This is a genomic window from Streptomyces sp. NPDC005017 (assembly GCF_042873115.1).
Classification (GTDB): Bacteria; Actinomycetota; Actinomycetes; order Streptomycetales; family Streptomycetaceae; genus Streptomyces.
Map to the genome: position 1 here is coordinate 56,202 of NZ_JBIALD010000002.1, position 42,620 is coordinate 98,821.

At 72.4% G+C, this 42,620-nt stretch carries 43 protein-coding genes; 16 read left to right on the forward strand and 27 right to left on the reverse strand.

Translation table 11 applies throughout. The annotated features are described in order from the left end of the window. Positions 1 to 57 precede the first annotated feature (57 nt). From ACFYR0_RS03055 to ACFYR0_RS03150, 20 genes are all read right to left on the reverse strand, one after another. Positions 58 to 321, reverse strand: a complete 264-nt coding sequence (locus ACFYR0_RS03055) for a gas vesicle protein K (protein ID WP_389321958.1) — start codon at positions 319 to 321, stop codon at positions 58 to 60. 17 nt (positions 322 to 338) lie between these two features. Then, entirely contained in the window at positions 339 to 527 is a 189-nt protein-coding gene (locus ACFYR0_RS03060) for a gas vesicle protein (RefSeq protein WP_389321260.1), read from the reverse strand. Next, a complete protein-coding gene (locus ACFYR0_RS03065; RefSeq protein ID WP_389321262.1) occupies positions 524 to 1,297 on the reverse strand; it encodes a GvpL/GvpF family gas vesicle protein in 774 nt (257 codons plus the stop codon). Before ACFYR0_RS03065 ends, ACFYR0_RS03060 begins: the two co-directional genes overlap by 4 nt. Then, on the reverse strand, positions 1,294 to 1,698 hold the full coding sequence (locus ACFYR0_RS03070; RefSeq protein ID WP_389321264.1) for a gas vesicle protein: 405 nt from the start codon (positions 1,696 to 1,698) through the stop codon (positions 1,294 to 1,296). Before ACFYR0_RS03070 ends, ACFYR0_RS03065 begins: the two co-directional genes overlap by 4 nt. Next, positions 1,695 to 2,837, reverse strand: a complete 1,143-nt coding sequence (locus tag ACFYR0_RS03075) for an SRPBCC family protein (RefSeq protein ID WP_389321266.1) — start codon at positions 2,835 to 2,837, stop codon at positions 1,695 to 1,697. The genes ACFYR0_RS03070 and ACFYR0_RS03075 overlap by 4 nt, the downstream gene beginning before the upstream one ends. Further along, a complete protein-coding gene (locus tag ACFYR0_RS03080; RefSeq protein ID WP_389321268.1) occupies positions 2,834 to 3,466 on the reverse strand; it encodes a DNA primase in 633 nt (210 codons plus the stop codon). The genes ACFYR0_RS03075 and ACFYR0_RS03080 overlap by 4 nt, the downstream gene beginning before the upstream one ends. Further along, positions 3,463 to 3,726, reverse strand: a complete 264-nt coding sequence (locus tag ACFYR0_RS03085) for a gas vesicle protein GvpG (RefSeq protein ID WP_389321270.1) — start codon at positions 3,724 to 3,726, stop codon at positions 3,463 to 3,465. The genes ACFYR0_RS03080 and ACFYR0_RS03085 overlap by 4 nt, the downstream gene beginning before the upstream one ends. Positions 3,727 to 3,736: 10 nt before the next feature. After that, positions 3,737 to 4,501 (reverse strand): GvpL/GvpF family gas vesicle protein, encoded by a 765-nt coding sequence (locus ACFYR0_RS03090; RefSeq protein WP_389321272.1) that lies wholly within the window; start codon positions 4,499 to 4,501, stop codon positions 3,737 to 3,739. Beyond that, on the reverse strand, positions 4,498 to 4,926 hold the full coding sequence (locus ACFYR0_RS03095; RefSeq protein WP_389321274.1) for a gas vesicle structural protein GvpA: 429 nt from the start codon (positions 4,924 to 4,926) through the stop codon (positions 4,498 to 4,500). The genes ACFYR0_RS03090 and ACFYR0_RS03095 overlap by 4 nt, the downstream gene beginning before the upstream one ends. A 53-nt stretch (positions 4,927 to 4,979) precedes the next feature. Then, complete coding sequence (locus ACFYR0_RS03100; protein WP_389321276.1) at positions 4,980 to 5,261, reverse strand: gas vesicle protein; 282 nt, start codon at positions 5,259 to 5,261, stop codon at positions 4,980 to 4,982. Positions 5,262 to 5,412: 151 nt separating this feature from the next. Next, entirely contained in the window at positions 5,413 to 7,260 is a 1,848-nt protein-coding gene (locus ACFYR0_RS03105; RefSeq protein WP_389321278.1) for a transketolase, read from the reverse strand. A 383-nt stretch (positions 7,261 to 7,643) separates the two neighbouring features. Beyond that, the gene (locus ACFYR0_RS03110) at positions 7,644 to 8,183 is read right to left on the reverse strand and encodes a phage holin family protein (protein ID WP_389321280.1); all 540 of its coding nucleotides are present in this window, start codon (positions 8,181 to 8,183) and stop codon (positions 7,644 to 7,646) included. A 52-nt stretch (positions 8,184 to 8,235) separates the two neighbouring features. Further along, positions 8,236 to 8,787, reverse strand: coding sequence for a GNAT family N-acetyltransferase (locus tag ACFYR0_RS03115; protein ID WP_389321282.1), 552 nt, complete (start codon positions 8,785 to 8,787; stop codon positions 8,236 to 8,238). Positions 8,788 to 9,339: 552 nt separating this feature from the next. Then, positions 9,340 to 10,266, reverse strand: a complete 927-nt coding sequence (locus ACFYR0_RS03120; RefSeq protein ID WP_389321284.1) for an LD-carboxypeptidase — start codon at positions 10,264 to 10,266, stop codon at positions 9,340 to 9,342. Next, on the reverse strand, positions 10,263 to 12,227 hold the full coding sequence (locus ACFYR0_RS03125; RefSeq protein WP_389321286.1) for a prolyl oligopeptidase family serine peptidase: 1,965 nt from the start codon (positions 12,225 to 12,227) through the stop codon (positions 10,263 to 10,265). Before ACFYR0_RS03125 ends, ACFYR0_RS03120 begins: the two co-directional genes overlap by 4 nt. Positions 12,228 to 12,231: 4 nt before the next feature. Next, complete coding sequence (locus ACFYR0_RS03130) at positions 12,232 to 13,536, reverse strand: M20/M25/M40 family metallo-hydrolase (RefSeq protein WP_389321288.1); 1,305 nt, start codon at positions 13,534 to 13,536, stop codon at positions 12,232 to 12,234. Then, a complete protein-coding gene (locus ACFYR0_RS03135) occupies positions 13,529 to 14,362 on the reverse strand; it encodes a M55 family metallopeptidase (protein ID WP_389321290.1) in 834 nt (277 codons plus the stop codon). Before ACFYR0_RS03135 ends, ACFYR0_RS03130 begins: the two co-directional genes overlap by 8 nt. Positions 14,363 to 14,477: 115 nt before the next feature. Further along, positions 14,478 to 15,200 carry a class I SAM-dependent methyltransferase gene (locus ACFYR0_RS03140; protein ID WP_389321292.1) on the reverse strand — a complete coding sequence of 241 codons (723 nt, stop codon included), beginning with the start codon at positions 15,198 to 15,200 and terminating at the stop codon, positions 14,478 to 14,480. Positions 15,201 to 15,412: 212 nt separating this feature from the next. Next, on the reverse strand, positions 15,413 to 17,896 hold the full coding sequence (locus ACFYR0_RS03145) for a SpoIIE family protein phosphatase (RefSeq protein WP_389321294.1): 2,484 nt from the start codon (positions 17,894 to 17,896) through the stop codon (positions 15,413 to 15,415). A 255-nt stretch (positions 17,897 to 18,151) separates the two neighbouring features. Further along, positions 18,152 to 18,598, reverse strand: a complete 447-nt coding sequence (locus tag ACFYR0_RS03150) for an SRPBCC family protein (protein WP_389321296.1) — start codon at positions 18,596 to 18,598, stop codon at positions 18,152 to 18,154. A gap of 202 nt (positions 18,599 to 18,800) precedes the next feature. Between ACFYR0_RS03150 and ACFYR0_RS03155 the strand changes: the two genes are divergently transcribed. The 4 genes from ACFYR0_RS03155 (at position 18,801) to ACFYR0_RS03170 (ending at position 22,512) form a co-directional block, all read left to right on the forward strand. Continuing rightward, positions 18,801 to 19,838 (forward strand): Rv2578c family radical SAM protein, encoded by a 1,038-nt coding sequence (locus ACFYR0_RS03155; RefSeq protein WP_389321298.1) that lies wholly within the window; start codon positions 18,801 to 18,803, stop codon positions 19,836 to 19,838. 137 nt (positions 19,839 to 19,975) lie between these two features. Next, a complete protein-coding gene (locus ACFYR0_RS03160) occupies positions 19,976 to 21,541 on the forward strand; it encodes an alpha/beta hydrolase (RefSeq protein ID WP_389321300.1) in 1,566 nt (521 codons plus the stop codon). A 48-nt stretch (positions 21,542 to 21,589) separates the two neighbouring features. Continuing rightward, entirely contained in the window at positions 21,590 to 21,991 is a 402-nt protein-coding gene (locus ACFYR0_RS03165) for a RidA family protein (protein ID WP_389321302.1), read from the forward strand. Between the two features lie 17 nt (positions 21,992 to 22,008). After that, complete coding sequence (locus ACFYR0_RS03170) at positions 22,009 to 22,512, forward strand: GNAT family N-acetyltransferase (RefSeq protein ID WP_389321304.1); 504 nt, start codon at positions 22,009 to 22,011, stop codon at positions 22,510 to 22,512. Here the strand turns inward: ACFYR0_RS03170 and ACFYR0_RS03175 are convergent. Beyond that, positions 22,505 to 23,077 carry an adenylosuccinate lyase gene (locus ACFYR0_RS03175; protein ID WP_389321306.1) on the reverse strand — a complete coding sequence of 191 codons (573 nt, stop codon included), beginning with the start codon at positions 23,075 to 23,077 and terminating at the stop codon, positions 22,505 to 22,507. The genes ACFYR0_RS03170 and ACFYR0_RS03175 overlap by 8 nt on opposite strands. Before the next feature lie 373 nt (positions 23,078 to 23,450). Here ACFYR0_RS03175 and ACFYR0_RS03180 point away from each other — a divergent pair, with 373 nt between their 5' ends. From ACFYR0_RS03180 to pssA, 9 genes are all read left to right on the forward strand, one after another. Further along, positions 23,451 to 25,256 (forward strand): 3-hydroxyacyl-CoA dehydrogenase family protein, encoded by a 1,806-nt coding sequence (locus ACFYR0_RS03180; RefSeq protein ID WP_389321308.1) that lies wholly within the window; start codon positions 23,451 to 23,453, stop codon positions 25,254 to 25,256. 160 nt (positions 25,257 to 25,416) lie between these two features. Continuing rightward, positions 25,417 to 26,235: a TetR family transcriptional regulator gene (locus ACFYR0_RS03185; protein ID WP_389321310.1), complete on the forward strand. Its 819-nt coding sequence runs from the start codon at positions 25,417 to 25,419 to the stop codon at positions 26,233 to 26,235. Between the two features lie 437 nt (positions 26,236 to 26,672). Continuing rightward, a complete protein-coding gene (ccrA, locus tag ACFYR0_RS03190; RefSeq protein WP_389321312.1) occupies positions 26,673 to 28,016 on the forward strand; it encodes a crotonyl-CoA carboxylase/reductase in 1,344 nt (447 codons plus the stop codon). Positions 28,017 to 28,033: 17 nt separating this feature from the next. Next, complete coding sequence (locus ACFYR0_RS03195) at positions 28,034 to 30,082, forward strand: protein meaA (RefSeq protein ID WP_389321314.1); 2,049 nt, start codon at positions 28,034 to 28,036, stop codon at positions 30,080 to 30,082. After that, positions 30,079 to 31,038: an HpcH/HpaI aldolase/citrate lyase family protein gene (locus ACFYR0_RS03200; protein ID WP_386379252.1), complete on the forward strand. Its 960-nt coding sequence runs from the start codon at positions 30,079 to 30,081 to the stop codon at positions 31,036 to 31,038. The genes ACFYR0_RS03195 and ACFYR0_RS03200 overlap by 4 nt, the downstream gene beginning before the upstream one ends. 4 nt (positions 31,039 to 31,042) lie before the next feature. After that, complete coding sequence (locus tag ACFYR0_RS03205) at positions 31,043 to 31,555, forward strand: MaoC family dehydratase (protein WP_351803702.1); 513 nt, start codon at positions 31,043 to 31,045, stop codon at positions 31,553 to 31,555. A 2-nt stretch (positions 31,556 to 31,557) separates the two neighbouring features. Continuing rightward, complete coding sequence (locus ACFYR0_RS03210; RefSeq protein WP_389321317.1) at positions 31,558 to 32,772, forward strand: acyl-CoA dehydrogenase family protein; 1,215 nt, start codon at positions 31,558 to 31,560, stop codon at positions 32,770 to 32,772. A gap of 169 nt (positions 32,773 to 32,941) precedes the next feature. Further along, positions 32,942 to 33,598, forward strand: coding sequence for a phosphatidylserine decarboxylase (locus ACFYR0_RS03215; protein WP_389321319.1), 657 nt, complete (start codon positions 32,942 to 32,944; stop codon positions 33,596 to 33,598). A 22-nt stretch (positions 33,599 to 33,620) separates the two neighbouring features. Further along, positions 33,621 to 34,436, forward strand: coding sequence for a CDP-diacylglycerol--serine O-phosphatidyltransferase (gene pssA, locus ACFYR0_RS03220; protein WP_386379349.1), 816 nt, complete (start codon positions 33,621 to 33,623; stop codon positions 34,434 to 34,436). Between the two features lie 354 nt (positions 34,437 to 34,790). Here the strand turns inward: pssA and ACFYR0_RS03225 are convergent, their stop codons facing one another. Further along, entirely contained in the window at positions 34,791 to 35,927 is a 1,137-nt protein-coding gene (locus tag ACFYR0_RS03225) for a glycerate kinase (protein ID WP_389321961.1), read from the reverse strand. Positions 35,928 to 36,089: 162 nt separating this feature from the next. On the opposite strand from ACFYR0_RS03225, the gene ACFYR0_RS03230 reads away from it, so the two are divergent. Together ACFYR0_RS03230 and ACFYR0_RS03235 are read left to right on the forward strand one after the other, a co-directional pair. Further along, entirely contained in the window at positions 36,090 to 37,166 is a 1,077-nt protein-coding gene (locus ACFYR0_RS03230) for an ADP-ribosylglycohydrolase family protein (RefSeq protein WP_389321321.1), read from the forward strand. Positions 37,167 to 37,242: 76 nt separating this feature from the next. Continuing rightward, the gene (locus tag ACFYR0_RS03235; RefSeq protein WP_389321323.1) at positions 37,243 to 37,734 is read left to right on the forward strand and encodes an NUDIX domain-containing protein; all 492 of its coding nucleotides are present in this window, start codon (positions 37,243 to 37,245) and stop codon (positions 37,732 to 37,734) included. Between the two features lie 20 nt (positions 37,735 to 37,754). On the opposite strand, the gene ACFYR0_RS03240 is transcribed toward ACFYR0_RS03235, so the two are convergent. Continuing rightward, positions 37,755 to 37,955 carry a DUF2191 domain-containing protein gene (locus ACFYR0_RS03240; RefSeq protein ID WP_389321325.1) on the reverse strand — a complete coding sequence of 67 codons (201 nt, stop codon included), beginning with the start codon at positions 37,953 to 37,955 and terminating at the stop codon, positions 37,755 to 37,757. Positions 37,956 to 38,039: 84 nt separating this feature from the next. Between ACFYR0_RS03240 and ACFYR0_RS03245 the strand changes: the two genes are divergently transcribed. Then, positions 38,040 to 38,783 (forward strand): NAD-dependent deacetylase, encoded by a 744-nt coding sequence (locus ACFYR0_RS03245; RefSeq protein WP_389321327.1) that lies wholly within the window; start codon positions 38,040 to 38,042, stop codon positions 38,781 to 38,783. A 22-nt stretch (positions 38,784 to 38,805) separates the two neighbouring features. On the opposite strand, the gene ACFYR0_RS03250 is transcribed toward ACFYR0_RS03245, so the two are convergent. From ACFYR0_RS03250 to ACFYR0_RS03265, 4 genes are all read right to left on the reverse strand, one after another. Then, positions 38,806 to 40,044: a cytochrome P450 gene (locus ACFYR0_RS03250; RefSeq protein ID WP_389321329.1), complete on the reverse strand. Its 1,239-nt coding sequence runs from the start codon at positions 40,042 to 40,044 to the stop codon at positions 38,806 to 38,808. Between the two features lie 24 nt (positions 40,045 to 40,068). Beyond that, complete coding sequence (locus ACFYR0_RS03255; protein WP_389321331.1) at positions 40,069 to 41,460, reverse strand: NAD(P)/FAD-dependent oxidoreductase; 1,392 nt, start codon at positions 41,458 to 41,460, stop codon at positions 40,069 to 40,071. After that, a complete protein-coding gene (locus tag ACFYR0_RS03260; RefSeq protein WP_386379261.1) occupies positions 41,450 to 41,677 on the reverse strand; it encodes a ferredoxin in 228 nt (75 codons plus the stop codon). The genes ACFYR0_RS03255 and ACFYR0_RS03260 overlap by 11 nt, the downstream gene beginning before the upstream one ends. 97 nt (positions 41,678 to 41,774) lie before the next feature. Continuing rightward, complete coding sequence (locus ACFYR0_RS03265) at positions 41,775 to 42,410, reverse strand: hypothetical protein (RefSeq protein ID WP_389321333.1); 636 nt, start codon at positions 42,408 to 42,410, stop codon at positions 41,775 to 41,777. Between the last annotated feature and the right edge of the window lie 210 nt (positions 42,411 to 42,620).

Sequence of the window (42,620 nt, forward strand, 5' to 3'; positions counted from 1 at the left end):
GAGGGCGGCCTCCGGCGGGCGCGGCCCGGACCGGCCGGCCCGAGCGACCGTCCGGGGTCATTCCCGCGGAAGCAGCGGGCCCAGTGGCCCGAGGTCCAGATTGAGGTCCTCGGGCCGCAGCCCGTAGTGCTCGCGCAGCTCGGTCATGCGCTCCTCCAGGAGCATCAGGGTGAGCCCGATGCGCTCCTCCTGCTCCTCGCTCAGATCGCCCGCGTCGACGCGGCGCAGGGCCTGCCGCTCCATGAGCTGCCGCAGAAGTTCCACGACGGTCAGGACCAGCTTGACGAGGTCGCGCTCGACGGTGTCCGGATCGAGGTCCATCCGTCGTCGGCTGTCGGTCACGTCGGCTCCTCCCAGGGCGAGGACACGTTGCGGCCGACGGAGCTGATCAGGGCGTTGAGGTCGATGCGGACGAGGTCCACGTCCGCGATGCGCAGCGTGATGTCGCCCGTGAGCACGACTCCCCCGGCCAGCAGCCGGTCCAGCAGGTCGACGAGGGCCACCTCACGGCGTTCGACGACGGTCACGGCGCCTCCTCCCCGGTTCCCGTGAGGCCGGAGAACGAGTAGGCGGCCCAGGGGCCGGTGAGTTCCACCCGCACCCCGGACACCTCGTCCTTGGTGCGGTCGACGAGCTCCACGAACTCCTCGGACAGCGCGCGGGGCACGAGATAGGCCGCGTTGAGCACGTTCCGCCCGGTGGCTCCGGAGAGGCGGGCGTTCTGCGGCGGGTGCAGCCGGGCGTCCTCGGCGAACCGGGCGAGCCTCCCGTGCAGCCGGTCGGCGAACTCCTCGGCCCGCCGTCCGGCCTCCTGGCCCGCGGCCGACTGCTGCCGCCGCTGCCGCAGGTAGTCCCGGCCGCTCGCGGGCCGGGCGGCCGGCCGCGCGGGCCCGGCGGCCCGCTCCTCGGCATAGGCCTTCACCCCCCACTCCACCCGGCCCTCCAGCCGGTCGAGGGTGCGCCGGAACAGGTCCTCGTGCGCCTCCATCATCACGCGTACGCCGCTGTCGTCCTGGAAGACCGTGGCCAGCCGCAGCGGCAGCGGGGTGGTGACGACGGTGAGCGCGTCGATCACGCTCTGGTGGGCGCGGGCGGTCTCGGCGAGCCAGTCCAGATCCTCCAGATGGGCACGCAACGGCTCCTCGGCGAAGTCCGCCTCCGGCACCGAGCTCACGACGGCGATCAGGCCGTGGTGCGTCAGCATCTTGGGAGGCATCCCGGCGACACCGGTCAACTGGGACTGGAGCGCGGCGCGGAAGGGGTGGCAGACGGCGTAGACATAGCGCAGTGCGGTCATCGGGCCTCCTCTTCGGCCTCCTCGAGTTCCTCGGCCTCCTCGGGTTCCTCGACCGCCTCGGCCTCGATCTCCTCGGGCTCAGCCGGTCCGGCCTCGTAGCGGGACTCCAGTTCGGCCAGCCGTTCTCGCAGTTGCCTGTTCTCCCGGCTCAGCTCGGAACGCCGGGCCCGGGAGGACAGCGCCGGGTCGCTCTCCCACCAGTCGATGCCCATCTCCTTCGCCTTGTCGACGGAGGCGACGACGAGGCGAAGTTTGATGGTGAGGAGTTCGATGTCCAGCAGGTTGATACGGATGTCGCCCGCGATGACGATGCCCTTGTCGAGCACCCGCTCCAGAATGTCGGCCAGATTGGCGCTACTGGTGGGAGGGTACGGCTCGGGCATCCGGCTGGGCAGGCTCATCGACGGCTCCGCGCGTCCGCTCGCTCGTCCTCGTCCTCGGGTTCGTCCTCGGGCTCGGATTCGTCATCGTCCTCGTACTCGTCCTCCGGCTCGTACTCTCCCTCCGGCGCCTCCTCGTCGTCCACGGATTCGTCGTCCTCGTCGTACTCGGCCTCCTCGTCGGGGCCTTCCTCCTCGTCCTCGTACTCCTCGTCGTCCTCCGGGACGTCGGAATCCTCCTCGTCCCTGGCGTCGGAATCCTCCTGCTCCTCCTCGGCCACGGCGTCCTCATGACTCTTGACGACCTCGCCGTCGCGGATCTCACCGCGCCAGCCGTCCTCCGCCTCACCCTTCAGTGTGATGTGCCGGGCGAAGTTCTTCAGGTCGAGCCGGGCGCGGCGGCCCTGGGCCCGCCAGATGTTGCCGGTCTTCTCGAACAGCCCCGAGGGGTAGTACTCGATGACGAGCAGGACGCGGGTGAGGTTGTCGGCGAGCCGGTGGAAGGAGACGACGCCCTTCGTGGTGCCCTTCGCGCCCTCCGTGGACCAGGCGATCCGGTCGTCGGGGATCTGCTCCGTGGTGTGGCCCTTCCAACTGCGGTTGGACCAGAACACCTTGAGCTTCCAGTCGGAGTTGACGTCGTCGGCGCGGTTCGCGCTCTTGACGCCCTTCGTGAACGTGCTGAAGCTCTGGTACTGGGTCCACTGGTCATAGGCGGTGCGCACGTCGACACCGACGTCGACGGACTCCATGATGACCGTGGGCTTCTGGCCTCCGCCGCCCTTCTTCTTGCCCTTGCCCTTGCCTCCGAGGTTCTTGAGGGCGTCCACGGCCTTGTCCTTCATGTGCGTGGCCCCGGTCTCCAGCGCCGCGCGCAGCGGGCTCTTGCCCTCCGCCAGCTTGCGGCCGCCGTCGAGTGCGAGCTTGGCGAGGCCGGGGCTCTTGCCCTCGGCGATGTCGTTGAGCTTGACCGTGGTCTCGCCCAGTTTGCGGCCGGCGCCGACAAGCATCCGTTGGGCCTGCGCGGCGAGGTATTCCTGCACCTCGGCCTTGAGCCGCTCGGCGGCCTCGCTCTGGGCGAGGTCGTTGAGGGGGCTGCTCGTCGCCTTGCCCGCCGCCTTTCCCGCGCCGTCCCGAGCGTTCGAGAGCGCTTCACTCATCGGTCACCGCCGCCCTTCGGCAGTCGTCCCTTGGCACGACGGGCCCCGCCGGCCGCCGCCGCCGTCTTCCTGGCGGCCGTCTTCTTCGCGGCGGTCTTCTTCGCCGGGGCCTTGCTCGCCGCCTTCTTGCCTGGTGCCTTCTTGGCGGGCCTCTTCCCGGCCGGGCTCTTCGCCGCTCCCTCGCGCGTGGATCCGGACTCGTCCTCGTCCCTCTCCTCGTCGTCCGGCTCCGGCTCGTCCTCGGCGTTCTCCTCGTTCTCGTCCTCGGCGGTGGCCTCCTCCGGTTCCTCCTCGTCCCCGGTGTCCGGCCCCACGCCCGCCAGCTGGTCACGGACCTCGTCGGTCCGGCTGTGCAGCCGGTCGGCGAGGGCGCTCATCTGGCGTTCCACCATGGCCCCCGAGGCCGCCTTGCCGACTCCGCGCAGGTCCTGGCGCAGCTGGTCGCCGATCTCCTTGAACTGCGGGTTGTTCTGCAGCTGCCCGGAGACCAGTTCGGCGATGCCCTTCGGGGTCAGGTTCATCTTCTTGCCGGCCACCAGCGAAGCCACGCCCAGCGCCAGTTTGATCTTCTTGGTACGTCCGAGGACGTACCCGGCCCCTATCGCGAGGCCCAGTGCCGCTCGGTTCATCGTGTCGTCCCCTCGCCTGTCGCGGTGCTCTTGCCCATGCCGACCTCCAGTCGGTCGAGGAGTTCGTCCTCCCGGCGGTCGAACTCGTCCTCGTCGATCTCTCCCGCCTCCAGCTGTTCCTCCAGGCGGGCGAGCTCGGCCCGGATCGCGGCGGGGTCGTAGTAGATGCGTTCCGCCTCGCTCAGCACCTGTCTGATCACCCAGGCGCTGCCGCGCACCGGTGCGAACGGCAGCAGCAGCACCTCCGAGATGAGTCCCACCGTTCGGCCCTCACTCCTGCTCGGTTCCGATGCCGCCCGTGGTCCCCGCGGGTTCGGCGGGTCCGGGCTCGACGAAGCTGTAGGGCGGCAGCGGGCCGTTGACCCGCAGTTCGAGGTGCGGGCGGTCCTCACGGACCCGCTCCACGGCGGCGAGGAACTCCTCGGCCTCCTCGCGGTCGACCAGGAAGGACACGTTGGCGAGCCATCCGGTGGACTCGGGGCCGACGCTCACGGCGGTGGCGACCGACTCCAGGGCCTGCCGCACGTCCGCCGCGTCCTCGGCCTCGCGGGCCCTGACCGCCGCGGCCACCATCTCGCCGAGTTGCAGCCGCTGCTCGTAACTGCCGCCCTCCGCCTTGCGGTTGGCTTCCGCCAGCGCCCGTAGCTCGGGGGTCTCCGACATGACCCGGCGCAGTACGGCTTCCTCGTCGTGGGTGGCCTTGAGGTTGTACTCGACCCTGCCGTCCAGCGCCCGCAGACGCTCGTGGTAGTGCTCGGCGCGTTCCGCGAGCACCCCGGTGACGGTGTCGTCGTCCGGGGCGACGCTGCCGAACCTGAGGGGGAGCACACTGCCGCCCGCGGCCGCCTCGGCGAGCACGTTCTGGTGGGCGAGCAGTTCCCTGCGCTTGGGCCGCAGGTCCTCGGGCGCGTCGCTGACCACGGCGGCCAGTTCGCCCTCCTTCAGCACGCGCAGGGGCCGGTCTCCCACACCGGTCAGGCCCTCGGGCGGGGAGGTGCGGGAGGCGGCTGTGATGCCGTAGACGTACGTGCTCACTCCGATTCCTCCTTGCGACGCGTCCCCGTGGACTTGCGGGCACGCGGCCTGGACTCCTTCTGGCCCTCCTCGCGTGCCTGGTTGAAGGCGTCGGATATCGTCTCCGCGGCGCCGGACAGCGCCCCCTTGGACTTGCCGCGGGTGCCTGATTCGGTCATCTCACCGACGAGGTCGGGCAGGCCGGGGGCCTTGCGCGGACCTGCCTCGAGGTCGAGACGGTTGCACGCCTCGGCGAACCGGAGATAGGTGTCCACGCTGGCCACGACGACCCTTACGTCGATCTTGAGGATCTCGATACCGACCAGGGAGACCCGCACGAACGCATCGATGACGAGCCCCCTGTCGAGGACGAGTTCCAGTACGTCGTAGAGGCCGCTGCTGCCGCCTCCCCCGCCGCCGGGCTGCTGTGCCGGGACTACGGTCATGCCGACTGTGCCTCCTTGTCCGTGGAGCGAAGCGAGTGGTTGTCCGAAGGGGCCTAGCGGCCACCGGGGCGGGGGTCGGCCCGCCCGCGTTCGTACCGGCGGACTCGCCGGTAGCCGGTGAGCCGGCCCTCAGGGTCGAGGTCGACCTGGTAGCTGCCCATCAGGCTCATCGTGTCGGGCACCCGGGCCAGCTCCAGGACCTCGACCTCCAGCGACCAGCCGTCCTCCGTACGCTCGAAGGACGAGACGCTCTCGGTGTCCATGCCGGTGAGCTCCGCGAGCTGGTCGCGGGCGTCACGCAGCACCTCCATGGGGCTGGGCCGGTTGTCCGCCACGGTGACGTCCCTTTCGTGATGTGCGCCGGGCCGCGTCGTCCACGACCCCGGGGGGTGTGCTCCCGCGCTCGGCGCGGCCACCCCGCCTCCCGGGTGGCCATCCCTTCACGGGCCAAACATGCGTGACGCGAGCGCCGCGTGTCGTCCCAGGTCAGCCCACCACCGCCTGCTCGACCAGCAGCCGTACGCCGGCCGCGACGGACTCCGCGTCGATGCCCGCGGCGCGCAGCTGCTCGTCGGGGGCGGCGGAGCCCGGCATCGTACGGACGGCCAGGCGCACCAGGCGCGGCATCGGGCGTCCGTCGAGGAAGGCGTCCACGACGGCGTCGCCGAGGCCGCCCTCCGGGTGGTGGTCCTCGACCGTGATCAGACAGCCGGTGTCCTCGGCGGCCCGGCGCAGGGTGAGCCGGTCGACGGGTTTCACGGAGTACAGGTCCAGGACCCGTACGGCGATGCCCTCGCGGTCGAGCAGGTCGGCCGCGGCGAGGGCCTCGGGCACGGTGACACCGGCCGCGACCAGCGTGACCCGGTCGCGTGCCGAGGAGCGCAGCGTCTTGGAGCCGCCGACCGGGAAGTCCTCGTCCGGGCCGTAGATCACCGGGGTGGCGCCGCGTGAGGTGCGCAGATAGCGGATGCCGTCCAGCCCGGCCATCGTGGCGACCAGTCGGGCGGTCTGGTTGGCGTCGCACGGGTACAGCACGGTCGAACCGTGTACGGCCCGGAACATCGCCAGGTCCTCCAGGCCCATCTGCGAGGGCCCGTCCTGGCCGATGGCGACACCGGCGTGCGAGCCGACGAGGTTGACGCCCGCGCCGCTGACGGCGGCCATGCGGACGAAGTCGTGGGCGCGGGTGAGGAAGGCCGCGAAGGTGGAGGCGTACGGGATCCAGCCGCGGGAGGCCAGTCCGACCGCGGCGGCGACCATCTGCTGTTCGGCGATGTAGCACTCGAAGAACCGGTCGGGGTGTTCCTTCGCGAAGAACGCGGCCCGGGTGGAGTCGCCGACCTCGCCGTCCAGCGCGACGATGTCGCCGCGTCCGCGGCCGAGGGCGGCGAGCGCCTTGCCGTAGGCGTCCCGGGTGGGCACCTCCTCACCCTTCGTCCAGCGGGGCGGCTCGTGCTGTCCGGTGCGTACGGCGTGCAGGACACGGGTGGCGGGCGGCGCGGCGACCTGGACCCGCAGGTCGGAGGGGCCGCCGAGTTCGGCGATCGCCTGCTCGGGGTCGGGCAGCGGCTTGCCGTGCAGGCCCTCGCGGTCCTCGACGTCCGCGACGCCCTTGCCCTTCAGCGTGCGGGCGAGGACGGCGGTGGGCTGTCCGGCCGTGGATTCGGCCTCCCGGTAGGCGCGGTCGATCTCGTCCGGGTCGTGCCCGTCGATCTCCACGGTGTGCCAGCCGAAGGCCCGGAAGCGCCGGGCGTAGGCCGCCAGGTCGTGGCCGTGGCGGGTGGGCCCGCGCTGGCCGAGGCGGTTGACGTCGACGATCGCGGTGAGGTTGTCCAGGTGCTCGAACGCGGCCTGCTCGGCGGCCTCCCACACGGAGCCCTCGGCGAGTTCGCTGTCGCCGCAGAGCACCCAGACCCGGTAGCCGGTGCGGTCCAGCCGCTTTCCGGCCAGCGCGATGCCCACCGCGACCGGCAGACCCTGGCCGAGCGAGCCGGTGGCCGTCTCCACCCAGGGCAGCCGGCGCGGGGTCGGGTGGCCCTCCAGCCTGCTGCCCTGTCGGCGGAAGGTGAGCAGTTCCTCGTCGTCGACCGCGCCGGCCGCCTTCGCCGCGGCGTACATCAGCGGCGAGGCGTGGCCCTTGGAGAGGACGAAGCGGTCGTTGGCGGGGTGGGCCGGGCGGTCGAAGTCGTAACGCAGATGACCGGCCAGCAGCACGGCCATCAGATCGGCGGCGGACATCGACGACGTCGGGTGCCCGCTGCCCGCGGCGGCGGCCGCACGCACGCTGTCGACGCGCAGCTGACGGGCCAGGTCGGTGAATTCGGGGGAGTTCATCGCGCTCCTTCCTCCGGATCGTGGGGCTCGGGGGTTCGGTGAGCCGGCTGTCGTGAGCTGTCGGCGAGGTCCTCACGCGGCACGGGTCCGGGCGCTCGGTCCGCGCCGGGGCACCGCCGCGGACGATCACCTTGCGCGGCGGCTGACGCGATTCCCCCGGACGCGACGGTCCGACGCGTACCGGGACCTTCCGCGTAACCCTCACCTGGTCGCCCAAACGCGCGAAACGCCCGGCACGGGCGGCGGCACGGGCGGTCAGCGGCCCCGCCGCGCGCGTGCGTCGGCTTCCGGGCACAGCGGAGGGCCGGGCCCGAGGGTTCTCGGGCCCGGCCCTGGCCGCGGCCCCGGGGCGGAGGCCGCGGCGTGTCCGCCTCCGTCGGGCCTCAGGCCCGGTGGTGCGGGGACTCGGGGTCGATGTCGTCGGGGCGCGGGGGCACGTCGGGAGCGCCGGGCGTGCCGGGCGCGGGAGTGCCGGCGCCGGGGGCTCCGGTGGCCGCGCCCGCGCCGCCCGGCGCGACGGGCGGCACCGGCGGGTAGCCGGTCGGGCCGGCGAACCCGCCGGGCGGCCCGAGGGGTGCGCCGCCGCCGTGCGCCTGCTCCCCGCGGGCCGCGTCCTCGGCCGTCCGCCGCGGGGCCGGCCGGGCCGCGCCGCGCAGCAGATAGGCGGCCACGCCCAGGATCACGGCGGTGATCAGCGCGGCGGCCCAGTCGGGCAGACCTGCGGCCAGGGCCAGGCCCAGTGCCAGCGCCAGCGCCGCGCCCGCGTAGAGGGCGACGGCCCCCGACGCGGCGTACAGCATGGCCCGGCGGCGCTGTCCGCGCGTCTGGCGGCGCAGCTCGTCGCGCACGGTCTCCCGCGTCACCTGAGCGAGCTCGTCGACCAGCGCCTTGTCCAGATGCTCGAGATGATCCAGTCGGTCCATGGTGGCCGGGTACCCGCCGTTCGGCCGCCGTAACTCGGCGTGAAGCCGGAGATCAGCCGGCGGACCGCGTCTCGGCGGTGAGCGCCCAGCGTTCGTGGTCCCGCCAGGCCCCGTCGATGAACAGCATGGCCGGCGAGAAGCCTTCCAGGCGGAAGCCGCAGGAGCGGGCGAGCGCGATGGACGCGGCGTTGCCGGGCTGGACGTTGATCTCCAGGCGGTGCAGCCGCATCGGCCCGAAGGCGTGGTCGATCACCAGGCCGAGGCCCTCGCGCATCAGGCCGCGGCCGGCGGCGTGCGCGAAGGCGCCGTAGCCGAGGGCGCCGCACCGGAAGGCGCCGTGGACGATGTTGTTGATGTTGATGAACCCGGCGATGGCGCCGTCCGCCTGCTCGCACACCAGGAAGCCGGCCTTCGTCGGGTCCTCGATCAGCCGCCCCGCGTAGGAGCCGTACGCTCGCGCGTTGTCCGGCGGGAACAGCCAGGGGTGGTGGAGGTCCTTGCTCTCCAGGGCGCGGGCCGTGAACTCGGCTCCGTCGGCGTGGGTGATGGGGCGTATGCCCACGCGTGGGCCCTCGGCGAGAAAGCGCGAAGCGTTATGCGGCATCGCCCCACCCTATTACCGCCCCCGCCCCCAACACCCCGGCAAGCCCCCCTGCGGGCGGGTGGGGCCCGCTCGCCCGGTTCCCTGCGGGCGGGTTGGGGCCGGTCGTGCAGTTGCCTGCGGGCCGGTGGGGCCCGCTCGCCACTTCCCTGCGGGCCGGTGGGGGCCTGTCGCGCAGTTCCCCGCGCCCCTCGGCGGACTACGCCGCCCATCCCGGGAGTGCGGGAAACACCCTTCTTGGGGGCGCGGGGAACTGCGCGACCAGCCACAACCCACCCGCACCCGCGATCGAGCCACTCGGGTACCTGGCCGCGGGCCGGTGAGGCCGGTCGAACGCCCCTCCTGGGGCGCGGGGAACTGCGCGACCAGCCGCGACGTGCCCGCGGCCGCAATCGAACTGCCCGGGAACTTGGCTGCGGGGGCGGTGGGAGCTGAGCGCGCCGTTCCCCGCGCTCCTCGGCGGGCTTCGCCGCCCATCCCAAGGGTGCGGGAAACACCCTTCCTGGGGGCGCGGGGAACTGCGCGACAAGCCCCTCACCGGCCCGCGGCCTGGACTCAGGTCAGGGCCGGGGCGGCCAGCGTCAACACGCCAGCCTCCGCGTCGAGTTCCGCCACCACGCCGAAGGGGACCGTCACCGCCCCCGCGCAGTGACCGAAGCCGAACTCCTCGACGACCGGCACACCCAGCCCCCCGAGCCGGTCCACGAGCATCGGCCGCAGCGTGTCGTAGGCGTCGCAGTTCTCCCAGGACCCGAGCAGCACCCCCCGCACCCCGTCCAGCCAGCCCGTGCGCAGCAGTTGGGTGAGGTAGCGGTCGAGGCGGTACGTCTCCTCCCCCACGTCCTCGAGGCACAGCAGCCCCCCGGCCGCGGACCGCCGCGCGTACGGCGTGCCCGCCTCGGCGGCGAGGAGGGACAGACAGCCGCCGAGCAGCACCCCGTGGGCGCGGCCCGGCACCATGGCCCGGCCGCCCTCGGCGGTGACGACCGTGACGGTCTCGGGCGCGAACAGCGTGGCCCGCAGATGCTCCTGGGCGCGGCCGTTCTTCAGGAAGTCGACGCCCGCGGCCATCGGCCCGTGCAGCGTGACCAGACCGAGCCGCACGGCGAACGCCTCGTGCAGCGCGGTGACGTCGCTGAAGCCGACGAGCACCTTGGGCCCGGCCGCCCGCATGGCCTCCCAGTCGAGAAGGTCGACCATGCGCTGCACGCCGTAGCCGCCGCGGGCGCACAGCACGGCGTCGACGGACGGGTCGCACCAGGCTGCCTGGAGGTCGGCGGCACGGGCGGCGTCGGTACCGGCCAGATAGTCGAACTCGGGGTGCCGGTCGAGGACATGGGGTGCCACGACCGGGTCGAGGTCCCAGCCGCGCAGCACGTCGAGACCGGCCTGGAGCCGTTCCTCGGGCACGGGTCCGCTGGTCGCGACCACGGCGACACGGGCACCGGGTGCGAGACGCCGCGGGCGCCGCAGTTCGTTCACCTGTCGAGCTCCAGTCTCGGGACGCCGGGCGGGTTCAGCCCGAACACCTGGGCGTACAGGGAAAGTTCGGCCTCCAGCGCGCGGACCATGGTGTCGGCGCGCCGGAAGCCGTGTCCCTCTCCCTCGAAGGCGATGTAGGCGTGCGGCACGTCTCGGCCCGCCATCCGGGCGAGCAGCCGCTCGCTCTGCGCGGGCGGGCAGATCACGTCGTCCAGTCCCTGGAGCAGCAGGAAGGGCGCGGTGATCCGGTCGGCGTGCTCGACGGGCGAGCGCTCCGCGTACCGTGCGGGCACCTCGTCGTAGGGCCCGACCAGGGTGTCCAGGTAGCGCGACTCGAAGTCGTGGGTCTCCCCGGTCGCCCAGCCGGCCAGGTCGAGCACCGGGTAGATGACGGTGCCGCAGGCGTAGACGTCGGTGGTGGCGAGGGAGGCGGCCGTGGTCCAGCCACCCGCGCTGCCACCGCGGACGGCGAGCCGGGCCCGGTCGGCGGTGCCCTCGTCCGCGAGGGCGAGCGCGACGGCCGCGCAGTCCTCCACGTCGACCACGCCCCACTGCTCGCGCAGCCGGTTGCGGTACTCGCGCCCGTACCCGGCCGAGCCGCCGTAGTTGACCTCGGCGACACCGATGCCGCGCGAGGTGAAGTAGGCGATCTCCAGGTCGAGGACGAGCGGGGAGCGCCCGGTCGGCCCGCCGTGCGCCCACACGACGTACGGCGGCCGCTCGGCGTCGGGCGCGGCGCACCCCGGGTTGTGCGGCGGGTACACATGCGCGTGGATGTCGCGGCCGTCGGGTCCGGTGAAGGTGCGGATCTGCGGCTCGGGGTAGTGGACGGGGTCGACGGCGTCGTCGTGCGCGGCGCCGATCACCCGCGCGTGCCCGGTGCCGGTGTCCAGCTCGACGACCTCGTACGCGGTGCGCGGGCTGGCGCCCACGGCGGCGATCCGCTCCCCGGTCACGGCGAGCGTGGGCGCGAACTCGGTCCACGGTCCGGCCGCGTCGACGACCTCGCCGGTCTCCGGGTCGAGGATGCCGAGCGCGGTGGCGCCGCGCCCGTGGACGACGGCGATCAGTCCGCCGGGCAGCGGGGCGAACCAGCGGTGTCCGATCTTCCACAGCGGCCCGCCGAACTCCTCCTCGCGGCGGCACAGCGGCTCCCCGTCGCGGTAGAGGTTCCACCAGCCGGTGCGGTCGCTCGCCCACAGCAGGGAGCCGTCGGCGGCGAAGTCGGCCTGGCAGACGGACTCCTCGGGCCCGCCCGCCACGGTCCGGGGCGTGCCGAAGGTGCCGTCGGGCCGGACGTCGGCGAGCAGCAGGTCGGTGCCGTCCCACGGCATCCGGGGATGGTCCCAGCCGATCCAGCAGGCCCGCCGCCCGTCGGGCGACAGCTTCGGTCCGGTGACGAACCGGTGCCGCTCGGCGGTGAGTTCGCGTACGGCGGTCCGGTCCCCGGCGGCGGACCCGTCCAGCGGCACGGCGGCCGGGACCCGGCGCACGTCGCTCGGTCCCTCGCCGGTGAACTCCTCCAGCACGCACCAGACCTCACCGCGCTCCGGCAGCAACACCGGGTCGGCCCAGCGCAGTCCGCCGCCGGCCGTGCCGGCCGGGGTGAGCGGGACCGGCTCGCCGCCGGGCTCCCAGCGGTACAGGCGCTGGTCGTCGAAGTTGACGAAGACCACCAGCGGGCGGCCGTCCGGGGCGGTGCCGGCCCAGGGCTGTCCGCCGTACTCGATGACCCGGGTGCGCACGTTCCACGGGGCCGGCAGTACCGGTTCCTCGCGGCCGTCGGTGTGCCGCCGGACCAGGGTGCGGCGGCCGCCCTCGGTGGGCCGGGGTTCGGTCCACCAGACCTCCTCGCCGACGAAGCCCACGTACTCGGGATGTCCGTCGTGGGCGGCCGCGAGGGCCGCGTCGATGGGCGAGGGCCAGGAACCGTAGGCCAGTGTCTGCACGTCGTCCCCCACTCGCTCAGGCCGTCCGCAGGAAACGGTCCAGGACGCGGACGCCGAAGTGCAGCGCCTCGACCGGGACCCGCTCGTCGACGCCGTGGAACAGCGCCTGGTAGTCGAGTCCCTCCGGCAGCCTCAGCGGCGCGAAGCCGTAGCCGGTGATGCCGAGGCGCGAGAACTGCTTGGCGTCGGTGCCGCCCGACATGCAGTACGGCACCACATGGCCGCCGGGCGCGAACTCCTCGACGGCGGCCCGCATCCGGGCGTACGTCGGTGAGTCGACGGGTGCCTGGAGGGCCACCTCGCGGTGGAAGAACTCCCAGTCCACGCCGGGCCCGGTCAGCTCGTCCATGGTGGCGCGGAACTCGTCCTCGGCGCCGGCCAGGAACCGGCCGTCGACATGGGCGACCGCGTCGCCCGGGATGACGTTGACCTTGTAACCCGCTTCCAGCATGGTCGGGTTGGTGCTGTTGCGCACGGTCGCCTCGACCAGCTTGGCCGCCGGGCCCAGCTTGGTGAGCAGCGCGTCCACGTCCTCGAGGTCGGGCTCGACGCCGTAGAGCGCGGCGAGTTCGGTGAGGGCGGCCCGTACGGTCGGGGTGAGCCTGAGGGGCCACTCGTGGGCGCCGATCCGGGCGACGGCCGCGGCGAGCCGGGTCACCGCGTTCTCCCGGTTGACCTTGGAGCCGTGGCCGGCGCGGCCGCGCGCGGTGAGCTTCATCCAGGCCGTGCCGCGCTCACCGGCCGCGATCGGGTAGATCTCCCGCCCGGTGCCGTCGTGGAAGGTGAAGGCGCCGGACTCGCTGACGCCCTCGGTGCAGCCCTCGAAGAGTTCCGGGTGCCGGTCGGCGAGGAAGCCCGAGCCGTCCTCGGCGCTGGCCTCCTCGTCGGCGGTGAAGGCGATGACCAGGTCGCGCCGTGGCCGCGCTCCCGTGCGGGCCCAGGACCGCACGACGGCCAGGATCATCGCGTCCATGTTCTTCATGTCGACCGCGCCCCGGCCCCAGACGACGCCGTCGCGGACCTCTCCGGAGAAGGGGTGGACGCTCCAGTCGGCGGCCTCGGCGGGCACCACGTCCAGATGGCCGTGGACCAGCAGCGCGTCCGCCGACGGGTCGGTGCCCTCGAGCCGGGCCACGACATTGGTGCGGCCCTTGGCGCGCTCCAGCATGACGGGCTCCAGGCCCGCCCCGGCGAGGGCCGCGGCAGCGTACTCGGCGGCGGGCCGCTCCTGGCAGTCGCCGCCGCCCCGGTTGGTGGTGTCGATGCGGATGAGGTCGGAGGTGAACCTGACGACCTCGTCCAGTGCCTGCTCGTCAGCCATACTGCTCCTCCACTGCGGCCGAGACGATGGTGGTGACCGCCTTGAAGGTGCGGATCCCGTCGAACATGGTGTCGCTGGTGTAGGCGACCTTGCGCTCCCCGGTCCGGGCCACGCCGGGCACGACGGTCGCGGTCATCGCCAGGTGCTCGGCGTCGAACTCCAGGGCGATGGTGTGCGGGCCGGCGGACACCGGCTCGTGCCGCACGGCGAGCGCGGCCGCCTCCTTCGCCGCCGCGCGGATGTCGGCGGCGGTCCGGGCGGGGGTGCGGCAGACCGCCGCGTAGCGGGAGACATGGTCCTTCACGGCGACCTTCAGTGCCTCGGGCGCGTACCCGAGCGCGTCCTCGCAGGCCAGGTCGTCGCCGGTGACCAGGACGACCGGCACGCCGTACTCCGCGACGACATGCGCGTTCAGCAGGCCCTCGCTGGCGCGTACGCCGTTCAGCCACACGCCGGTGAGCTGGTTGGCGAGGTAGGTGTGCGCGAGGACGCCCTCCATGCCGGCGCCCGCGTGGTAGCCGATGAAGGCGATGCCGTCGACGTCCCCGTGCTGCACGCCCTCGACCATGGACAGCGCCTTGTGCCGGCCGGTCAGCATCTGGGCCCGGTCGTCCAGCCGCTCCAGCAGCAGATTGCGCATGCTCCAGTGCGCCTCGTTGATGAGGATTTCGTCGGCGCCGCCGTCGAGGAAGCCGAGCACCGCGGCGTTGACGTCCGAGGTGAACATCGACCGGCACCGCTCCCACTGCGGTGTTCCGGGGAGCACGTCGGCGGGCCACGTCACGCCGGTCGCGCCCTCCATGTCGGCGCTGATCAGGATCTTCATGGTGCGTCACGTTACGCGTAGAAGCCAAAACGGGCCAGGTCGCTCCCTGACCGACCCGTCGGTCGGTGACGGGTGCGGGTGTCGGCCGGCGGCACCCGCACCCCCGGACGGCGGCTCAGGCTCCGGCGGCGACCAGCCACCTCGAGGGCAGCTCGATCAGGGAGCCGTCGGCCGCGTGCTCGGTGGTCGCCAGGGGCAGGGCCCCGCTCGCGAGGACGGTGAGCCCGGCGGCGGCCAGGAAGGCGGGGACCGCGGTGTCGGCGACCTCGCCGGGGGCGATGCCGTGGCGGAAGATCGGGGCGAGCTTGGCGGGCGGGCCGTCCGGGCCCTGCGCCAGCCCGCGCAGGGCGGCCCCGGCGGCCTCGGAGGGGTCCACCAGGAAGGCACGGCCCCGGCTGCCGAGCAGCGCGGCGAGCGCGTCGACCAGTGGCTGGCGGTCGTCCGGATCGCTCTGGTGCAGGACACCGCGCATATAGACGTTGGCGTCGCCCAGTTCGGCGTGCAGGGCCTCGGCCGCCGCCTTGTCCGTGGCGTCCAGCTCCCGGTATCTCGCCTGCCCGGCCGGGTCGGCGCGGCGGGCGTGCTCCACGGCGGCGGCGGACAGGTCGGCGCCGAGCACCCGCGGGAAGCGGGCGGCCAGGAAGCGGGTCTGGGTGCCGTTGCCGCAGCCGAGGTCGATCATCGGCAGGCCGGGGTCGGCGAGCAGCGGCTCGAACAGGGCGACGTGCAGCGCGGAGGTCAGCGACGGTTCGGCGTCCCACAGCACGGACCCCGGTTCGTCGGAGGCCTCCCGCCAGAAACCCTCCCAGGCGTCCCGGTACCGACTCGTCACGCTCATGCCCAACTCCCCAGGGTGCACTGTCGATCCGCCGTACTGACGGGCCAGTACGGTCTATCGCCCCGGGGCGACCGCGACAAGCACGCGAGACGTTCCTTCACGCCTCGTTCGAGACCCGTACGCCCTGAGCAGGGCCGCTGCCCGCCTGCCGAACAGGCCGGGTGGGTCCCCGTCGGCCTGTTCGGCGGGCGGGCAGGCCGGGTGGGTCCCCGTCAGCCCCGGCGCCGGGGCAGGGTGAGTTCGAACCACACGGTCTTGCCCGTGCCGGTACGGCTGGTGCCCCACTCCCGGGCCAGTGTGGAGACCACCCGCAGTCCGCGCCCCGTCTCGTCACCGGGTCCGGCGCTCAGCAGCGTGGGCAGCTCGTGCTCGTCGTCGTCCACCTCGCACAGCAGGGTGTCGCCGCGCACCAGTCGCAGTTCGACCGGGCGGCGGACCGAGTGCCGCAGCGCGTTGGTGGCCAGCTCACTGACCAGCAGCTCGGCGGTGTCGGCCAGCTCGCCGAGCCCCCAGTCGTGCAGTCGCTCGCGGACCACGGCCCGGGCGCGGGGCACCTGGCGGGGGTCGAGCGGGAGGCGCCACTCGGCGACGTCGTCGGGCGCGATGCCGTTCAGCCGGGCCATCAGCAGGGCCACGTCGTCCTTGCGGCCGCCGCGGGTGTTGAGGGCGCGGATGATGGTGTCGCAGGCCTCGTCCATGGAAGCGGCCGGATGCGCGGCGGACTCGCACAGCGTCGCCAGGCCCACCCCGATGTCCTCACCGCGCATCTCCACCAGGCCGTCGGTGCACATCACCAGCCGGTCCCCGGGCTCCACCCGCACGCGTACGGACTCGAAGGGCACCCCGCCCACCCCGATCGGGGCGCCGGTCGGCAGGTCGAGCAGCTCGCTTCGGCCGTCCCCGGCGCGGACGATCACCGGCGGGATGTGCCCGGCGTTGGCGAGGTGCAGTTCGCTCCCGATCGGGTCGTAGACGGCGTAGAGACAGGTCGCCAGATAGGTGTCGCCGAGGCGCTGGGCGAGGTCGTCGAGGTTGCGCAGCAGCTGGGCGGGCGGCAGGTCGAGGGCGGCCATGGTCTGCACGGCGGTCCTCAACTGGCCCATCATCGCTGCCGAGTTCAGGCCGTGCCCCATGACGTCGCCGACCACGAAGGCGGTGCGCGCGCCGGGCAGTTTCACGGAGTCGAACCAGTCGCCGCCGACCCGGCCGAGGAGGGTGCCGGGCAGATAGCGGGTGGCGATGTCGCAGCCCGCCCGGCGCGCCGGGATGTGCGGGAGCATGCTGTCCTGGAGGGTCTCGGCGACCGACTCCTGGTACGTGTACATGCGCGCGTTGTCGAGCACCAGCCCGGCGCGGGCGGCGAGTTCGGCGCCGGTCACCCGGTCCATGTCGTTGAACTCGACGCGCTCGGGGTGACGCAGCAGGATCATGAAGCCGAGCACGACGTCGCGTGCCTTGAGCGGGACGACCAGCATGGACCGGCCGGTGATCAGGGGCCGGATGTCGCGCTTCTCGAACTGCGAGGCGATGGCGTGGCCCATCTGCTCGCTGATCCGCGGGACGAGGACGGGTTCACCGCTGGTCATGCACTGGAAGAACGGGGTGTGCGCGGGGAACGGCATGGCCTCGCCGACCGGCACGACGTCGTCCCAGCGGCCGGGTTCGTCGGTGTGCTCCACGGCGACCCGGTGCCACAGGGTGGTGGTGTCGGGGACGCCGTCGGGGAAGCCCTCGCCCGCGACGACCTGTTCGCGCAGATAGGTGCCGGCGACGTCGGTGAAGCGGGGCACGACCGCGCGGCTGACCTCGACGATGGTGCGGGAGAGGTCCAGGGAGGTGCCGATGCGTCCGCTGACCTCGTTGAGGAACTCCAGGCGCTCGCGCACGGCGGTGTACTCGAGGTCCTCGGCGTCGTCCTCGGCCGGGCCGTCGGGCGGCGGCTCGCCCGCGGCGGTGGCGTGGGCGAGGCGTTCGCGGCGGGCCCTGCGCTCGGCGCGCCGGGGCACGCCCCAGTCGGGGGTGACGGGCACCCGGTCGTTCTGGCTGAACTCCATGACGGGGTAGCCCAGTTCGAGGACCTGCGCGACGATGCGGGCGCTCTCGCCGACGCTCATGCTGGGCAGGATCTCGGGCAGCCGGCGGGCGAGGTCCTCGGCGCCGGGGAAGTCGGTGTGCAGGGCGAAGGCGGGGGCGATCCGCTCGACGCCCCGCCCGTCCTCGTGCTCGACGCCCCGCCCGCCCTCACGCTCGCCGTCGCGGTACGGCCCGGCGGCGTCCGCCGCGAGCACCAGCAGCCGTTCGGGGCCGGGGCCCACCAGCGGGTAGGCCCACCACAGCACGTCGGCCCGGTCGCCGTCCGGCACGTCCAGCCGGGCGCGTCCGGCGGCGGGGTAGGAGAGCCCGCCGCCGAGCGAGGACTCCAGGTCGGGGCCGAGGCCGTCGTAGCCGCCGTGGGCACCGTGGAGGCCGGGCTCGCGCTCCTCGGGCAGGGCGCCGGAGACGGGCAGCAGATCGGTGGCGGGCCGACCGATCGCGCTCTCCTTGGGGACGCCGAACAGGCGCCGGGCGCCGCTGCTCCAGTGCGAGACCAGGCCCTCGCGGTCGACGACGACCACGGCCAGTGGGACGCGCCCGGCCCGCCCGCCGGACCCAGCCGGCCGGCTGGGAGATGCTGCCCGGTCGGTGCCACGGTCCATGGCCCAAGCCCTCTCTCCGCGCGCCTCCACAAGATCTGTCCCCGGGACCACCGTACGGCTCCGGCAGCACGGGATGTGCGGCAATCCGCGAATTCGCGGCACCGCGTGCCTCACAGGTCACACGGCACCCCGATCCGCCCGCCCCGCGGGGCCGTTGGAGGAGGGCTTCGGCTCAGGCCTCCGGTCCCTCGGCGGGCGACGGCCGGTCCGCCGCGGCGCCCGGCACAACCCCCACCGGACGCCGCCAGAAGGGTCCTAGGCGCTCTCGACCTCGGTGGCGAGGTTGGCGAGGACCGCGTCGTAGATCCGGCCGAGGCCCTTGGGGGCGAAGGTCTTCTCGAAGAAGCCGCCGATGCCGCCCGCGCCGTTCCAGGTGGTGGTGACGACGACACGGGACCTGCCCTCGCCGGCCGGGGTGACGCGCCAGACGGTGACCATGGAGGAGTTGCGGTCCTTCTCGACCAGCTCGCCGTCGGTGGGCTCGGTGACCTCGAGCAGGCAGTCGCGCACCCGCTTGCTGGTGGCCTGGAGCTTCCAGTGGACGAGGGTGCCCTCGCCGTCGCCGCCCTCGCGCACCTCGTACTCGCTGAAGTGCGCGGGCAGGAGCTTCGCCCGGCTGCCGCTGTAGTCGGCGATGGTGTCGAACACCTTCTCCGGGTCCGCCGCGACGACCCGCTCCGTAGTGGCCTCGACCTGCGCCATTGCTGCCTCCATGACCTGATTGCTCGGGCTTGCGGCCCCTGGGCCGTTCTTCCGGATCACGCCGGCGTCGCGGGCCTGGTCCGGAAGGCAGGGCCAGCCAACCACCCCGCCGCCCGGCCGCCCAAATCGAGGTCGCACGATCATGGGAACATGTGTTCTATTCTCGGGGTCAGTGCAGGGTCAGCGCTACAGAGGAGGCCTCATGCGCTGGGAGAACCTCACCGAGTCCGCCGAGCACAGCCGGGCCGCCACCGGCCTCTTCGGCGCCGACGCGGTGGTCAGCCGGACCTTCGACACGCCCGAGTTCCGGGGGATCACCTTCCACGAGATCCGGGCCCGGTCGATCCTCAACCGGGTCCCGGGCGCCTCGCGCATGCCCTTCGAGTGGACGGTGAACCCGTACCGGGGCTGCTCGCACGCCTGTGTCTACTGCTTCGCCAGGAAGACGCACAGCTATCTCGACCTCGACACCGGCATCGGCTTCGACACCCAGATCGTGGTGAAGGTGAACGCGCCGGAGCTGCTGCGCCGTCAGCTCGGCTCCCGGCGCTGGCAGGGCGAGCACGTGGCGATGGGCACCAACGTCGACTGCTACCAGCGCGCGGAGGGCCGCTACCGGCTGATGCCGGGCATCATCGCCGCCCTGCGCGACCACGCGAACCCCTTCTCCGTGCTGACCAAGGGCACCCTGATCCTGCGCGACCTCGACCTGCTGAAACAGGCGGCCGAGGTCACCGACGTCGGCATCTCGGTCTCGGTCGGCTTCACCGACCACGAGCTGTGGCGCACGGTCGAACCGGGCACCCCGGCGCCCGAACGCAGGCTGGACGTGGTGCGCACCCTCACCGCGCACGGCATCGGCTGCGGGGTGCTGATGGCCCCGGTGATCCCGTTCCTCGGCGACGATCCGGCCCAACTGCGCGCCACCGTGCGGGCGATCGCCGCCTCCGGCGCCACCTCGGTCACCCCGCTCGTGCTGCATCTGCGCCCCGGCGCCCGCGAGTGGTTCATGAGCTGGCTCGGGCAGCACCACCCCCATCTGGTGCGCCGCTACGAGCGGCTGTACGCCGAGGGCGCCTACGCGCCCAAGTGGTACCAGCGCCGCATCACCGGCCAGGTGCACGAACTGGCCCAGGAGTACGGCATCGGACCGGCGCGCCCCGGCATGTCCCGCCGCGTCCGCGAGCCGGAGCCCGCCCCCGAGCCGCGGCCGGAACCGACCCAGCTCACGCTGATGTGAGAGGCAACCGAGCGCACCTGACGACCCAATCGGGTCAAGTACGGCGACAACACGTTCTTCCGGGCGGGGATTCCGGGACGATGCCGCGAGGACCGTGACCCCCGCGGTCCGGCCCCGTTCCGCCCTGGAAGGACTCCATGAAGAAACGCGCAGCCGTGCTGTGCGGTGCCGCCGCCGTCCTGGCCGGGGCGCTCACCGCCGTTCCCGCCGAGGCCACCGGCCCGGGAGCCGCAGCCCCCGCAATCGCCTGGAAGAGGTGCGGCACCGGCGACTACCCGACGCTCCAGTGCGCGTCCCTGGAGGTCCCCCTGGACCACGCGGACCCGCAGGGGCGGCAGATCACCCTCGCCCTGACCCGCGTCCCGCACACCGCGAGGAAGTCCCAGGGACCGCTGCTGGTCAACCCCGGCGGCCCCGGCGGCAGCGGACGCACCCTCGCCGGATTCGTCGCGGCCTCCCTGCCCAGGTCGGTGGCCTCCCAGTACGACGTGATCGGCTTCGACCCGCGCGGTGTCGGCAGGAGCAGGCCCGCGCTGAACTGCCTGCCCGGCCACTTCGACGCCCCGCGCCCCGACTCGGTGCCCGCCGCCCCCGGCGTGGAGAACGCCAACCTGGCCCGCGCCAGGGCCTTCGCCGACGCCTGCGCCGAGAAGCACGCCGACGTGCTGCCGTACATCAACACGACCGCCGTCGTGCACGACATGGACCTCATCCGGCAGGCGCTGGGCGCGCAGCGGCTGAACTACTTCGGCTACTCGTACGGCACCTACCTCGGCGCGGTCTACGGCAAGCTCCACCCGGACCGGGTACGCCGCTTCGTGCTCGACTCCGTCGTCGACCCGACGGGCGTCTGGTACGAGGACAACCTCGCGCAGGACCTCGCCTTCGACGACCGCCACCGCGCCTTCCTGGCCTGGGTCGCCCGGCACGACCGCGCCTACGGGCTGGGCACCGACCCGGCCGAGGTCGAGTCGCGGTGGTACGCGATGCGGGCGGCGCTGGTGAAGGAGCCCGCGGGGAAGAAGGTGGGCCCGGCGGAGCTGGAGGACACCTTCATGCCCGGCGGCTACTACGACGGCTACTGGCCCTACCTCGCCGAGGCGTTCGCCGCGTACGTCAACGACAAGGACTCCGACGCGCTGGTCGAGGCGTACGACACCTTCGCCGCGCTCGACGCCTCCGGCGAGAACGGCTACAGCGTCTACACCGCGGTGCAGTGCCGGGACGCGTCCTGGCCGCGCGCCTGGCCGGCCTGGCGCGCGGACAACTGGGCGATGTACGACAAGGCGCCCTTCATGACCTGGAACAACGCCTGGTACAACGCGCCGTGCGCGTTCTGGACGGTCCCGCCGAAGCTGCCGGTGGACGTCGCCAACGCCGAACTGCCGCCGGTGCTGCTGTTCCAGGCCACCGACGACGCCGCGACGCCGTACCGGGGCGGGGCCATGATGCACACCCTGCTGCGCGGCTCCAGCCTGGTGGTCGAGGACGGCGGCGGGAACCACGGCATCACACTGAGCGGCAACCCCTGCCTGGACAAGCACCTGGCCGCCTATCTCGCCGACGGCACGGTGCCGCGCGGCGACGGGGCCGGTGAGGCGGACGCCGTGTGCGCGGCCCAGGCCGAACCCGAGCCGCTGACCATCAGGTCCGGCTCCTCGCGGGGCTCGACGCTGCACGGGCTGCTGGGCCCACGCGGCTGAGGGGTTGTCCGGGGGCGGGCGGCGCGGCTCCTGTGATCCCATGGCCGCATGAGTGAGCCGATCACCAGGATCCCCGCCCCCGACGGGGTCGCCCCCGCAGCCGCGTACACCCATGTGGTGACGGGCAGCGGGCGTCTCGTGGCCGTGTCCGGCCAGCTGCCGCTCGACGAGAACGGCACGCTGGTCGGCCCGGACGACCCCGGGGCCCAGGCGCGTCAGGTCTTCGAGAACATCCGGCGCTGCCTCGCCGCCGCCGGGGCGACCTTCGAGGACGTCGTCAAACTCACCTTCTTCGTCACGGACATGGCGTACCTGCCCGCGATCCGCGCGGCACGCGCCGCGCACATCCCGGACGACCGGCTCCCGGCCGCCTCCGCCGTACAGGTCGCCGCGCTGGTGCGGCCGGAGTACCTGATGGAGATCGAGGCCTACGCGGTGGTGGCCGAGTGACCCCGCGGGTGCGGGAGATGACGCTCGCGGACTGCGGCCGGGTCGCCGAGATCCGCGTCGGCGGCTGGCGGGCGGCCTACCGGGCTCTGATGCCCCAGACCTATCTGGACGGGCTCAGCGTGGCCGCAGACGCCGACCGCCACCGGGCCCGGTTCACGGCCGCCGACCGTGTGGCGGTGGACCTGGTCGCCGAGCGCGAGCCCGGCGGCGAGGTCACCGGCTGGGCCTGCCACGGCCCGTACCGGGACGGCGAAGTGCGCACCGCGGACGCCGAGTTGTACGCGATCTACGTCGCCCCGGAGCACTACGGCACCGGCGTCGGCCGCGCCCTGCTGGCGGAGTCCGTACGGCGCTGCGCCGAGGCCGGCCACCCGCGGATGCTGCTGTGGGTACTGAAGGGCAACGTCCGCGCGCGGCGGTTCTACGAGCGGGCGGGATTCTCGGCCGACGGCACCGAGGAGCCCTTCGAGGCGGGCGGCGTCCCGGTACCCGAGGTGCGGTACACCAGGGAGCTCACCTAGGCCTGGGAATCCGCGCCAGGGCCCGCACGGCGGCCTGGGCGAGCACCGGGTGCGCCAGGGCCTCGTTGAGCACCGTCCTGGCCCTCGGGTCGCCGAGGGCGCCGAGCCCCTCCACACAGGCGAGGGCCACCCTGCGGTGGGGGTCGTGCGGGCGCAGCCGCCGTTCGAGGGTGGTGATCAGCGCGGGCGCGGACTCCGGGGCCCGCAGCTCGACCAGCAGCCGCACCGGGTGCAGGGCGTAGGCGACGCGCAGTTCGTTGGTGGCCAGGGCGGCGGCCGCGCGGGCGGTGCGCGGGTCGCCGAGGCGGGCGAGGGCGTGGGCGGCGGAGGCGCAGCGCTGCGGGTCACGGTGGTTGAGCAGCAGGACGAGCGACTCGAAGGCCCGCCGGTCGCCGGCCAGGCCCAGCCGGAACGCGGCCAGTTCGCGGGCCCACAGAGGCTGTCCGGGGGCGGTGAGCACCTGCGCCAGCTCGCCCTCTCCGCTTGCGGCGAGGTGCTCGAAGGCGGGGGTGGCCCCCGACTCCCGCCGTAAGCGCTCCGTGAGCGACCGCAACTCTTCGTCCATGGGGTGGAGCGTAGGGCGGATCGGCCGACCGGGGGACGTACATCACAAAGTCCGGGGGCTGGCGCGCTCGTTACCCACCGGTTAAGCTCAGACGAGCGAGTTACCCACTCGCTACCACGCTCGTGGCGGTTTGGTGACGCAGCCGCCATGAGAGCAGTCGGTTCGGTGCTTCAGGCACCGCAGTGCGACCCGGCCAAGGGACAGGGCCGGTCGGATTCCGCCGCAGGGCGGGCGTGTGCGCGCCCGTCGGAGCGGCGCCGGGCGTGTGCGCTCGCAGCCCGGAACCACACCCGCATCCTCCACGCACCCGGTGCGCCCCTTCGGCGTACCGGGTCGCGTTCCCAGTCGTCACCCTCATTCCTGGAGTCCCGCGATGGCCACTCCCCTGTCCGACACCCCTCTGTCCCCGTTCAAGACCATTGCCGTGGTCGGCCTCGGCACGATGGGCACCGGCATCGCCGAGGTGCTCACCCGGGCCGGCCGCGAGGTCATCGGCATCGACGTCGACGAGGCGCAGACCGCCCGGTGCGTCGCCGCCCTGGACGCCGCCACCGCCCGTGCCGTGGAGCGTGAGCGCCTCACGGAGCAGGAGCGCGCGGACGTCGTCGCCCGGCTGCGCACCTCCACCGACCTCGGCGCCGCGGCCGAGGCCGACCTGGTCATCGAGGTGGCCCCGGAGTCGTACGAGATCAAGCAGGAGATCTTCCGCGAGCTGGACCGGATCGTGCGCCCGGAGACCATCCTGGCGACCGGCACCAACGCGCTGTCGGTGACCCGGCTCGCCGCGGAGTCCCAGCGTCCCGAGCGGGTGCTGGGCGTGCACTTCTTCAACCCGGCGCAGCAGATGCGGCTGGTGGAGATCGTCTCCTCGGTGCTCACCTCCCCGAACGCCGTCGCCGCGGTCACCGACCTGGCGATCGAGCTGGGCAAGGAGCCCGTGTCGGTCGGCGACCGGCCCGGTTTCGTCGCCGACGGCCTGCTGTTCGGCTACCTCAACCAGGCGGCCGCGATGTACGAGGCGAAGTACGCCTCCCGCGAGGACATCGACGCGGCGATGCGGCTGGGCTGCGGTCTGCCGATGGGCCCGCTCGCCCTGCTGGACCTGATCGGCATCGACTGCGCGAGCCGGGTCCTGGAGGCCATGTACGCCGAGTCGCACGACCGGCTGCACGCCCCGGCGCCGATCCTGAAGCAGCTCAGCGAGGCCGGGCTGACGGGCCGTAAGGCGGGCCGCGGCTTCTACACCTACGAGGCCCCGGGCAGCGCCACGGTGGTGCGCGACGCGCTCACCCCGCGGGAGGGCGGCGAGCTCGCCGAGGGCCGTACGGTCTCCTCGGTCGGTGTCGCGGGCTCGGGCACCATGGCGTCGGGCATCGCGGAGGTGTTCGCCAAGGCGGGCTTCGACGTGGTCCTCGCGGCCCGCAGCGAGGCGAAGGCGGAGGCGGCCAAGGCCTTCATCGGCAAGTCGCTGTCCCGCTCGGTCGCCAAGGGCCGGATGACCGCCGAGGCGGCCGAGGAGACCCTGGGCCGGATCACCCCGGCCGGTTCCTACGACGCCTTCGCCGAGGTCGACCTGGCCGTCGAGGCGGTCGCGGAGGACCTGGAGATCAAGCAGCAGCTGTTCGCGGCGCTGGACAAGGTCTGCAAGCCGGGCGCGATCCTGGCCACCACCACCTCCTCGCTGCCCGTCGTCGCCTGCGCCCGCGCCACCACGCGCCCGCAGGACGTGATCGGCATGCACTTCTTCAACCCCGCGCCGGCCATGAAGCTGGTCGAGGTGGTCCGCACGGTGCTGACCGGCGACGACGTCCACGCGACCGTCCGCGAGGTCTGTGCCCGCATCCGCAAGCACGCGGTGGACTGCGGCGACCGGGCCGGCTTCATCGTGAACGCGCTGCTGTTCCCGTACCTGAACAACGCCATCAAGATGGTCCAGGACCACTACGCGACGCTGGACGACATCGACGCCGCGATGAAGCTGGGCGGCGGCTACCCGATGGGCCCGTTCGAGCTGCTGGACGTCGTCGGGCTCGATGTCTCGCTGGCCATCGAGCAGGTGCTGCACCGCGAGTTCCGCGACCCCGGTCTCGCCCCCGCGCCGCTCCTGGAACACCTGGTGGCAGCGGGCTGCCTCGGCCGCAAGACGGGCCGGGGTTTCCGTGAGTATGCCCGGCGCTGACAGGGTCGGCGACTGGTTCCGGACCGGGGAGGACTGGGGCGGGCTGCTCGAACCGGCCAGGGCCGGGCAGCCCGTCCGCGGACCCGCTCCCCCGCCCCCCGAGGGCGGGGGAACCCCCGTGCATGCGCACCGAGCTGCGCACATGCAGTACGTTCGGGGCATGTCCCAGCCCGCCAAGTCCTCCCGTACCCCTGCCACAGCCGACGCGCCGGAGAGCGCCGCGGGGTCCCGCGCGGCGGCCCAGCGGCTCAAGATGCGCCGTGAACTGGCGGCCGCGGCCATGGAGCTGTTCGCGACCAAGGGGTACGAGGCGACCACCGTCGACGAGATCGCGGCCGCGGCCGGGGTCGCCCGCCGCACCTTCTTCCGTCACTTCCGGTCCAAGGAAGAGGCGATCTTCCCGGACCACGACGACACCCTGATCCGCGCCGAGGCGGTGCTCAACGCCGCCCCCGCCCATGAGCACCCCCTCGACACGGTGTGCCGGGGCATCAAGGAAGTCATGCGGATGTACGCGGCCCGGCCGGAGATCTCGGTGGCCCGCTACAAGCTCACGCGCGAGGTGCCCACCCTGCGCGAGGCGGAGATCGCCTCGGTGGCCCGCTACGAGCGCCTGTTCACCCGCTATCTGCTCGGCCACTTCGACGAGCACGCCCACGACGACGACGCCAACGACGACCCGCTGCTGGCCGAGGTCGCCGCCTCCGCCGTGGTCACCGCACACAACCACGTGCTGCGCCGCTGGCTGAGGGCCGGCGGCCAGGGGGACGTGGAGGCCCAGCTCGACCACGCCTTCGCCATCGTGCGCAAGACGTTCGGCAACGGCATCGGCGCGGGCCGCACGAGCGCCGACGCGGCCCGCCCGGTCCCGGCGGCCACGGTCACGGGAACGGGCGAGGTGCTGGTGACGGTGGCGCGGACCGACGCCCCGCTGGACGAGGTCATGAGGACCATCGAAGAGGCTTTGAAGGAGCGCTGAGCCCGCTCCCCCGCTGTGATGACGGCCACCCCTCGGGGTGGCCGTTTTGGCATGTCAGAGGCCCTTTTCCACCGAGTCTCCAGCCGTGTTCGATCGATCATCGCTCATTTGTTACGTAAAGATTTCACCTGAGCTCAATTCCTGGCACTCAGTGCCTTGCCAGGTGACACGGTGTGCCATACGTTGATGTTGTCCGGGCGGCCGGCGCGCAGTGATCCTTCGCGCGTCGGCTGTCCCCGCAACCTCTGGTTCGCCGCCCGGACGCCTGCGTCACAGGCAACCTCCCGCGCCACAAAGCGCTGCCGATCAGCACCACCGCCGAACCGACGGCATACGGAAACAACCCTCAGCAGCACAGCCGAAACCCTCAAGCGCCCCTCCCTCAGGGCGCTCCCTCAGCACCCCCCCTCAGGGTGCGCATCGCCGGAGGCAACACCGTGACCACCAAGGACATCCTGGACGCGATCCAGTCCCCGGACACCACGTCCGCCGACATCGCCGCTCTCCCGCTGCCCGAGTCGTACCGCGCGATCACCGTGCACAAGGACGAGACCGAGATGTTCGCGGGCCTCGAGTCCCGCGACAAGGACCCGCGCAAGTCGATCCACCTCGACGACGTGCCGCTGCCGGAGCTCGGCCCGGGCGAGGCCCTGGTCGCGGTGATGGCCTCCTCGGTCAACTACAACTCGGTGTGGACCTCGATCTTCGAGCCGCTGTCCACCTTCGGGTTCCTCGAGCGCTACGGCCGCACCAACGAGCTGGCCAAGCGCCACGACCTGCCGTACCACATCATCGGCTCCGACCTCGCGGGCGTCGTCCTGCGCACCGGCCCGGGCGTCAACGCCTGGCAGCCCGGTGACGAGGTCGTCGCGCACTGCCTGTCCGTCGAGCTGGAGTCCTCCGACGGCCACAACGACACCATGCTCGACCCCGAGCAGCGCATCTGGGGCTTCGAGACCAACTTCGGCGGCCTCGCCGAGATCGCCCTGGTCAAGTCCAACCAGCTGATGCCCAAGCCGGGCCACCTCAGCTGGGAGGAGGCCGCCGCGCCGGGCCTGGTGAACTCCACCGCCTACCGCCAGCTGGTCTCCCGCAACGGCGCCGGCATGAAGCAGGGCGACAACGTCCTGATCTGGGGCGCCAGCGGCGGCCTCGGCTCCTACGCCACGCAGTTCGCGCTGGCCGGCGGCGCCAACCCGATCTGTGTCGTCTCCAGCGAGCAGAAGGCGGACATCTGCCGCTCGATGGGCGCCGAGGCGATCATCGACCGCAGCGCCGAGGGCTACAGGTTCTGGAAGGACGAGAACACCCAGGACCCGAAGGAGTGGAAGCGCTTCGGCAAGCGCATCCGCGAGTTCACCGGCGGCGAGGACATCGACATCGTCTTCGAGCACCCGGGCCGCGAGACCTTCGGCGCCTCGGTCTACGTCACCCGCAAGGGCGGCACCATCACCACCTGCGCCTCGACCTCGGGCTACATGCACGAGTACGACAACCGCTACCTGTGGATGTCGCTGAAGCGGATCATCGGCTCGCACTTCGCGAACTACCGCGAGGCCTGGGAGGCCAACCGCCTCATCGCCAAGGGCAAGATCCACCCGACCCTGTCGAAGGTCTACTCCCTGGAGGAGACCGGCCAGGCCGCCTACGACGTGCACCGCAACCTCCACCAGGGCAAGGTCGGCGTGCTCTGCCTGGCCCCCGAGGAGGGTCTGGGCGTGCGCGACGAGGAGATGCGCGCCAAGCACATCGACGCCATCAACCGCTTCCGCAACGTCTGAGACACCCGGGGTCATAGATGACTGAGCGTCAGAACGCCGAAGGGCGGCGGGAGAAGGACCGGCCGTGGCTCATGCGCACGTACGCCGGACACTCCACGGCCGAGGCGTCCAACGAGCTGTACCGCCGCAACCTCGCCAAGGGCCAGACGGGTCTGTCGGTCGCGTTCGACCTGCCGACCCAGACCGGCTACGACTCCGACCACATCCTCGCCCGCGGCGAGGTCGGCCGGGTCGGAGTGCCGGTCGCGCACCTCGGCGACATGCGCCGGCTGTTCCAGGACATCCCCCTGGAGCAGATGAACACCTCGATGACGATCAACGCCACCGCCATGTGGCTGCTGGCGCTCTACCAGGTCGTCGCCGAGGAGCAGGGCGCGGACATCACCCGGCTCCAGGGCACGACCCAGAACGACATCGTGAAGGAGTACCTCTCCCGCGGGACGCACGTCTTCCCGCCGGGGCCCTCCCTCCGCCTCACGACGGACATGATCGCGTACACGGTCTCCCACATCCCCAAGTGGAACCCGATCAACATCTGCAGCTACCACCTGCAGGAGGCGGGCGCCACGCCGGTCCAGGAGATCGCGTACGCGATGTCCACCGCGATCGCGGTGCTCGACGCCGTCCGCGACTCGGGACAGGTCCCCGCCGAGAAGTTCGGGGACGTCGTCGCCCGTATCTCCTTCTTCGTGAACGCGGGCGTCCGCTTCGTCGAGGAGATGTGCAAGATGCGGGCGTTCGGGCGGATCTGGGACGAGATCACACGCGAGCGGTACGGCATCGAGAACCCCAAGCAGCGCCGGTTCCGCTACGGCGTCCAGGTCAACTCCCTGGGCCTGACCGAGGCGCAGCCGGAGAACAACGTCCAGCGGATCGTCCTGGAGATGCTGGCCGTCACGCTGTCCAAGGACGCCCGCGCGCGGGCCGTCCAGCTCCCCGCCTGGAACGAGGCCCTGGGCCTGCCCCGGCCCTGGGACCAGCAGTGGAGCCTGCGCATCCAGCAGGTCCTGGCGCACGAGAGCGACCTGCTGGAGTACGAGGACATCTTCGCGGGCTCGACGGTGATCGAGGCCAAGGTCGCCCAGCTCGTCGAGGACTCCCTCAAGGAGATCGACCGGATCGAGGAGATGGGCGGCGCCATGGCGGCCGTCGAGTCCGGCTACCTCAAGTCGCAGCTGGTCTCCTCGCACGCGGAGCGCCGGGCGCGCATCGAGTCCGGCCAGGAGAAGATCGTCGGCGTCAACATCTTCGAGACGACCGAGGAGAACCCGCTCACCTCCGACCTGGACACCGCGATCCAGACGGTCGACCCGGCGGTCGAGGCCCAGGTCATCGCCTCCCTCCAGCACTGGCGGGACACGCGCTACCAGCCGCCCTTCAACCACCCCCGCCCCTGCAAGGCGCTGGAGCGTCTGAAGGAGGCCGCGAAGGGCACCGCCAACCTCATGGAGGCCACCCTGGAGTGCGCCCGCGCCGGTGTCACCACCGGCGAGTGGGCCGGGGCGCTGCGCGAGGTGTTCGGCGAGTTCCGCGCCCCGACGGGTGTGTCCTCCGCGCCGGTCGCCGTGCCGGCCGAGGCGGGCTCCGCGCTCGCCGGGGTCCGCCGCAAGGTGGAGGACACGGCCCGCGAGCTGGGCTCGGGCAAGCTGCGCTTCCTGGTCGGCAAGCCCGGCCTGGACGGGCACTCCAACGGCGCCGAGCAGATCGCCGTCCGGGCCCGTGACGCCGGCTTCGAGGTGGTCTACCAGGGCATCCGGCTCACCCCGGAGCAGATCGTCGACGCGGCCCTCGCCGAGGACGTGCACGCGGTCGGCCTGTCGATCCTGTCCGGCTCGCACGCCCAGCTGGTGCCTGATGTCCTGGAACGGCTGCGTGTGGCCGGTGCCACAGATATCCCGGTGATCGCCGGTGGCATCATCCCCAGTGGTGACGCCGAACAGCTGCGGGCCGCCGGAGTGGCCGCGGTGTTCACCCCGAAGGACTTCGACATCACCGGAATCATCGGCCGCATCGTCGACGAGATCCGGAAAGCGAACAAGCTCGACCCCCTGGAGGTCCCCGCATGACCGTCAACCGTCTCCGTCCGCGGCGCTCCTGCCTGGCCGTGCCGGGCTCGAACCCCCGCTTCCTGGAGAAGGCCCAGGGCCTGCCGGCTGACCAGGTCTTCCTGGACCTGGAGGACGCCTGCGCCCCGCTCGCCAAGCCCGAGGCGCGGCACACCATCGTCAAGTTCCTCAACGAGGGCGACTGGACCGGCAAGACGCGGGTCGTGCGGGTCAACGACTGGACGACCGAGTGGACGTACCGCGACGTCGTGACCGTCGTCGAGGGCGCCGGCCAGAACCTCGACTGCATCATGCTGCCGAAGGTGCAGACGGCCGAGCAGGTCGTCGCGCTGGACCTGCTGCTGACGCAGATCGAGAAGACGATGGGCTTCGAGGTCGGCAAGATCGGCATCGAGGCGCAGATCGAGAACGCGCAGGGCCTGAACAACGTCAACGCCATCGCGCAGGCCTCCCCGCGCGTGGAGACCATCATCTTCGGCCCGGCCGACTTCATGGCGTCGATCAACATGAAGTCGCTGGTCGTGGGCGAGCAGCCGCCCGGCTACCCGGCGGACGCCTACCACTACATCCTGATGAAGATCCTGATGGCCGCCCGCGCCAACAACCTCCAGGCGATCGACGGCCCCTACCTCCAGATCCGCAACATCGACGGCTACCGCGCCGTCGCCCAGCGCGCCGCCGCGCTCGGCTTCGACGGCAAGTGGGTGCTGCACCCGGGCCAGGTCGAGGCGTCCAACGAGATCTTCTCGCCGTCGCAGGAGGACTACGACCACGCCGAGCTGATCCTGGACGCGTACGACTACTACACGTCCGAGGCGGGCGGCAAGAAGGGCTCCGCGATGCTCGGCGACGAGATGATCGACGAGGCCAGCCGCAAGATGGCCCTGGTCATCTCCGGCAAGGGCCGGGCCGCCGGCATGCAGCGCACCAGCAAGTTCGAGATCCCGGAGGCGTAGGGCCATGCAGTTCGGACGCACCTACGAGGAGTTCGAGGTCGGGGCGACGTACAAGCACTGGCCGGGCAAGACGGTCACGGAGTACGACGACCACCTGTTCTGTCTCCTCACCATGAACCACCACCCCCTCCACATGGACACGAACTATGCGGAGAAGACGACGGACTTCGGCAAGAACGTCGTCGTCGGGAACTACATCTACTCCCTGCTGCTCGGCATGAGCGTGCCGGACATCTCCGGCAAGGCGATCGCCAACCTGGAGATCGAGTCGCTCAGGCACGTGGCGCCGACCTTCCACGGCGACACGATCTACGGCCAGACGACCGTGCTCGACAAGTGGCCGTCGAAGTCGAAGAACGACCGCGGCATCGTCTACGTCGAGACCAAGGGCTACAAGCAGGACGGCACCCTGGTGTGCGTCTTCCGCCGCAAGGTGATGGTGCCCACCGAGACGTACATCAAGGAGCGCGGCGGCGAGCAGCCGGGCCGTCCCGAACTGAAGCAGCAGGAGAAGTAGAGATGGCCCGTCTCGCCCAGACCGCCGGTCTGACCGACGTCCAGCAGGAGATCCTCAAGACCGTCCGCGACTTCGTGGACAAGGAGATCATCCCGGTCGCGACCGGGCTGGAGCACCGTGACGAGTACCCGCAGCAGATCGTCGACGGCCTCAAGGAACTCGGCCTCTTCGGCCTGATGATCCCGGAGGAGTACGGCGGCCTGGGCGAGTCGCTCCTGACCTACGCCCTGTGCGTGGAGGAGATCGCCCGCGGCTGGATGTCGGTGTCCGGCATCATCAACACGCACTTCATCGTGGCGTACATGCTCAAGCAGCACGGCACGCAGGAGCAGAAGGACCACTTCCTGCCGCGCATGGCGGCCGGCGACATCCGCGGCGCCTTCTCGATGTCGGAGCCGGCCCTGGGCTCCGATGTGTCGGCCATCACGTCCAAGGCGGTCAGGGACGGCGACGAGTACGTCCTCAACGGCCAGAAGATGTGGCTGACGAACGGCGGCACGTCCTCTCTGGTGGCCGTTCTGGTCCGGAGTGACGAAGGACTCACCCCCGAAGAGGCGGCCGCGAAGCCCCACAAGTCGATGACGACCTTCCTCGTCGAGAAGGAGCCCGGCTTCGGAGAGGTCCGGCCCGGCCTCACCATTCCCGGCAAGATCGACAAGATGGGCTACAAGGGTGTCGACACCACCGAGCTCATCATGGATGGCCTGCGGATTCCCGCCGACCGCGTGCTCGGCGGGGTCACCGGACGAGGTTTTTACCAAATGATGGACGGGGTCGAGGTCGGCCGCGTCAATGTCGCCGCGCGTGGCTGCGGTGTCGCTCAGCGTGCCTTCGAGCTCGGCGTCCAGTACGCCCAGCAGCGTCACACTTTCGGCAAGCCGATCGCCCAGCACCAGGCGATCCAGTTCAAGCTGGCCGAGATGGCTACCAAGGTCGAGGCCGCTCATGCCATGATGGTGAACGCGGCACGCAAAAAGGACTCCGGGGAACGAAACGACCTCGAAGCAGGGATGGCGAAGTACCTCGCCTCCGAATACTGCAAGGAAGTCGTCGAGGACGCCTTCCGGATCCACGGCGGCTACGGCTTCTCCAAGGAGTACGAGATCGAGCGCCTCTACCGCGAGGCTCCGATGCTGCTGATCGGCGAGGGTACCGCCGAGATCCAGAAAATGATCATCGGGCGCAGGCTGCTCGAAGAGTATCGATTCCAGGGCTGATTGTCCGGGAACGGGGTGTTTTCTTCGAGAAGAAGATCACACCCCGTAGGCACTCCTCGGCTGCCGACTCGGCTTCCTGGCTTACCCAGTTGCGGCTCTTAACCGCTACGATCGCCGGAAAGCCGCCGTCCCCCCTCAAGCGCGGCATCATCCGCTACGAAGGTCATCCATGCCCCACAGCCAAACCTCTGCACCACGCGACAGCCGGGCCGGCGTACGCCTCGCGCGCGGAGCATCGCCGTGGCTTCTCCCGACCGTCGCCACCGCAGCACTCAGCCTGGTCAGGGCCCGCCGCTCCGGCGTCGCCAAGGCCGTCGCCGTACCCGCCACCGCTCTCGCGGCGGGCATGCTGTGGTTCTTCCGCGACCCCGAGCGAGAGATCGCGAAGGGACGGGTCATCTCCCCCGCCGACGGAGTGGTGCAGAGCATCATGCCGTGGAAGGACGGACGGACCCGGGTCGCGATCTTCATGAGCCCGCTCAACGTCCACGTCAACCGCGCCCCTCTGTCGGGCACGGTGACGTCCGTCGAGCACGTCCCGGGCGGCTTCGTTCCCGCTTTCAACAAGGAGAGCGAGAACAACGAGCGCGTCGTCTGGCACTTCGACACCGAGCTCGGTGACATCGAGATGATCCAGATCGCCGGCGCCGTGGCCCGCCGCATCGTTCCTTACCTGCCCCAGGGCACGAAGGTCGAGCAGGGCGACCGCATCGGTCTGATCCGCTTCGGCTCGCGCGTCGACATCTACCTCCCCGAGGGCGTCGAGATCGCGGTCGAGGTGGGTCAGAAGACCGTGGCAGGGGTGACTCGCATTGACCGTGATTGACCCGGAGACCCGGACCGAATGGGTGCCGGAGGCCGATGAGAGCGACGAGGAGGAGATGCCGCTCTCGCTGCGCCTGTCGATAGCGGACACGCTCACCCTCGGCAACGCCACGTGCGGCTTCATGGCGGTGTACTTCACCACCACCGGCATCCTGATCCCGCACCTCACCGGAAGCCAGGAGTCCGGCATGGCCCGCCACAGCGCGGCCACGGCGGTCATCCTGATGCTCTGTGCGGCGGTCTTCGACCTCTTCGACGGCCTGGTGGCGCGCAAGCTGCGCTCCTCGCCGATGGGCGCCGAGCTGGACAACCTCTCGGACCTGATCAGCTTCGGCCTCGCGCCGGCGTACTTCGTCCTCGTCTACGGCATGGTCGCGGACGACGCGCACCAGCGTGTGGCGGCGGTGGGCGCGATCGTGGTCCTGCTGGCGGTGGTCCTGCGACTGGCCCGGTTCTCCTGTGTGACGCCGACGAACGGCATGTTCCAGGGCATGCCCTCCCCCTTCGGCGCGCTGACGGTGGTCTCGATCGTCCTGCTGGAGCTGCCCTTCGTGGCGACCCTGCTGGCGATCATCGGCACCGCGTGGCTGATGGTCAGCCGGGTCGAGTACCCGAAGCCGCGGGGCCGCCTCGCGGTGGCGATGCTCACCTGGATCGTCCTCAGCATGGGCCTGCTCACCGCCTGGGCCTTCGACGCCCCGAGCGGCGAGGTGCTCCTGCAGACCGGCTGTGCCCTTCAGCTCGTCACGGCCGCGGTGATCCCCCTGTTCGCCACGGCCCGCCGGGTGAACAACTTCCGCGACAACCGTCGCGAGGCCCGAGCGGCCCAGCTGCCGTAACCACCCCGCAGCACACACGACAGGGCCCGAGCTCGCCACCGAGCTCGGGCCCTGTCGTCGTACAGCGACTCCTCGGCGCCCGATTCCCGGGCGGCTGGAGCAGCGACTTCCCGGCCGCCCGTTTCGGTCGGGCACAGCCCCCGGAGTCCACCTGTACAGCGACTCCTCGACCGCCCGTTTCGGTCGGGCACAGCCCCGGGATCCGCTTGCACAGCGCCTCCTCGACCGCCCGTTTCGGGTGGTGGGTGGGCAAAGGCCCTGGGGCCCAGGGGGCGGAGCCCCCTGGCGGGGCCGAAGGGGCGGAGCCCCCGGGGACGGGACGGGAAGGGGCGGCGGGGGCGAGAAGAACCCGCCTCAGGACAGGAAGTCCCGCGCCAACGACTCGGCGACCCGCTCCAGGATCGGCCCGGCATCCGCGACGCACCGCGAAACGTCCGGCTCGACCTCCGTCAGCGGATAGGCCCGCCGAATCCCGGCCCGCCCCAACGCCTCCGGCGGCAGCGCCAACCGCCCGCACACCGCGACAACCTCCTTGCCGGCGGCCCGCGCGGCAGCGGCGACCCCCGCAGGGGCCTTGCCGTGCAGCGTCTGCTCGTCCAGCGACCCCTCCCCCGTGATCACCAGCGAGGCCCGCTCCAGCGCGGGGGCGAACCCCAGCACATCGAGCATCACGTCGATACCGGGACGGAACCGCGCCCCGACCAGCAGGGCGCCGTAGCCGATGCCCCCGGCCGCCCCCGCCCCCGGCGCAGCCGCGAACTCGGCGGCCCGCGCCCCGACGGCGTCCTCCAGCACCTTCGCGAAGTGCCCCAGCGCCTCGTCCAGCGCGCGCACGTCCTCCGGCGAGGCACCCTTCTGCGGCCCGTACACCGCGGGCGCCCCCATGGGCCCGGTCAGCGGGTTGTCGACGTCGCTGGCCAGCACCAGCTCCACGTCGGCCAGCCGGGCGTCGAGCCCCGACAGATCGGCCGAGACCAGCGCGGCGAGCCCGCCGCCGCCCGGCGGCACCGGCTCCCCGGCCGCGTTCAGGAACCGCGCGCCCAGCGCGGCCAGCATCCCGGCCCCGCCGTCCGTGGTCGCGCTGCCGCCCACACCGAACACGATCGTGCGGGCCCCCGCGTCCAGCGCGGCCCGCAGCAGCTCCCCCGACCCGTACGTGGACGCCGTGAGGGGCGCGAAGACACCCTCCGGCAGCCGCTGGAGCCCGCTCGCCTCGGCCATCTCCACCACGGCCGTGCCCGCGCGCAGCCCGAACGCGGCGGTCACCTCGTCGCCGAGCGGCCCCGAGACCCGTACCTCATGGCGTTCGAACCCGGCCGCGACCGCCGCGGCGACCGTCCCGTCACCGCCGTCTGCCACCGGCAGCGCCTCGACCTCGATGTCCGGCACGACCCGACGCAGTCCCGCGGTCACCCGCTCGGCGACCTGCACCGCCGTCAGCGACCCCTTGAACTTGTCCGCGGCAACGAGCACCCTGCGGGTGCCTTCCAGTGCAGCGTCTGCCACCTTGCGATCCCCTTGCTCTCCGAGCCTTGCGCATGTCAAGGCAGTCGCGCCGCTGTGACCATAACCTCAGGACACGACCCCCGTCATGCCCCTGCCCACAGCGTGGAACCCGCGCCGGCGGCCCCGGGACGGGGTAGACCTTCCTGCATGACCACTGTGGGCACCGCCGCGGGCACGCTCGCCGACCGCGTGCACGGCGGCTGGCTGGGCCGGATCGCGGGCAACATGCTCGGCAAGCCGGTGGAGCAGGGCGAGGTGTGGACCCGCGCCCGTATCGACCGCTATCTGGGTGACGCCGGCGCGCTGCCGCTCACCGACTACCTCCCCGAGCCCGTGAGCGCCGAGGACGCGGCGGCGCTGCGCCCGGAGTGGCGCCGGTGCGTACGCGGCCGCATCCACGGCAGCTGCCGCGACGACGACGTCGACTACGCGATCCTCGGGCTGCGTCTGCTGGAGCGGCACGGCTTCGCGTTCAGCACCGAGCAGGTGGGCGACCTGTGGCTGCTGTCCCTGCCGTACCTCCAGACCTTCACGGCGGAGCGGGCGGCGTACCGCAATCTGGCGAACGGGCTGCGGCCGCCGCTGACGGCGACGTACGACAACCCCTACCAGGACTGGATCGGCGCGCTGATCCGTGCCGACATCCACGGCTGGACCTGCCCCGGCGATCCGCACCGGGCCGCCGCGCTGGCCCGCCGGGACGCGGTGCTGTCGCACACGGGGAACGGGGTGTACGGCGCGATGTGGGCGGCCGCGCTGATCGCGGCGGCGTTCACCGCCGGGACCGTGCGGGACGCGCTGGAGGAGGCCCTCTCCGTGATCCCCGGCGGCTGCCGGCTGGCCAGGACCGTCCGCCGGGTGGCCTCGCTGCACGAGAGCGGTCTGAGCTGGGAGCAGACGGTGGCCACGGTCGCCGAGGAGACCGCGGGCCTGGGCTGGATCCACACCGTGCCCAACGCGGCGGTGATCACCGCCGGGCTGCTCTACGGCGACGGCGACTTCACCCGGACCGTCGCGCTGACCGTCCGCGGCGGCCTGGACACCGACTCCAACGGCGCCACGGCGGGCTCGGTGGCGGGCGTCCTGACGGGCGCCCACGGCATCCCGGAGCAGTGGACGGACCCGCTGGAGGACACGGTCCGCACGGCGGTGTTCGGCTTCGACGGCGTACGCATCAGTGAGCTGGCGGAACGCACCCTGCGCCTGGCGGAGTCCACCGTCTGAGCCAGGGGCGCGGGCGGCCGTCGGTGCGCCCCCGTGCGCCCGCCGCGGGAGGGCGCACGCTCGGTACGCTGCCCGGATGACCACTGCTGACTTCGCCGCGTACATCGCGGGCCTGCCCCGTGTCCTCGTCGGGGCCGCCGCCCTGTTCCGGGACGCCGAGGGGCGCGTCCTGCTCGTCGAGCCGAACTACCGCGAGGGCTGGGGCCTGCCGGGCGGGACCGTCGAGTCGGACGAGGGGGAGAGCCCGCGCGAGGGCGCGCGGCGGGAGACGGCAGAGGAGATCGGCCTGGACCGTGAGATCGGACGGCTGCTCGCGGTGGACTGGTCCCGCGGCCCCGGCAGGCCGCCGCTGGTGGCGTACCTCTACGACGGCGGGGTGCTCGGCGAGGACGACCTGAAGGCGATCCGGCTCCAGGAGGACGAGCTGCTGTCCTGGCGGATGGTGGCGCGCGAGGACCTCGCCGGGCTCCTGCCGGGCAACCTCGGCCGCCGGGTGCTCACGGCACTGGACGTCGTCGAGTCCGGCGCGGGAACGGCCGAGCTGGAGAACGGCCTCCCGGTCGCCTGAGCCGGTGGCCGGTACGGGCGTCAGCCCTCCACGTCCCGGGGCCGGGCGGTGCGGTCGTGCAGCGCCTCGTCCTGCTCCAGCACCCTGGCCTCGGTGCGGTGACCGCGCTGGATGTAGTCCCGCACCACGAGCTCGACGGCGTCCTGGGGGTTCCCGGCGCCGGAGAGCACCATCGCTTCCACGACGAGCTCGGCGTCCAGGGAGATGCTGATCTTGACCATGCCCCGGACGCTAACAGCCGCCGTCCCCGCGCGACAGGGAAATCGCCTCGCCGCCCGGGGGCGCCCCCGCCTACGCTCGGAGCCATGACCAAGCCCCTCGTCGCGATCCTGAGCGGCGCCGGTATCAGCACGGACTCCGGAATCCCCGACTACCGCGGCCCGAACGGGCTGTGGCGCAAGGACCCCGAGGCCGAGAAGCTCGTGACGTACGAGTACTACATGGGCGACCCGGACATCCGGCGGCGCTCCTGGCGGATGCGGCGCCGGGCCGGCACGCTCCTCGCCGAACCGAACGCCGCGCACCGGGCGGTCGCGGAGCTGGAGCGGTCGGGGGTTCCGGTGCGGGTGATCACCCAGAACGTGGACGGGCTGCACCAGCTGGCCGGGCTGTCCGCCCGCAAGGTCATCGAACTCCACGGCACCGCACGGCAGTTCGTCTGCACGGAGTGCGGGGTGCGCGGGCCGATGGAGGACGCCCTCGCCCGCATCGAGGCCGGCGAGGACGACCCGGCCTGTGCGGTCTGCGGCGGCATCCTGAAGTCCGCGACCGTCATGTTCGGCCAGAACCTCGACCCCGAGGTCCTCGGCGAAGCCCTGGCCGTCACCAGGGCCTGCCATGTCTTCATCGCCGTCGGCACCAGCCTCCAGGTGCAGCCGGCCGCCGCGCTGGCCGGTCTCGCCGTCGACCACGGCGCCCGTCTGATCATCGTCAACGCGGAGCCGACGCCGTACGACGAGATCGCCGACGAGGTCGTGCGCGAGCCGATCGGCACGGCGCTGCCGCGACTGCTGCGCACGCTCGGCGCGGGCGGCGACCGGGTCGCCTGATCCGGCCCGCCCCGGCAGGCCGTCAGGAACGGATGCCGTCGCAGGCGATGTACAGGTGGCGGGGGCCGCGCAGTACGGCGTTCTGGCGGTAGGGCGGCGGGTCCTCGACGAGGCGCGGGTTCTCCAGTCTGCGGGCCAGTTCGGAGAGGGCGAGCTGGGTCTCCAGGCGGGCGAGCGGGGCGCCGAAGCAGCTGTGGACGCCGCTGCCCAGGCCGAGGTGCTGGATGTCGGGGCGGTCCGGGTCGAAGCGGTCGGGGTCCGTGAAGCGCCGGGGGTCGCGGTTGCCGGAGGCCAGGACCAGCCAGAGGGCCGAGCCCTTGGGGATGGCGACCCCCCGGACCTCGATGTCGGCGAGCGTGGTGCGCTGCGGCACCAGCTGCACCGGCGGCTCGAAGCGCAGCAGCTCCTCGACCAGGGGCACGGCCAGACGCGGCTCGGTGCGCAGCCGCTGGAGGACGTCGGGGTGGCGCAGCAGGGTGAGCATGCCGTTGGTGATCAGGTTGACGGTGGTCTCGTGCCCGGCGATCAGCAGCAGCGCGGCGGTGCTGAGCAGCTCCATCGTGGTCATCGGGCCGTCCTCGCCCTTGGCCGTGGCCAGTTGGGAGAGCATGTCCTCGCCCGGGTTCCTGCGGCGCTCCTCGATCAGGCCGGCCAGGTACATGCCCAGCTGCATCCGGGCGTCGTGCGCGCCCTTGCCCCGCTCGGCGGGATCGGCGTCCGGGTCGGGGTCCAGGCTCGCGGCGAGGGTGTCCGCCCAGACGTGGAAGCGCGCCTCGTCCTCGCGGGGCACGCCGAGCAGCCGGCAGATCACGGTCACCGGGAACGGGTAGGAGAACTGCTCGACCAGGTCGATCCGGCCCGGGTCGCCGATGCCGTCGATCAGGCCGGTGACGATCTCGTGCAGCTCCGGGCGCATCCCGTCGACACGGCGGGGCGAGTGCGGCGGGCCGAACGGCCGGTTCGTCATCCGGCGCAGCCGGTCGTGCTCCGGCGGGTCGAGCTTCAGGAAGCCCGGCGGCAGCGCGCCGCCCTCCTCGGGGGACTCCCCGGCCAGCGGGTCGGGGGCGTGCGAGGCGAGGTTGCGGGCGTCGGAGCTGATCCGGGGATCGTGCAGCAGGCTGCGGATCTCGTAGTACGTGCTGATCACATACGGCCCGCCGTCCTCGTGGTGGACCGGTGTCTTGCGGAGCTCCTCGTAGATCGGGTAGGGATCGGCCCGGTTGGCGTAGTCCAGGATCTGGTGCAGCAGGGGGTGCGTCATGGCGGGTCCTCGTGGCCGTTCGGGTCAGTGCGCGGGCGTGAACGTCATCCGGCGGTCGGCCGGCGAGTATCCGCTGAGGGTCACGGTGGGGCCGTGGGTGGGGACCGAGGGGTCGGGGAAGTCCGCGTCCAGCGGCCGCTGCCCCTCCGGGCGCCGGTCCACCGTGGCGAACGGCGGGGGGAACGGCGCGGTGGACTCGATCAGCTCCTGGTAGAACGGCAGCCAGCGGGCCTGGTCGAAGGCGACGGCGCCGATGACGCGCCCCTGGTACCCGTAGACGCCGATGAACCGGCGGTCCGCGAGCGAGCCCTGCGCGATGAGGATCTCGGTGCCGAGCGAGGGCACGCCGACCGACTTGATGTTGATCCCGAACTGCGAGGACCAGAAGGCGGGCACCTCCATGTGGGGTACGCGTCCGGGGCTCTCGCTCAGCATGTTGTGCGCGGCGATCCCGGCCTGGGCGACGGCGTTGCCCCAGTGCTCCAGGGACAGGAACTGGTAGCCGAACAGGGGGTGCGGGCAGCGGGCGACGTCGCCGGCCGCGTAGATGTCGTCGGTGACGATCCCCCGGATGTCGAAGGCGCGGCAGCCCGCGTCGCAGGCGATGCCCCGGGGGCCGGCCCCGAGGCCCGACCCGGCCAGCCATTCGGTGTTGCGCAGGGCGCCGAGCGAGACGACCACCACGTCGGTCTCCACGGTGGAGCCGTCCGACAGGTGCGCGGCGCGCACCCGTCCCGCCGCGTCGCCCTCCAGCGCGGTCACCATGACCCCGCACCGCAGGTCCACGCCGTGCTCGCGGTGCAGCTCGGCGGCGACCGCGCCGACGACCCCGCCGAGCGCGCCGACCAGGGGCGCGGCGCCGCGTTCGGCGACGGTCACGGCGAGGCCCCGCTCGCGGCAGGCGGAGGCGATCTCCGAGCCGGTGAACCCGGCCCCGATGACGAGCACCCGCCGGGGTCCCTCGTCCAGCCGCCGGGCGAGCGCGGCGCTGTCGTCGCGGGTGCGCAGCACGAAGACGCCGTCGAGTTCCGCCTCGGCCTCGTGCGGCCAGGGCCGTGCCCGTACGCCGGTGGCGATCAGCAGCCGGTCGTAGGGCACCTCGTCGCCGTCGGCCAGCCGCACCCGCCGGGCCGTCATGTCCAGCCCGGTGGCCGCGACGCCCAGCCGCCAGGTCGCGTCGACGGACCGGAGCCTCGGCAGCGCGGTGCGCTCGGCACGCGCCCTGCCCAGCAGCACCTGCTTGGACAGCGGCGGGCGGTCGTACGGTTCGTACGGCTCGTCGCCGATCAGGGTCAGTGAGCCCTCGAAGCCCTTGGCCCGCAGGGTCTCGGCGGCGCGCAGACCGGCCAGCGAGGCGCCGACCACGACGATGCGGCCCTCGCGCCTGAGACGTTCCAGGGTGGCGTCAGCGGCCATCGGACACCGCCTCGGCCGGTACGTCCACGGCGTCGACCAGGATGGCCTGGACGGGGCAGGCCGCGGCGGCCTGGGCGAGCTTGTCGCGCTGCGCCTCGTCGGCGTCCGGGTCGTACAGCAGTGCCTCGTCGCCGTGCATGACGAAGAGGTCGGGGGCGAGGAACGCGCACTGCGCGTACCCCTGACAGCGGTTCAGATCGACGGCAATCCTGACCACGGGATCGGTCCTCTCCAGGGGCCCGGTCTTTCCTCCTGACCACTCTCGGTGGCCTGCCCGGACGCGGCGACGAGGGGGAGACCGTTCGAGTGACGGATCAGGCCGGGGCGGCGGGGCGTGCCGCGGGGGGACGTCTGCCCCGCAGGATGTCCAGGCTCAGCACCAGCGCCCAGGCGGGGAAGATCAGTTCGGACCAGGGCACGTTGGCGCCGATCACCAGCAGGGTCAGGCCCGCCAGATAGCCGAAGACGACCAGCGGACGCGGGAGCACGCCGAGCCTGCGGCCGATGGTCGAGGTCGTGATGACGAACACCGCCGCCATCCGCATCGCGTACGTGGTCAGCAGGGTGTAGGCGAGGTGCCGGCCGAAGCCCGAGCTCTGCTGGTTCTCCTCCAGCACGCTCCCGGCCGCCGCGGCGGCGGCGAACAGGGTCGCGACGAAGACCAGGCCGCTGCCCAGGAACACGGTGGAGACGAAGCGGTCCTCGCCAGCCCCCGCCTGCTCGCGCAGGGCACCCATGAACCACAGGAACGCGATCCCGGCGAACGGCAGCAGGGCCAGTGCCGTGCGCACGGCGCCGCGTTGCCCCGGGTCGGCGACGTCCTCGCCGTCGGCGCCGCCGGGCAGGGCGGTCCGTACGAGGACGATCACCGCGGCCATCAGCAGCGCGAACACCACCCCGGCCACTCCGGCGGCCCAGACGGTCGCGAGGCGCTCGTGCTTGCGCACCATGGTCTCCCTGACGGTGAACCGCCCGGGCGCCGCGCCGCCGCGGTGTCGCGCACGGCGAGCGCCCCGGGCGGAGGGTGCCCGCCCCGGCCGGGGCGGGGACACGGCCCACCGGGGGGGGGGGGGGGGGGGCGGGGCCCCCCCCGGGCCCCGCGCGCCCCCCCCCCCCCGCGGGGCGCGGCGGGGGGGGGGGGGGGCAGGGCCAGTCGTAGG

Excerpts from the sequence above, each read along its gene's own strand:
- ACFYR0_RS03055 (WP_389321958.1), bottom strand. The coding sequence starts at position 321 with ATGGACCTCGATCCGGACACCGTCGAGCGCGACCTCGTCAAGCTGGTC.
- ACFYR0_RS03065 (WP_389321262.1), bottom strand. The coding sequence starts at position 1,297 with ATGACCGCACTGCGCTATGTCTACGCCGTCTGCCACCCCTTCCGCGCC.
- ACFYR0_RS03070 (WP_389321264.1), bottom strand. The coding sequence starts at position 1,698 with ATGAGCCTGCCCAGCCGGATGCCCGAGCCGTACCCTCCCACCAGTAGC.
- ACFYR0_RS03075 (WP_389321266.1), bottom strand. The coding sequence starts at position 2,837 with ATGAGTGAAGCGCTCTCGAACGCTCGGGACGGCGCGGGAAAGGCGGCG.
- ACFYR0_RS03080 (WP_389321268.1), bottom strand. The coding sequence starts at position 3,466 with ATGAACCGAGCGGCACTGGGCCTCGCGATAGGGGCCGGGTACGTCCTC.
- ACFYR0_RS03095 (WP_389321274.1), bottom strand. The coding sequence starts at position 4,926 with ATGACCGTAGTCCCGGCACAGCAGCCCGGCGGCGGGGGAGGCGGCAGC.
- ACFYR0_RS03105 (WP_389321278.1), bottom strand. The coding sequence starts at position 7,260 with ATGAACTCCCCCGAATTCACCGACCTGGCCCGTCAGCTGCGCGTCGAC.
- ACFYR0_RS03110 (WP_389321280.1), bottom strand. The coding sequence starts at position 8,183 with ATGGACCGACTGGATCATCTCGAGCATCTGGACAAGGCGCTGGTCGAC.
- ACFYR0_RS03115 (WP_389321282.1), bottom strand. The coding sequence starts at position 8,787 with ATGCCGCATAACGCTTCGCGCTTTCTCGCCGAGGGCCCACGCGTGGGC.
- ACFYR0_RS03130 (WP_389321288.1), bottom strand. The coding sequence starts at position 13,536 with ATGGCTGACGAGCAGGCACTGGACGAGGTCGTCAGGTTCACCTCCGAC.
- ACFYR0_RS03135 (WP_389321290.1), bottom strand. The coding sequence starts at position 14,362 with ATGAAGATCCTGATCAGCGCCGACATGGAGGGCGCGACCGGCGTGACG.
- ACFYR0_RS03140 (WP_389321292.1), bottom strand. The coding sequence starts at position 15,200 with ATGAGCGTGACGAGTCGGTACCGGGACGCCTGGGAGGGTTTCTGGCGG.
- ACFYR0_RS03145 (WP_389321294.1), bottom strand. The coding sequence starts at position 17,896 with ATGGACCGTGGCACCGACCGGGCAGCATCTCCCAGCCGGCCGGCTGGG.
- ACFYR0_RS03150 (WP_389321296.1), bottom strand. The coding sequence starts at position 18,598 with ATGGCGCAGGTCGAGGCCACTACGGAGCGGGTCGTCGCGGCGGACCCG.
- ACFYR0_RS03155 (WP_389321298.1), top strand. The coding sequence starts at position 18,801 with ATGCGCTGGGAGAACCTCACCGAGTCCGCCGAGCACAGCCGGGCCGCC.
- ACFYR0_RS03160 (WP_389321300.1), top strand. The coding sequence starts at position 19,976 with ATGAAGAAACGCGCAGCCGTGCTGTGCGGTGCCGCCGCCGTCCTGGCC.
- ACFYR0_RS03165 (WP_389321302.1), top strand. The coding sequence starts at position 21,590 with ATGAGTGAGCCGATCACCAGGATCCCCGCCCCCGACGGGGTCGCCCCC.
- ACFYR0_RS03170 (WP_389321304.1), top strand. The coding sequence starts at position 22,009 with ATGACGCTCGCGGACTGCGGCCGGGTCGCCGAGATCCGCGTCGGCGGC.
- ACFYR0_RS03175 (WP_389321306.1), bottom strand. The coding sequence starts at position 23,077 with ATGGACGAAGAGTTGCGGTCGCTCACGGAGCGCTTACGGCGGGAGTCG.
- ACFYR0_RS03180 (WP_389321308.1), top strand. The coding sequence starts at position 23,451 with ATGGCCACTCCCCTGTCCGACACCCCTCTGTCCCCGTTCAAGACCATT.
- ACFYR0_RS03185 (WP_389321310.1), top strand. The coding sequence starts at position 25,417 with ATGTCCCAGCCCGCCAAGTCCTCCCGTACCCCTGCCACAGCCGACGCG.
- ACFYR0_RS03195 (WP_389321314.1), top strand. The coding sequence starts at position 28,034 with ATGACTGAGCGTCAGAACGCCGAAGGGCGGCGGGAGAAGGACCGGCCG.
- ACFYR0_RS03200 (WP_386379252.1), top strand. The coding sequence starts at position 30,079 with ATGACCGTCAACCGTCTCCGTCCGCGGCGCTCCTGCCTGGCCGTGCCG.
- ACFYR0_RS03205 (WP_351803702.1), top strand. The coding sequence starts at position 31,043 with ATGCAGTTCGGACGCACCTACGAGGAGTTCGAGGTCGGGGCGACGTAC.
- ACFYR0_RS03210 (WP_389321317.1), top strand. The coding sequence starts at position 31,558 with ATGGCCCGTCTCGCCCAGACCGCCGGTCTGACCGACGTCCAGCAGGAG.
- ACFYR0_RS03215 (WP_389321319.1), top strand. The coding sequence starts at position 32,942 with ATGCCCCACAGCCAAACCTCTGCACCACGCGACAGCCGGGCCGGCGTA.
- ACFYR0_RS03230 (WP_389321321.1), top strand. The coding sequence starts at position 36,090 with ATGACCACTGTGGGCACCGCCGCGGGCACGCTCGCCGACCGCGTGCAC.
- ACFYR0_RS03235 (WP_389321323.1), top strand. The coding sequence starts at position 37,243 with ATGACCACTGCTGACTTCGCCGCGTACATCGCGGGCCTGCCCCGTGTC.
- ACFYR0_RS03240 (WP_389321325.1), bottom strand. The coding sequence starts at position 37,955 with ATGGTCAAGATCAGCATCTCCCTGGACGCCGAGCTCGTCGTGGAAGCG.
- ACFYR0_RS03245 (WP_389321327.1), top strand. The coding sequence starts at position 38,040 with ATGACCAAGCCCCTCGTCGCGATCCTGAGCGGCGCCGGTATCAGCACG.
- ACFYR0_RS03250 (WP_389321329.1), bottom strand. The coding sequence starts at position 40,044 with ATGACGCACCCCCTGCTGCACCAGATCCTGGACTACGCCAACCGGGCC.
- ACFYR0_RS03255 (WP_389321331.1), bottom strand. The coding sequence starts at position 41,460 with ATGGCCGCTGACGCCACCCTGGAACGTCTCAGGCGCGAGGGCCGCATC.
- ACFYR0_RS03265 (WP_389321333.1), bottom strand. The coding sequence starts at position 42,410 with ATGGTGCGCAAGCACGAGCGCCTCGCGACCGTCTGGGCCGCCGGAGTG.